The 57,671-nt window shown below is 63.9% G+C and carries 42 protein-coding genes (1 of these 42 running past the window's edge); 14 read left to right on the top strand and 28 right to left on the bottom strand.

Annotation, left to right across the window (positions count from 1 at the left end):
- Positions 1 to 535, top strand: the 3' portion of a protein-coding gene (locus tag AC3WQS_RS14830) for a TetR/AcrR family transcriptional regulator (protein WP_492713121.1). The gene continues 74 nt to the left of window position 1, outside the view; 535 of the gene's 609 nt are visible here — the last part of the coding sequence; its start codon lies beyond the left edge, outside the window; the stop codon is at positions 533 to 535.
- Between the two features lie 13 nt (positions 536 to 548).
- Here the strand turns inward: AC3WQS_RS14830 and AC3WQS_RS14825 are convergent, their stop codons facing one another.
- The 3 genes from AC3WQS_RS14825 to AC3WQS_RS14815 are packed head-to-tail and all read right to left on the bottom strand — an operon-like array spanning position 549 to position 3,018.
- Positions 549 to 1,532, bottom strand: coding sequence for an alpha/beta hydrolase (locus tag AC3WQS_RS14825; protein ID WP_133728291.1), 984 nt, complete (start codon positions 1,530 to 1,532; stop codon positions 549 to 551).
- 19 nt (positions 1,533 to 1,551) lie between these two features.
- Positions 1,552 to 2,487, bottom strand: coding sequence for a PIN domain-containing protein (locus AC3WQS_RS14820; RefSeq protein WP_492713122.1), 936 nt, complete (start codon positions 2,485 to 2,487; stop codon positions 1,552 to 1,554).
- 54 nt (positions 2,488 to 2,541) lie between these two features.
- On the bottom strand, positions 2,542 to 3,018 hold the full coding sequence (locus AC3WQS_RS14815; protein WP_078377459.1) for a GtrA family protein: 477 nt from the start codon (positions 3,016 to 3,018) through the stop codon (positions 2,542 to 2,544).
- Between the two features lie 63 nt (positions 3,019 to 3,081).
- On the opposite strand from AC3WQS_RS14815, the gene dprE1 reads away from it, so the two are divergent.
- The 5 genes from dprE1 to AC3WQS_RS14790 all read left to right on the top strand — a co-directional run bounded on the left by dprE1 (position 3,082) and on the right by AC3WQS_RS14790 (position 8,631).
- On the top strand, positions 3,082 to 4,515 hold the full coding sequence (dprE1, locus tag AC3WQS_RS14810) for a decaprenylphosphoryl-beta-D-ribose oxidase (RefSeq protein WP_492713123.1): 1,434 nt from the start codon (positions 3,082 to 3,084) through the stop codon (positions 4,513 to 4,515).
- Positions 4,512 to 5,273, top strand: a complete 762-nt coding sequence (gene dprE2 / locus AC3WQS_RS14805) for a decaprenylphospho-beta-D-erythro-pentofuranosid-2-ulose 2-reductase (protein ID WP_019746424.1) — start codon at positions 4,512 to 4,514, stop codon at positions 5,271 to 5,273. Before dprE1 ends, dprE2 begins: the two co-directional genes overlap by 4 nt.
- A gap of 90 nt (positions 5,274 to 5,363) precedes the next feature.
- Entirely contained in the window at positions 5,364 to 7,217 is a 1,854-nt protein-coding gene (locus AC3WQS_RS14800; protein WP_047888796.1) for a galactan 5-O-arabinofuranosyltransferase, read from the top strand.
- Positions 7,218 to 7,290: 73 nt separating this feature from the next.
- Positions 7,291 to 7,899 (top strand): TetR family transcriptional regulator, encoded by a 609-nt coding sequence (locus tag AC3WQS_RS14795; protein WP_024487671.1) that lies wholly within the window; start codon positions 7,291 to 7,293, stop codon positions 7,897 to 7,899.
- A 99-nt stretch (positions 7,900 to 7,998) separates the two neighbouring features.
- Positions 7,999 to 8,631, top strand: coding sequence for a hypothetical protein (locus tag AC3WQS_RS14790; protein ID WP_195849558.1), 633 nt, complete (start codon positions 7,999 to 8,001; stop codon positions 8,629 to 8,631).
- Positions 8,632 to 8,653: 22 nt separating this feature from the next.
- Here the strand turns inward: AC3WQS_RS14790 and AC3WQS_RS14785 are convergent, their stop codons facing one another.
- The gene (locus AC3WQS_RS14785) at positions 8,654 to 9,325 is read right to left on the bottom strand and encodes an MspA family porin (protein WP_020968119.1); all 672 of its coding nucleotides are present in this window, start codon (positions 9,323 to 9,325) and stop codon (positions 8,654 to 8,656) included.
- A gap of 335 nt (positions 9,326 to 9,660) precedes the next feature.
- Here AC3WQS_RS14785 and AC3WQS_RS14780 point away from each other — a divergent pair, with 335 nt between their 5' ends.
- Positions 9,661 to 11,493 carry a glycosyl transferase gene (locus AC3WQS_RS14780; RefSeq protein ID WP_492713124.1) on the top strand — a complete coding sequence of 611 codons (1,833 nt, stop codon included), beginning with the start codon at positions 9,661 to 9,663 and terminating at the stop codon, positions 11,491 to 11,493.
- A gap of 9 nt (positions 11,494 to 11,502) precedes the next feature.
- Here the strand turns inward: AC3WQS_RS14780 and map are convergent, their stop codons facing one another.
- Positions 11,503 to 12,267, bottom strand: a complete 765-nt coding sequence (gene map, locus AC3WQS_RS14775) for a type I methionyl aminopeptidase (protein ID WP_029537381.1) — start codon at positions 12,265 to 12,267, stop codon at positions 11,503 to 11,505.
- A 49-nt stretch (positions 12,268 to 12,316) separates the two neighbouring features.
- Between map and AC3WQS_RS14770 the strand changes: the two genes are divergently transcribed.
- The 3 genes from AC3WQS_RS14770 to AC3WQS_RS14760 all read left to right on the top strand — a co-directional run bounded on the left by AC3WQS_RS14770 (position 12,317) and on the right by AC3WQS_RS14760 (position 19,302).
- Complete coding sequence (locus AC3WQS_RS14770; protein WP_003943854.1) at positions 12,317 to 12,586, top strand: helix-turn-helix domain-containing protein; 270 nt, start codon at positions 12,317 to 12,319, stop codon at positions 12,584 to 12,586.
- A gap of 49 nt (positions 12,587 to 12,635) precedes the next feature.
- A complete protein-coding gene (locus AC3WQS_RS14765) occupies positions 12,636 to 15,926 on the top strand; it encodes an arabinosyltransferase domain-containing protein (protein ID WP_472795839.1) in 3,291 nt (1,096 codons plus the stop codon).
- Between the two features lie 73 nt (positions 15,927 to 15,999).
- A complete protein-coding gene (locus tag AC3WQS_RS14760) occupies positions 16,000 to 19,302 on the top strand; it encodes an arabinosyltransferase domain-containing protein (protein WP_492713125.1) in 3,303 nt (1,100 codons plus the stop codon).
- Here AC3WQS_RS14760 and AC3WQS_RS14755 read toward each other — a convergent pair.
- A complete protein-coding gene (locus AC3WQS_RS14755) occupies positions 19,299 to 20,249 on the bottom strand; it encodes a DMT family transporter (RefSeq protein WP_019746415.1) in 951 nt (316 codons plus the stop codon). The two genes, AC3WQS_RS14760 and AC3WQS_RS14755, sit on opposite strands and share 4 nt — an antisense overlap.
- Before the next feature lie 73 nt (positions 20,250 to 20,322).
- On the opposite strand from AC3WQS_RS14755, the gene AC3WQS_RS14750 reads away from it, so the two are divergent.
- Positions 20,323 to 21,234 (top strand): LysR family transcriptional regulator, encoded by a 912-nt coding sequence (locus AC3WQS_RS14750; RefSeq protein WP_020968113.1) that lies wholly within the window; start codon positions 20,323 to 20,325, stop codon positions 21,232 to 21,234.
- On the opposite strand, the gene AC3WQS_RS14745 is transcribed toward AC3WQS_RS14750, so the two are convergent.
- The 17 genes from AC3WQS_RS14745 to AC3WQS_RS14665 all read right to left on the bottom strand — a co-directional run bounded on the left by AC3WQS_RS14745 (position 21,231) and on the right by AC3WQS_RS14665 (position 47,512).
- Positions 21,231 to 22,772: an acyl-CoA carboxylase subunit beta gene (locus AC3WQS_RS14745; protein ID WP_019746413.1), complete on the bottom strand. Its 1,542-nt coding sequence runs from the start codon at positions 22,770 to 22,772 to the stop codon at positions 21,231 to 21,233. The genes AC3WQS_RS14750 and AC3WQS_RS14745 overlap by 4 nt on opposite strands.
- Positions 22,769 to 27,712 carry a polyketide synthase Pks13 gene (pks13, locus tag AC3WQS_RS14740; RefSeq protein WP_492713126.1) on the bottom strand — a complete coding sequence of 1,648 codons (4,944 nt, stop codon included), beginning with the start codon at positions 27,710 to 27,712 and terminating at the stop codon, positions 22,769 to 22,771. The genes AC3WQS_RS14745 and pks13 overlap by 4 nt, the downstream gene beginning before the upstream one ends.
- 37 nt (positions 27,713 to 27,749) lie before the next feature.
- Positions 27,750 to 29,639, bottom strand: a complete 1,890-nt coding sequence (fadD32, locus tag AC3WQS_RS14735) for a long-chain-fatty-acid--AMP ligase FadD32 (protein WP_003943899.1) — start codon at positions 29,637 to 29,639, stop codon at positions 27,750 to 27,752.
- Between the two features lie 182 nt (positions 29,640 to 29,821).
- Positions 29,822 to 30,817, bottom strand: a complete 996-nt coding sequence (locus AC3WQS_RS14730; protein WP_019746410.1) for an LLM class F420-dependent oxidoreductase — start codon at positions 30,815 to 30,817, stop codon at positions 29,822 to 29,824.
- Between the two features lie 206 nt (positions 30,818 to 31,023).
- Positions 31,024 to 31,977, bottom strand: coding sequence for a cutinase family protein (locus tag AC3WQS_RS14725; RefSeq protein WP_019746409.1), 954 nt, complete (start codon positions 31,975 to 31,977; stop codon positions 31,024 to 31,026).
- A 9-nt stretch (positions 31,978 to 31,986) separates the two neighbouring features.
- Positions 31,987 to 32,538, bottom strand: coding sequence for a DUF732 domain-containing protein (locus AC3WQS_RS14720; protein WP_021342459.1), 552 nt, complete (start codon positions 32,536 to 32,538; stop codon positions 31,987 to 31,989).
- A gap of 106 nt (positions 32,539 to 32,644) precedes the next feature.
- Positions 32,645 to 34,528: an alpha/beta hydrolase-fold protein gene (locus tag AC3WQS_RS14715; protein WP_020905771.1), complete on the bottom strand. Its 1,884-nt coding sequence runs from the start codon at positions 34,526 to 34,528 to the stop codon at positions 32,645 to 32,647.
- Between the two features lie 253 nt (positions 34,529 to 34,781).
- A complete protein-coding gene (locus AC3WQS_RS14710) occupies positions 34,782 to 35,792 on the bottom strand; it encodes an alpha/beta hydrolase (protein ID WP_020905770.1) in 1,011 nt (336 codons plus the stop codon).
- A gap of 331 nt (positions 35,793 to 36,123) precedes the next feature.
- Positions 36,124 to 38,043, bottom strand: coding sequence for an arabinofuranosyltransferase AftB family protein (locus AC3WQS_RS14705; RefSeq protein WP_269577444.1), 1,920 nt, complete (start codon positions 38,041 to 38,043; stop codon positions 36,124 to 36,126).
- Entirely contained in the window at positions 38,021 to 38,926 is a 906-nt protein-coding gene (locus AC3WQS_RS14700; RefSeq protein WP_003943808.1) for a decaprenyl-phosphate phosphoribosyltransferase, read from the bottom strand. Before AC3WQS_RS14700 ends, AC3WQS_RS14705 begins: the two co-directional genes overlap by 23 nt.
- Positions 38,923 to 39,456, bottom strand: a complete 534-nt coding sequence (locus tag AC3WQS_RS14695; protein ID WP_003943893.1) for a phosphatase PAP2 family protein — start codon at positions 39,454 to 39,456, stop codon at positions 38,923 to 38,925. Before AC3WQS_RS14695 ends, AC3WQS_RS14700 begins: the two co-directional genes overlap by 4 nt.
- Positions 39,437 to 41,350: a glycosyltransferase gene (locus tag AC3WQS_RS14690; protein ID WP_047888750.1), complete on the bottom strand. Its 1,914-nt coding sequence runs from the start codon at positions 41,348 to 41,350 to the stop codon at positions 39,437 to 39,439. The genes AC3WQS_RS14695 and AC3WQS_RS14690 overlap by 20 nt, the downstream gene beginning before the upstream one ends.
- Complete coding sequence (gene glf, locus AC3WQS_RS14685) at positions 41,347 to 42,561, bottom strand: UDP-galactopyranose mutase (protein WP_031331123.1); 1,215 nt, start codon at positions 42,559 to 42,561, stop codon at positions 41,347 to 41,349. The genes AC3WQS_RS14690 and glf overlap by 4 nt, the downstream gene beginning before the upstream one ends.
- A 69-nt stretch (positions 42,562 to 42,630) precedes the next feature.
- Positions 42,631 to 43,554 (bottom strand): MBL fold metallo-hydrolase, encoded by a 924-nt coding sequence (locus tag AC3WQS_RS14680; protein WP_492713127.1) that lies wholly within the window; start codon positions 43,552 to 43,554, stop codon positions 42,631 to 42,633.
- 110 nt (positions 43,555 to 43,664) lie between these two features.
- Positions 43,665 to 44,816 carry an acyl-CoA dehydrogenase family protein gene (locus AC3WQS_RS14675; RefSeq protein ID WP_007731824.1) on the bottom strand — a complete coding sequence of 384 codons (1,152 nt, stop codon included), beginning with the start codon at positions 44,814 to 44,816 and terminating at the stop codon, positions 43,665 to 43,667.
- Between the two features lie 2 nt (positions 44,817 to 44,818).
- Positions 44,819 to 46,000 carry a thiolase family protein gene (locus tag AC3WQS_RS14670; protein ID WP_007731825.1) on the bottom strand — a complete coding sequence of 394 codons (1,182 nt, stop codon included), beginning with the start codon at positions 45,998 to 46,000 and terminating at the stop codon, positions 44,819 to 44,821.
- Between the two features lie 90 nt (positions 46,001 to 46,090).
- Entirely contained in the window at positions 46,091 to 47,512 is a 1,422-nt protein-coding gene (locus tag AC3WQS_RS14665) for an amino acid permease (RefSeq protein ID WP_205907261.1), read from the bottom strand.
- A gap of 170 nt (positions 47,513 to 47,682) precedes the next feature.
- Between AC3WQS_RS14665 and AC3WQS_RS14660 the strand changes: the two genes are divergently transcribed.
- The gene (locus AC3WQS_RS14660; RefSeq protein ID WP_492713128.1) at positions 47,683 to 49,176 is read left to right on the top strand and encodes a PucR family transcriptional regulator; all 1,494 of its coding nucleotides are present in this window, start codon (positions 47,683 to 47,685) and stop codon (positions 49,174 to 49,176) included.
- A 102-nt stretch (positions 49,177 to 49,278) separates the two neighbouring features.
- On the opposite strand, the gene AC3WQS_RS14655 is transcribed toward AC3WQS_RS14660, so the two are convergent.
- Entirely contained in the window at positions 49,279 to 50,841 is a 1,563-nt protein-coding gene (locus tag AC3WQS_RS14655) for a SpoIID/LytB domain-containing protein (RefSeq protein ID WP_492713129.1), read from the bottom strand.
- A gap of 331 nt (positions 50,842 to 51,172) precedes the next feature.
- Between AC3WQS_RS14655 and AC3WQS_RS14650 the strand changes: the two genes are divergently transcribed.
- Positions 51,173 to 53,182 carry an N-acetylmuramoyl-L-alanine amidase gene (locus AC3WQS_RS14650; protein WP_070796556.1) on the top strand — a complete coding sequence of 670 codons (2,010 nt, stop codon included), beginning with the start codon at positions 51,173 to 51,175 and terminating at the stop codon, positions 53,180 to 53,182.
- Between the two features lie 37 nt (positions 53,183 to 53,219).
- Here AC3WQS_RS14650 and AC3WQS_RS14645 read toward each other — a convergent pair whose 3' ends face one another.
- Genes AC3WQS_RS14645 through AC3WQS_RS14635 form a run of 3 tightly spaced genes read right to left on the bottom strand, consistent with a single transcriptional unit; the run spans position 53,220 to position 55,588 of the window.
- Positions 53,220 to 54,041: a Cof-type HAD-IIB family hydrolase gene (locus tag AC3WQS_RS14645; RefSeq protein ID WP_024488043.1), complete on the bottom strand. Its 822-nt coding sequence runs from the start codon at positions 54,039 to 54,041 to the stop codon at positions 53,220 to 53,222.
- 53 nt (positions 54,042 to 54,094) lie between these two features.
- Complete coding sequence (locus tag AC3WQS_RS14640; protein ID WP_029254200.1) at positions 54,095 to 54,829, bottom strand: lysophospholipid acyltransferase family protein; 735 nt, start codon at positions 54,827 to 54,829, stop codon at positions 54,095 to 54,097.
- Between the two features lie 3 nt (positions 54,830 to 54,832).
- Positions 54,833 to 55,588: a lysophospholipid acyltransferase family protein gene (locus AC3WQS_RS14635; RefSeq protein ID WP_020905757.1), complete on the bottom strand. Its 756-nt coding sequence runs from the start codon at positions 55,586 to 55,588 to the stop codon at positions 54,833 to 54,835.
- A gap of 93 nt (positions 55,589 to 55,681) precedes the next feature.
- Here AC3WQS_RS14635 and AC3WQS_RS14630 point away from each other — a divergent pair, with 93 nt between their 5' ends.
- On the top strand, positions 55,682 to 56,512 hold the full coding sequence (locus AC3WQS_RS14630) for a hypothetical protein (RefSeq protein WP_492713130.1): 831 nt from the start codon (positions 55,682 to 55,684) through the stop codon (positions 56,510 to 56,512).
- 10 nt (positions 56,513 to 56,522) lie between these two features.
- On the opposite strand, the gene AC3WQS_RS14625 is transcribed toward AC3WQS_RS14630, so the two are convergent.
- The coding region (locus tag AC3WQS_RS14625) for an Ig-like domain-containing protein (protein ID WP_492713131.1) at positions 56,523 to 57,671 on the bottom strand (1,149 nt) is incomplete at its 5' end.

Genomic DNA, 57,671 nt, shown 5'->3' with positions numbered 1-57,671 from the left:
TGCCGAAGGCGGGTCGACCGCGATGTCCGTACAAGCCGTGGCAGAAAGATCCGGTATCAGCAGAGGGTCCGTGGCCTGGCACTTCGGATCGAAGGACGGGCTTCTACGAGCCGTCGTCGAGGACGCATTCCGGTGGGGCATGGAAAAGCTACGCGCAGAGTTGGCATCACCCTCGGCGACCGGAATCGAAGCATTGATCGAAGCCAACTTCGTACTTATGTCATACCCCGAGGCACGAATTTTCTCGACCATCTTGATCGAAGCCGTGATTCCCGGGTCCACCATCCGCGAGACCTACGCAGAGCAGTACGTCGCAATGCGAACGCTGTACGCGGACTACCTGCGTTCGATCGACACCCCGGTCGCCAATCCGGAGTTGGTTGCCGTCACCCTTCTGGCCGGCACTCTCGGGATCAACCTCCAACATCGCCTCGATCCCGACAACGTCGATCGACGTTCAGCAGTAACCGAGCTCGAATCGATCTATGCCCGCGCGATGGCACCTACCGCAACGTCAGGACACGAGAATCCCTAACCGGACCGGAAGTTCAACTTCCCGAACAACTTTCGCCCGCGACCTGGGGCGGGACCGCATCGAGCCTGGCGCGAATGAACCTGGCAACGTCACGTAGCGCGGCCCGGCTCTCCGGCAAGCCAGGCCAGACGGCGGGAAACGCGTGAACCTGGCCGTTCCAGATCTGCAGCGAGCACGGCACCCCCGCGGCGGCGAGCCGTTGCGCCATCACCTCCGAATCGACTCTGAGCACCTCGGATTCGGCGGCGATCAGCAACGACGGCGGCAAAGCTGCAAGATCGCCGTCGACGGGCGAGTTCGTCTGTCCGCCAAGCTTTCCGATCGCCATCAATGCCGACACCGGGGCGATCACGTCGCGTCGAGCGTTGGCATGGACCGATTTGGTGGTGCAATCGAGATCGAGGAGCGGTGAGAGGCCGACAAGACCGGCCGGAACCTCGAGCCCCGCGGAAACTGCTGCAAGCGCCGTCGCGAAGACCAGGAAACCTCCGGCCGAATCACCAACGAAGACAACCTTTTCCGGCAAGGCTCCCTGTTCGAGGAGCCACCGGTACGCATCCAGACAGTCGTCGACGGACCCGCTGATGCTCGTGCTCGGCAACTGCCGATACGCGATGTGCAGGACCGGAAGGCCGGTTCGCTTGGCGATGCCGGCAACGACCGGCCGATGCGTGTTGAGCCCGCAGCACATGAACCCGCCGCCGTGCAGGTAGAGAACTACACCCTCGCGCAGATCAGCCGTCGAGCCTGCCGTCCGGACGAGTTCACCGTCGAAACCTGGAAAACGAATCGCTTCCCGATCGATCCCGGACGGAATGCGTACACCCGCGGCCGAGTCCAGAACTGCGGCGCGGCGCATGGCGCCAGGCGTCAGCGGCGCGATCCCGACCACGGGCCGAAGCATCCATCGACACGCGTTGTAGAGGACCTGCGATTCGATACTCGGTCTGCCGTATCGAGTTCCGGTCCTACGACTGACTGAGGGCAACAGAGACATCTGTCCAGATTAGAAGCGATCAGGCACCGAAGAGGTCGACTTCGTCGAGATCGTCGACGATCGTGACCTTTCGTTTCCGCCCGCCGATGACCTTGCCCAGACCGCGCAGACCACCGGACTGAGCTTTCGGGGCGGGCTCGATGCGCTGCGGCGCAACTCTCGTCCGCGCTGCACGCTGTACGGGCTTGGGTGCGGGAGCTGATGCCGGTGCCTCCGGAACGACGGGCGCCGCCGGAACCTCGGGTTCGGGAACCTCGGCTGGAACCACCGCTTCCGGCTCCACGAAGCCCTTAGCAACCGGGGCCTCGGGCGCGACCTCAGCGGCTTCCTCGACCTCCGCCACCTGCTCCACCTGCACCGGTCCGTCGATCACCGGGATGTCCGACGCCCAGCGGACCCGATACTCCAGACCGCGCGACGCCAGTTCACGCGCGAGATCGCCGTGCCAGACCCCGTCTTCGCCGTCGCCGTATGCCCGTGCGTCGGAGCTCACCCAGATGACGTCGACGCCCGGGTTGCGGTCGGCGAGATCGAGCACGGTCAGCCAGTTCAGCGTCGCCGGGTAGCCGTCTCGCTTCTTCTTGTCGGTATAGGGCCGACGCAGCGAGATCGCCCTCTCGGCCACCTCGAGATGCGACACGTCGACTGGATCGACCACTTCGACGCCGATCGCCACGAGGTCTTCAATCACGTCGTCGACATAGCCGTCGGCCTTGTCGTGAGCTGCGTCGACGAATCTGGTGAGGTCGCGCCGCAATCCCAGTCGGTCGTACATGCGCGCCTGGACGCTCAGGGCCGCGATCATCTCCGCCGATTCCTCGCGATAGCGACTCGCAACTTCGAGAACGACCAATCGCGGCACGACGACGCGGTGTCCGAGTGCGCGAGCGTCGGCGATGGCGGCGTCGAACCGTGCGCCCCTGGTCAGGGCCGAAGAATCGAGAACGATGATCATGGGGTCGATTCTCTCTCGAGAAACCGGACGAATGCGCTAATCCACCCCGAACCGTTACTTGATCTTGAAGATCACTGCCCGCTGAACGATGAAGTTGATAACCGTCGCGGTGCCCTGCGCGATGACGAAGGCCAGCGGCATGCGCCACCACTCGTCGGCGAGCACATGCACCATCAGCGCGTTGAGCCCGACCTGAACCGCAAAAGTGACCGCGTACAGCACGACAACAGCGATGAAGCGGGCGCGAGAAGGCTCGGCCTTGAACGTCCACCGCCGGTTGATCAGATACGCCGTCGTAGTGCCGGCGATAAAGCTGATCGACTTGGCCACGCTCAGATCGAGGCCGACGACCTTGAACAGGAATGCGTACAGCCCGTAGTCCACGACCGCCGACAGCCCACCCGTCGCGACGAACCGGACGATCTGCGTTTTCAGGTCCATCGCGTCGTCGGCGATGTCCGTCGTGACAGGAATCTCGACGGGCAGCGGGACGTGGGGTTCGTGCTGGTGACTTGCAGGTGTTTCGGGCACGACGACGAGAGTAACCACTCGAGTCGGAGCCGTCGGCACTACTCCCAGGTAACCTCTACCTTGATGTCCACGACAGCAGAAGAGACGCCGAAGCCGGCTCTCCACACCCAAGCCCGCACCCTCACCGGTTGGGGACGCACCGCCGCCACCACCGCACAGGTGCTGTCCACCCCCGACGTGGAAGTGATCGCGAACGCGGTCGCCCAGGTTGCGGAACAGAACGATTCCAAGCCCTCGCATCTGCGACGCGGCGTCATCGCGCGCGGCCTCGGCCGCTCGTACGGCGACCCGGCGCAGAACGCCGGCGGGCTGGTCATCGACATGAATGCACTCAGCCGCATTCATCGCATCGATCGCGACACCGCTCTGGTGGACGTCGACGCCGGCGTGAATCTGGACCAGCTGATGAAGGCTGCTCTGCCGTTCGGCCTGTGGGTTCCGGTCCTGCCGGGTACTCGCCAGGTCACGATCGGCGGCGCCATCGGCTCGGATATCCACGGCAAGAACCACCACAGCGCGGGCAGCTTCGGCAACCACGTCGTGTCGTTGGATCTGCTGACGGCCGACGGCAAGGTTCGCACTCTCACCCCCAAGGGCGGGCGCAACGATCCCAAGGCCGCGCTGTTCTGGGCCACGATCGGCGGCATGGGCCTGACGGGCATCATCCTGCGCGCCACCATCAAGATGACACCGACCGAGACGGCGTACTTCATCGCCGACGGCGACGTCACCAACAGCCTCGACGAGACCATCGCGCTGCACAGCGACGGCAGCGAGGCCAACTACGAGTACTCGAGCGCCTGGTTCGACGCGATTTCCGCGCCCCCGAAGCTCGGCCGTGCGGCAGTCTCGCGCGGATCTCTGGCGAAGCTCGACCAGCTTCCGGCCAAGCTGCAGAAGAACCCGCTCGCCTTCGATGCGCCGCAGTTGCTGACGTTCCCCGACGTCTTCCCCAACGGGCTGGCCAACAAGTTCAACTTCACCGCGATCGGTGAGGTCTGGTTCCGCAAGTCCGGCAAGTACCGCGGCAAGGTCCAAAATCTGACGCAGTTCTACCACCCGCTCGACATGTTCGGTGAGTGGAACCGGGCGTACGGATCCAACGGATTCCTGCAGTACCAGTTCGTGGTTCCGCCGGAGGCGGTCGAAGAGTTCAAGAAGATCATCGTCGACATCCAGCGCAGCGGGCACTACTCGTTCCTCAACGTGTTCAAGCTGTTCGGCGAGGGCAATCAGGCGCCGCTGAGCTTCCCGATCCCGGGCTGGAACATCTGCGTCGACTTCCGCATCAAGCCGGGCCTGAACGAGTTCGTCACCGAACTCGACAAGCGTGTCCTCGAATTCGGTGGGCGCCTGTACACGGCCAAGGATTCGCGGACGTCCGCGGAAACTTTCCACGCCATGTACCCGCGCATCGACGAGTGGATCGCGACGCGCCGCAAGTACGACCCCACAGGCGTTTTCGCCTCCGATATGTCCAGAAGGCTGGAACTGTGATCAACGCTGTAGGTAACCCGCAAACCGTTTTGCTTCTCGGTGGAACCTCCGAGATCGGCCTCGCCATCTGTGAGGAATACCTGAAGAAGGCGCCGCTCCGCGTCATTCTGGCGGCACTTCCCGGCGATCCGGGACGCGAAGCTGCGGTCAAGCAGCTCGAAGCGAAGGGTGCCACCTCGGTGGAGCTCATCGACTTCGACGCCGTTGATTTCGAATCGCACCCGAAGGTGATCGACCAGGCGTTCTCGAACGGGGACGTCGACGTCGCGATCGTCGCCTTCGCATTGGACGGTGACTCCGAAGAGCTGTGGCAGAACCAGCGCAAGGCGGTTCTGGTCGCAAACGTGAACTACACCGCGTCCGTCTCGGTCGGTGTTCTTCTCGGCGAGAAGATGAAGGCTCAGGGCTTCGGCAAGATCATCGCGATGTCGTCGGTTGCCGGCGAGCGCGTCAAGCGTGCCAACTTCGTCTACGGCTCCACCAAGGCGGGCCTCGACGGTTTCTACCTCGGACTCGGCGAGGCTCTCGCGGAATTCGGACCGCAGGTCACCGTCGTCCGTCCCGGCATGGTGCGCACGCAGTTCAGTGCCCACGTCAAGGAAGCTCCGCTGACGGTCAACAAGGACATCGTCGCGAAGCTCGCTGTTGCCGCCTCGGACAAGGGCAAGGAAATCGTCTGGACTCCCGGCCCGTGGCGTTTCGTCATGATGGGTCTTCGCCACGTGCCGCGCCCGATCTTCCGGAAGTTGCCGGTTTAAGCTCCTCCCGTGCCAGAAACAACAACTGCTCCGAGTACAGAACTTTCGACCCCGTCGCCGTGGCGTAATGCCGCGGCGACGGTGGTGGAAATGGCCCTCGGAGCGCTGGTCGCCGCTGTTGTAGCCGCTGTCGGGCTCTTTGCTTTCGGCCGAGTGCAGTGGCCGGCGTTCACGTCTTCCAACGTCACGCAGGCCGTCACGACGGTGCTGCAGGTGCTCTGCATCGCAGTGGTCGGTGTTGCGGTTCTGATGTTCCGCGCCCGCAAGGCCGAGCGGGTCGCAAAACTCCTCTCGTGGGCCGGGCTCTCCGGTTTCGTCACCACGACGCTCGGACTTCCCCTGGCCGCGACGAGTCTGTATCTGCACGGCGTCTCGGTCGATCAGCAGTTCCGGACCGAGTACCTGACCCGGCTGACGGATTCGGCTGCGCTGCAGGACATGACGTACGTGGATCTGCCGCCGTTCTACCCGGCCGGCTGGTTCTGGATCGGTGGACGCGTCGCGAACCTGCTGGGCATGGACGGTTGGGAAGCCTTCAAGCCCTACGCGATCGGCTCGCTGGCTGTCGTCGCCGTCGTTGCACTCGTGTTGTGGACCAAGCTGATTCGACGCGATTGGGCCGTAGTCGCAGCGTTGGCCGTCACTGCCGTCGTGTTGGCGTACAACTCCCCCGAGGCGTACGGCGCCGTCATCAACCTCCTGATCCCGCCGGTGCTGATCCTGGCGTGGGGGGCTCTCGATCGCCCGGGTGCCTCTCGATTTGCCGGAGCCGGCGCAATTCTCGGGACGGGCCTGTTCCTCGGTTTCGCCGCAACCGTCTACACGCTGTACCTCGGATTCGCCGCATTCGCCGTGACTCTGATGGCAGTCGTTGCCGCAGTACTTGCCGCCCGCGCTCAGAACACGTGGAAAGCCGCACTGGGTCCCCTTGTCAGGCTCGCCGCAATCGCGATGATCTCGGGTTTGGTCGCTCTGACGGTCTGGGCGCCCTACCTGTTGAAGGCACTCTCGGGTGCCACTGCAGAATCCGGCACGGCAATGCACTACCTCCCCGATTCCGGTGCGGTACTGCCCTTCCCGATGCTGAGCTTCACCCTCGTCGGCGGACTGTGCCTACTCGGCACGGTCTGGCTGATTTCTCGTTTCCTCTTCTCCCGCCGCGCCCGGGCACTCGGTATCGGTGTCATTGCCGTGTATCTGTGGGCACTGCTGTCGATGACGTTCACCGTTGCCGGCAGTACGCTCCTCGGTTTCCGACTGGAGCCGGTTCTGATCGGACTCCTTGCCGCCGCCGGCGTGTTCGGATTCTTCGAGTTCGCCGGTTGGATCGTCCTGGCCACCAGCGAAAATCCCCGCGTCAAAGCGGTACTGGTTGCACTCGGTGCCATCGGAGCCATCGCCTTCGCGCAGAACATCCCGCAGGTGCTGGCGCCGGATATCGCTGTGGCATACAGCGATACCGACGGCAACGGCGAGCGCGGGGACAAGCGACCTCCCGGGGCCGAAGCCAATTACGCGGACATCGACCGGATCATCCGCGAACAGTTGGGACGTGAACCCCATGACACGGTGGTACTCACCGCCGACATCGGCTTCCTGAGCTTCTACCCGTACTTCGGTTTCCAAGGTCTGACGTCGCACTACGCAAACCCCCTCGCCGATTTCCGTGCCCGCGCCGCACTGATAGAGCAGTGGTCGGAACTGAAGACCCCTGACGAACTGATAGCTGCGCTGGACGCGTCGCCGTGGCGAAGTCCCGACGCCTTCGTCTTCCGCCAGGGCGCCGACGGGTACACGCTGCGGTTGGCCGAGGATGTCTACCCCAACGACCCGAACGTCCGCCGCTACACGGTCACGTTCCCCAAGGAACTGTTCGACGATCCTCGTTTCACAGTCACCGAACAGGGTCCGTTTGTGGTCGTTACCCGCTCTGACGCGAGCTAACCAGGAGATACGTCACAAAAGGCTTACCGTCGGGGTCGTTGACGCGACCCCGACGCACCCCTAACTTCATACCGTGACCCGAACCGATGCCCGAGCGGCAATGATCGATGCAGCCGAGCGTCTGGTTGCCGAACGAGGTCTGGCCGCTCTGACGCTTCGTGATGTTCAGACCGAAGCCGGACAGGCCAACAAATCGGCTGCGCAGTATCACTTCGGTTCACGTGAAGGTTTGCTGGCGGCCGTCGTCGAGTCCAGAATGCGACCTGCCGGTGAGCGTCGACGCGAGTTGCTCGACACGATCGATCTCGACGCGAATCCACCGACGATGCGTGCCCTCGTCGAGGCTCTCGTCCTGCCGTTGGCGGAACAGACCATCTACCGCGAGGGCACGTTGTACGCACGGTTCCTGGTGCAGTCGATCTTCGACCCGGCCATGTCGTCGACCATCCGTGATCACATGCAGGCCGAGAGTTTCCGCGAAGTTCAGCGGCGGATAGTCACTGCGTCCTCGTTGCCGGCAGAGATCGCCGAACTTCGGGCGGCAACTCTGACCGTGCTCGCCGTCGTCACTTTTGCCACGTGGGAGGGTCGCGTCGACAGCCGAGAACGTGCTCACGTGATTGTTGCCGACCTGATCGAAAGTTGCCTCGGAGCACTCTCGGCCCCGGCTGCGCAAATCTGACACGCTGTCCGGCGAGTTTGTTTCCGAAACTGCCGGGGTACTCAGCCCCTCCAAGCGCAGTCGAGCAAACGGCCGCATCAACCACCGGCGGGGTAGGTGATGACAGTGAGCGAACTCGTTACGCAAAGCCGCGAGCTTGTACCGCATCGTGCAGTTCTCGATTCCGCAGAACATGTTCTGGTCATTGCGCGCGGCAAACCGTTCGGGCGCGAGCAGGCCTTCCACGAAGTGTTGAGCGTCGCGATTCGCAATCGCATCGAAGTACTCACTCTGGCAAGGGCTCTCATCGACGTTTCCGAGTCCCGCGACTACCGCGCGATCCCGACCGACACCGCACACACCGTTGCGGTGCTCGAATGGGGTGAGCTACTCGAGATCCCGACCGAACACCACGAGAAGTCCAGAGCCGAATCGGCTGGAGACGCCGATGAATCGAACGACTTCGACGATCCGATCGAGCCGGAGTATCTGGTCGAGACCGACGTGGGAGGACGCGTCGTCTTCGTCGCCCTCGCGTTCACGATCGGCGGGATAGTCGGATTCTTCGCGCACGACTGGGCGCTTCTGCTTCTGATCACCGCCGTGTACCTCGTGTGGATCGCGGCACGGCTGGTCGCGAAACTCGTCAGTGTTTCCCGCAGTGCCCATTGGGCGGACGCCGAGCCTATTCGTGGCACCGATTCGACAACTCACAACGCGGAACGCTCCCACCACCACGCTGTTGCAGCGTGAGGGCGGGAGCGCCGGTACTGCACTACAACCGTTGCGGCACACCATAAGTGACGACGGTATCGCCATTCGACGTGACAGCCTTCGCGTAGGGCCTGATGGTTACCGGCCCGATTGCTCCCTGTACGTATCCGTGAACTCCGGAGAGCCGGACGGCTGCTTCAGGTCCGTCGAATTCCTGGTCTTCGAGTAGCGCGACGTCGGTGATACCGCCCGGCGCCAGATCGACGTCCAGTTCCTGTGAAGGAATGATGTCGCCGCCGATGGCGAACCCGTTCGAAATGTCCAGGCCCAGTTCGAAGTCCGGAACCAGACCGATACCGAGGTTCGTTCCGCTCTCGACTGCCCAATCGAGGCCGGGACTGTTGAGAACAACCGTCGCGCCGGTCAACGCGATCGGGTAGCCGATTTGATAACCGATCGTCAGCTTCGTTCCGGTGAAGCTTGCCGCGTCCGGCCCGTCGATCTTCACGCCGGCAACCCCGTCGTGGAAGAACTCGACGCTCAGCGGTGAGCTGTCGAGAGGCGGAAAGACGTGGATAGCGGTATCAGCCTGATAGACCTCTATCCGATTTCCTTTGACGTCGGTGATCGAACTGGTGTTGTCGACGCCTGCCGACGCCGTCCCACCCCCCAGGACAACGGCCAGTAAGGCCACTGCTCCCACTGCGCTACTGCGAACTGCTGTCTTCGACATGCACAAGCACCATCCCATCCGGTATAGGCCCCGGACGTAGGTTCCAACTCTTCGTCGAGGATGGGATTCGTCGGGGCTGCCTGAACAAACGCGAGCAAGATCCTTGTTGCGATACCCCGGTCACGAACCCGTCAAACGATGCACGAAAACATTACTTTCCGGACAAGTCGGGTGGCCCGGTTTGTCCCGTCGACTGCGCCCGCTCGCGGACGCGAACCGTTTTGTTCGTTACTCTGACAGAGGAAGTTATCGAATCGAGACCTAAATAGGCCACCCCGAACTTCTGAGAACTGCCACTTCAGGGATGGGCGCCAGAACCGAAAGGCACCGACTGCATGACCGAGACCTTGCCCGACGTCCAACTGCTCGAAGAAGCACGTCCAGGGCGAGTCCGTTCAGCAGTGCGGCGCTCGGTCGTCCAGCGCGGGCGTCTTGTGGACCTCGCGATCATGGCGACGTTCACCGTTGCGGCGATCTACGTGATGTCGAACCTGTGGAGCGATCTGCAGTCCGGCTATCTGTTCAACGCGGGCCGCGACCAGGCCATGTGGGAATGGTTCTTCGCCGATACCGCTCACGCCCTCGCCCAGTTCCGCAGCCCGCTGTTCAGTGACCTGCAGAATTACCCGCTCGGCGTGAACCTGATGGCCAATACCGCGATGTTCGGCATCAGCATCCCGCTGGCCCCGATCACGCTGATTTTCGGACCGACGGCCACGTATGCGATCGGGCTGACCGCCGGACTCGGCGGCACCGCCATAGCTTGGTACTGGGCATTCTCGCGGCACGTACTGACCGGTGTCTCCGTCCGCTCCAAGATCGCGGCCGCCGTCGGAGCGGGGTTCTGCGGATTCGCGCCCGCCATGATCTCGCATGCCAACGGCCACCCGAACTTCGTCGCGTTCTTCGTACTTCCGTTCATCTTCTTGCAGGTAGTGCGCATCTCGAACGGCAAGCGTCCGGTTCGCGACGGAATCGTTCTCGGCCTACTCGTCGCGTGGCAGATCTTCCTCGGCGAAGAGCCGCTCCTCATCTTCACGATGTCAGCCATGGTGTTCGGCGCCGCCTATGCACTGCCTGACCTGGCCAAGTCGCGCCAGGCGATCAAGCGCGCGATGCCCGGCCTCGTGATCGGCGGCGCGGTCACACTCCTGATCACCGCGGTGCCGCTGTGGTCGCAGTTCTTCGGCCCTGCGAGCTACGACGGCGTCTCACACGGTCAGGCCGGCAACGACACCGCTGCACTCACCACGTTCCCGACCGAATCGGTTGCGGGTGATCCCGAGGGCGCGGAGTTCCGGATGAACCCGACCGAGGAGAATGCCTACTTCGGATGGCCGTTGGTGCTCCTGCTTCTCGGTGCAACGGTGTGGCTGTGGCGCATCCGGCTGACCCGCGCTGCCGCCGCCGTGATCGTGGTGATGGGTGTGCTCTCGCTCGGTTCCGAACTGACCATCGACGGTGACAAGACCGGCATCACCCTGCCGTGGAAACTCCTCGCCGACTTGCCGTTGTTCGAATCGGTGCTCGAATCCCGATTCGCCATGGGCGCGATTCCGGCGATCGGGCTACTGCTCACCCTCGGCACCTACCGCGCTTTTGTCGAACTTCGTGGACCGCGCCGCACGGCAGCCGGTGTCTGGCTGGTGGCACTCGCCGTCGCGATGATTCCCCTGATCCCGACCCCCATCGACGCCGATCAGCGATCTGCGACGCCCGAATTCATCACCAGCGGCTCGTGGGAGAACTACGTCAGCGACGGCACCCTGGTGACGGTCCCCGTCGCGAGCGCCGAAGACGCCCGCGCACTGAGCTGGCAGGTCGACGCCGACTTCGGCTTCCCCATCGCCGGCGGGTACTTCGTCGGCCCGGATTCGAAGACCCGCGCCGGAATCTACGGCGCCGAGTCCCGGCCCACCTCGACCCTGCTGGTCAATGCCAAACAAACCGGCAAGGTCCCGTTGATCGATGTGGGCACCAGAGCGAACGTCCTGACCGACCTGCGGTACTGGCACGCCGACGTACTGGTGCTTCCCCGATTCTCCGGCGACGACGCCCTGCGCCACACGGTCGACGAGCTGGTCGGCTTCGACGCCAAGCGCGTCGACGACGTGTGGGTGTGGGACGTACGAGACCTCGTGAGCGGCAAGACCTCCAACCAGAGTTGAACGGGTTGGTCAGCGGGTCATGATCACCGGACCGTCTTCGGTGATCGCGACAGTGTGCTCACTGTGCGCAGCCCTGGCGCCCGAAACGGTGCGAAGGGTCCACCCGTCGGCGTCGTGCCGGTAGTCGTCGGTTCCGTCGGCGATGAGCATCGGTTCGATGGCGATGACCAGGCCGGGCCGTAACCGGAAGCCTTTGCCTGCTCGACCTTCGTTGGGCACGTCCGGGCCTTCGTGCATCTCGCGGCCGATGCCGTGCCCACCGTGATCGGCGAGCATTCCGTATCCGAGGCCACGCGCGTACTGTCCGATCGCGGCACCGATGTCGCCCAATCGGTTTCCGGGCTGGGCGGCGGCAATGCCACGGGCTAGTGCCTCATCGGTCGCGTCGATCAGTGCCTGATCCTCACTACTTCCCTGTCCGACGGTGAAGCTGATGGCGGAGTCGCCGCACCAGCCGTCGAGTCTCGCACCGCAGTCGATACTGATCAGGTCACCGTCACGGAGTCGGTACCCATTCGGGATACCGTGCACCACAGCATCGTTCACGCTGATGCAGGCGACACCGGGAAAGGGTATCGGCGCCGTCGCCGGCCGGTAATTCAAGAACAGCGCCGAGGCGCCCGCAGCCGAAATGACCTCCGCGGCAACGGCGTCCAATTCGAGCAACGTCACTCCGACGCTCGCCGCCTCACGCGCCGCAGCCAGCGCCTGCGCGGTGATTCTCCCCGCCGCCGCCATCGCGTCGATTTCCCCTGCGGTCTTGATTTCGACCATCTCGAACACCTTCCTTGTCGAATAACTATACCGGTATTACTATAAGCACATGGTGCGCGTGCCGCTGACGGCGGAAGAACTCGAACGAGGACTACGACTGGGTGAACTCCTGCGATCGGCGCGGGGGGACCGAAGCATGGTTCAGGTAGCGCTCGACGCCGGTATCTCCGTCGAAACGCTGCGCAAGATCGAAACCGGACGCATCGCGACACCCGCCTTCTTCACCATCAGCGCGGTCGCGGAAGTGTTGGGTATTTCACTCGACACCATCGCCCGAACACTTGAAACACCACAATCCGAACAGGAAGTTGCATCCTGAGTAGTTCTCTCAGGATGTGTGGGCCCGCACTCGCCTAACATCGTTCCTTGTGCCGTCTGAAGTAGTAGTGCCCCCGAAACCCGTGCCCACTGGCCCCGAAGCTCCCCGAGAATCGGATTCCCAGAGAGTCCGGACGGCACGACTCATCGCGATAGTCACCGGCCTTCTTGGCCTGCTTCTTGCACTCGCGACGCCGTTCCTGCCCGTCAAGCAGGAAGCCGCGAGCATCGACTGGCCGCAGGGTGGGACCGTCAACAGCGTCTCGTCGCCGCTGATCTCCTACTCGCCCACATCGCTCGACATCAGCATTCCCTGTTCCACCCTCGGCCAGTTGGGCGGCAGCGGCGGCACACTGCTCTCGACCATGCCGAACGGTGCGCCGGACCGAAACGCCCGCGGCCTCACCGTCCGCACCACTGCCGACCGCCTGGAAGCACTCACTCGCGATTCGGTGCTGATCTCGGCTCCGCTCGATCAACTGAGCGGGTGCACGGCGATCACCATCACGACCAACTCCGAGCAGACCGTCGCGGCGGTCACCGGAATCGACGGCGTCGGCACCACCCTGACCGGTGACTACCGGCCACAGGTTGTCGGCATCTTCACCGACCTGCAGGGCGCAACGCCCGCCGGACTGTCCGCCCACATGGACGTCGACTCGCGGTTCTCGTCCAGCCCCACACTTCTCAAACTGTTCGCGATGATCGTCGCGGCACTCTCGACCATCGTCTCGCTGTACGCACTGCACCGGATCGACGGCGTCGACGGCCGTCGTGCCCGGCGGTTCCTTCCGGCACGGTGGTGGAAGTTCACCGGCATCGACGCCCTGGTGATCGGCACGCTGGCGCTCTGGCATGTGTTCGGCGCCAACACTTCCGACGACGGTTATCTGCTCGGCATGGCCAGAGTCTCGGAGCACTCCGGGTACATGGCGAACTACTTCCGTTGGTTCGGCGTCCCCGAAGCGCCGTTCGGTTGGTACTACGACGTGCTGGCGCTGTTCGCGAAGGTCAGCACCGCGAGCATGTGGATGCGCCTGCCCGCATTGATCGCCGGCATTCTGTGCTGGATGGTCATCAGCCGCGAGGTGATACCGCGACTCGGTGTTGCGGTGCGCCGCAACAAGGTTGCCATCTGGACGGGCGGGCTCGTGTTCCTGGCCTTCTGGTTGCCGTACAACAACGGCCTGCGTCCCGAACCCATCATTGCCCTCGGCGCCCTGCTCACGTGGTGCTCCATCGAGCGCGCCATCGCCACCGGACGTCTGTTGCCCGCCGCGATGGCCGTGCTGATCGCCGCATTCTCGCTGGCCGCCGGGCCTTCCGGGCTGATCGCCATCGGCGCGCTGATCGCCGGAGCCCGGCCGATCCTGCAGATCCTGATCGCCCGCGGCAAACGCGTCGGCTTCCTGTCCCAGGTCATGCCGATCCTCGCAGCCGGAACCGTGGTTCTTGTCGCAGTCTTCGCAGATCAAACCCTCGCAACGGTTCTCGAATCCACCAGGGTGCGAACCGCCGTCGGGCCGAACGTTCCGTGGTTCGAGGAGCGGTTGCGGTGGGACGCACTGATGACCATCTCCCCCGACGGCTCACTGGCCCGCCGCTTCGGCATGTTCGTCATGATCGTCGGACTCGTCTTCTGCGTCATGATGATCCTGCGCAAGGGCCGGATCCCCGGCACCGCGATCGGGCCCTCGCGCCGAATCCTCGGCATCGTGTTCGCGTCGCTGCTCCTGATGCAGTTCACCCCCACCAAGTGGACCCACCACTTCGGTGTGTACGCCGGTCTGGCCGCCACGGTTGCCGTGCTCGCCGCCGTCGGCGTGAGTGCGTCGAGTATGCGTTCCAAACGAAACCGCGCGCTGTTCGCCGCGGGCATCCTGTTCATCCTCGCTGTGGCGTTCACCAGCTCCAACGGCTGGTGGTATGTCTCGAGTTACGGCGTCCCGTGGTGGGACAAGCCGCCGTCAATCGCCGGCAAGGGATTCTCGACGGCCTTCCTCGGTCTGACGATCCTCGCGCTGCTGTTGGCAGCTTGGTACCACGTCATGGAGCCGCGCGAGCGAAACGGCACAGAAGACAGCGTCAAGAAGACAAGGCGACTTCGTCTTCTCGCCCCGTCACCGTTGACCATCGCGGCCGGAGCCGTCGTGCTCTTCGAGGTGCTGTCCCTACTCAAGGGAGCGGTCGCTCAGTACCCCGCGTACTCGATCGGCAAGTCCAACATCGAATCCGTCTTCGGCGGAAGCTGCGGTCTCGCGGGCGAGGTACTCGTGGAGTCCGATCCCAACACGGGCGTCCTGCAATTGGTGGACAGGCCCACCGACCTCGCCGGCGCCGGAGCTTTCGGTGCAAGCGAATCGACCGGATTCTCGCCGGACGGAGTCGCCGGCGACCTCACCGCAGACGCCGAGGACTCGACGGCGGGCAGTGCAAACAGCCTCGACACCACGACCTCTCAGTCCGGCACCACCAGCACGCCCGGAACCGGATCCGGAACCGCTGGCGGCTCGCAGTCGACCTCGGGCGTCAACGGCAGCAACGTCGCGCTCCCGTTCGGGCTCGACCCCGCAAAAACGCCGGTGCTCGGTAGTTACGGAGCGCCCCAGAACGCGTCGCTGACCACCGGTTGGTACTCACTGCCCGAGCGCAACGACGCCGCACCGCTCCTCACGGTCGCCGCGGCCGGACGAATCCGCTACGTCAACTCCGACGGCATCGTCACCCCCGGCGCGGTCTTGCAGGTCGAGTACGGCAAGAAGCAAGCCGACGGAAGCGTCGACGCGCTGGGACGAGTCGATCCGATCGACATCGGCCCGTCGCCGTCGTGGCGCAACCTGCGCGTTCCGATGGATCAACTGCCCGCCGACGCCGACACCGTGCGTCTGGTGGCCAGTGACACCGACATCAGTGCCGACCAATGGCTGGCGGTGACACCGCCGCGAGTGCCGACCATGCGCACGCTGCAGGACGTCGTCGGATCCACCGATCCGGTGCTGATGGACTGGGCCGTCGGTCTCGCCTTCCCGTGTCAACGCCCGGTCGATCATCTGTACGGCGTCGCCGAGATCCCCGAGTGGCGCATTCTGCCCGACCGCATCGGCGCGGAGTCCACCAACGCCTGGCAGGACCACTACGGCGGCGGACCGCTCGGTTGGACCAGCGAACTGCTCTCGGCCAGGGCATTGCCCACCTATCTGGACAACGACTGGGATCGTGACTGGGGTTCGCTCGAGCAGTACACACCGCTCGATCCGGACGCAGTTCCCGCGCAAATGAACGTCACCACCGAGACCCGTTCGGGCACCTGGACACCGGGCCCGATTCGTTACCAGTCGTAACTGTTACGCGTGGACCTACCAACCACCCAGGCACGGTAGGTCCACGCTCAGCCCTGACATACCATCGGTAGCCGTGCCCGACGCCGTGACAGCTTCACCCCAGACTTCGAGTTCGCCGCCTCCTGCTGGTCAGGATGCCCGCGAGCGTTTCCATCGCACTCGATGGGTTGCGATCATCGCCGGCTTGCTCGGCTTCGTACTCGCACTGGCAACTCCTCTGCTTCCTGTCGTGCAGACGACGGCGACGGTCAACTGGCCGCAGAACGGCGTGATCGGCGACGTCGAGGCACCGCTGATGGCGCAGGTTCCCATCGACGTCAACGCGTCGATCCCCTGCACCGCGGTCAGCTCACTCCCCGAGGGCGGCGGCATCCTGATGTCGACGGCACCTGCTCAGGGCGACGGCGCCGCGCTCTCGTCGATGTTCGTCCGCGTGTCCGCTACCAGCGTCGACGTGCTCGATCGCAACGTCGTCGTAGCTTCGGCAGCGCGCGAGGACGTCGAGTCGAGTCGCTGCGGCGCCATCGCGTTCAGCTCTGACGTCAACCGGACCTCGGCAGAGTTCGTCGGCCTGACCTATCCCGACGGCAACCCGATTCGTGGCCAGCTCGACGGCGACTTCCGCCCGCAGGTGGTCGGCGTCTTCAGCGACCTGCCCGACGGCGCTGCCCCCGAGGGGCTCGGCTTCTCGATGACGATCGACTCACGTTTCTCGTCGAGCCCCAGTGTCCTGAAGCTGGTCGCGATGATCGTGGCAGTCCTCTCGACCATCGTCGCGCTGGTCGCGCTGGCTCGCCTCGACGGCACCGACGGCCGCAAGCACCGACGCTTCCTGCCCGAACGGTGGTGGAAGTTCTCCGGTATCGACGGAGTTGTAGTCGGCACGCTGGTCGTCTGGCACTTCATCGGCGCGAACACCGCCGACGACGGTTATCTCCTGACCATGGCCCGAGTCTCGCCGGACGCGGGATACATGGCCAACTACTTCCGTTGGTTCGGCGTTCCCGAGGCCCCGTTCGGCTGGTACTACGAAGTCCTGGCCGTGATGGCGAAGATCTCGACGGCGAGCCCGTTCATGCGTCTGCCCGCTCTGCTCGCCGGAATCCTCTGCTGGATGGTGATCAGCCGCGAGGTCGTCCCGCGTCTCGGCCGGGCGGTCCGCCGGAGCAACGTCGCCCTCTGGACCGGCGGTCTGGTATTCCTGTCCTTCTGGCTGGCGTACAACAACGGTCTTCGCCCCGAGCCCATCGTGGCTCTCGGCGCACTGCTCACCTGGTGCTCCATCGAGCGCGCCATCGCCACCGGACGTCTGCTGCCCGCGGCCACAGCAATCTTGATCGGCGCCTTCACTCTTGCCGCCGCACCCACCGGATTGATGTGTATCGCAGCCCTTCTCGCCGGTGTGCGCCCGTTGGTGCGCATCGTCGTCAAGCGTCACCGACTGGTCGGCACACTGCCGCTTCTCGCTCCGATCGCCGCTGCCGGAACCATCGTGCTGGTGGTCATCTTCGCCGACCAGACCTTTGCCGGCGTCATGGAAGCCACGCGCGTCCGAACGATCATCGGGCCCAATCTCGAGTGGTACCAGGACTTCCTGCGCTACTACTACCTCTTCGTCCAGACGGTCGACGGCTCGGTTGCCCGACGCTTCGCGTTCTTGACGATGATCCTGTGCCTCTTCACGACGCTCTTCGTGTTGTTGCGCCGCGGCCGCGTCCCCGGCGCGGCAACCGGTCCGTCGTGGCGCCTGGTCGGCGTCGTCTTCGGCACGATGTTCCTGATGATGTTCAACCCCACCAAGTGGACTCACCACTTCGGTGCGTATGCAGGCATCGCTGGTTCTCTCGCCGCGCTGACCGCCGTGGCAGTGTCCGCGTCTGCCCTGCGCTCGCGGCGTAACCGATCGGTGTTCGTGGCCGGGCTGCTCCTGATGCTCGCGTTGACGTTCGCCGGCATCAACGGCTACTGGTACGTCTCGAGTTACGGCGTTCCGTGGTTCGACAAGACCATCTCCTACGACGGCCGTGAATCCAACACACTGTTCCTCGCGCTCTTTGCTCTCGCCTTGGCCTTTGCCGCCTGGCAGTACCTGCGTGAGGGATTTGCAGCCCCGCCCGAGAAGCCGAACACGGCCAAGGGCAGACGAATTCGCAAGTTCGCGGCCGCTCCGCTCACCGTGATCGCCGGTCTGATGGTCCTGTTCGAGGTGCTCTCACTACTCAAGGGCGCTGTGTCGCAGTACCCGGCGTACTCGCTGGGCCGAAGCAACATCGAGGCACTCGCGGGCAAGACCTGCGGCATGGCCGAGGACGTTCTGGTCGAGACCGACGTCAATTCCGGGAATCTGCGGCCTCTGCCCGCTCCCGGATTCAACGCGGAGGATCCGTTGTCCGGAGTTGATCCGAAGGGCTTCTCCCCCAATGGGGTCCCCAGCGATCTGACTGCGGATTACATCGAAGTCAAGCAGGGCATGGGTAATACCGACAGCCAGAGTGTCGGCCCCACCTTCGCCACCGGTTCCGGCGCCGGAACCAGCGGCGGCACCGGTAACCTCGGCGTCAACGGCAGCACGGCCAAGCTCCCCTTCGGCCTCGATCCGTCGAAGACGCCGGTCATGGGCAGCTACCAGCCCGGCGTGCAGGAACCTGCTTCCCTCATCTCGAGTTGGTACGGATTGCCCACTCGCAGTGAAGAATCACCGCTGGTGGTCATGTCCGTAGCGGGCCGCGTGTGGTCCGTCGACAACACCGGTGCGATCACGTACGGCCAGTCGCTTCTGGTCGAGTACGGCAAGACTCAGCCCGACGGAACAGTGCAGGTTCAGGGTTCGTACATGCCGCGAGACATCGGCCCGGCGCCGTCGTGGCGCAACGTCCGTATCCCGATCGACGAACTCGCGCCAGATGCCGATGCCGTTCGGGTGGTCGCGTTCGATCCCAACCTCACGGGCGATCAGTGGATGGCGTTCACGCCGCCGCGTGTGCCCAAGCTCGAGTCCCTGGACTCGTACATCGGCAGCGAGCAGCCGGTCCTCCTGGACTGGGCTGTCGGCCTTCAGTTCCCGTGCCAACGTCCGTTCACACATCAGAACGGTGTGGCCGAGATGCCGAACTTCCGCATCCTCCCGGACCGTCCCCTGGCCGTCAGCTCCACCGATACCTGGCAGTCCGCGGACAACGGTGGACCGCTCGGATTCACCGAGGTCCTCGCCGGTGCTACGACGGTTCCGACGTACCTGAAGGACGACTGGGCACGGGACTGGGGATCACTCGAGCGCTACGACCGGTACTTCCCGAATGCTGTTCCGGCAGAGGTGGAGACGGGCACCGCAACCCGCTCGGGCATGTGGATGCCCGGCGAGATGCGAGTGCACTAGCCTGCGCTACCTACTCGGGTGACTGCTCGGGTGCGACGTACGGAGACGGCCGAGACCGCTCCGACAACGACGACGCACCCGAGTAGTTGCCCAACGCCCGGCCGTTCGCCGAGCAGCACAACCGCCAGCAGTACGGCGAGGACCGGTTGCATGAGCAGGAGCGTCGCGCCCACCTCGGCGGGCAGCCGAGGGAGCGAGTGCCCCATCAGCATCCAGCCGAACACCTGGCCGACCAGCGCCAGTGCCGCGAGCCAGCCGAACGCTTCCCAACCCGGGACGAAATCGATCCGGCCCCACAGCGATCCGATGACGGAGCCGGCGATGCCCGCGGACGTCGTCGAGATCAACACCTGGCTCGCGGCCCGATCCGCCTCGCCCGTACGGCCGACCACGAAGATGTAACCGCCGTACGCGATTCCGGAGACGAGCGAGAGCGCCGTTCCCCACAGCAGGTCGTCGCCGGTTCCCCCGCTCCCGAACACGCCGCCCGCCAAGGCGATTCCCGTGAACATGAACGGTAGGGCGAAGACGAAGCGCATCGGAACCCGATTGCCGAATACCAACCAGGACAGTGCGGGCACCACAATCACCTGCACGTTCACGACGACGCTTGCCATACCCGCGCCGATCATCAGAATCGACTGCGACCACAACGCAAAATCCAGTCCGAGCAACAGACCGCCGAGCACCTGCAGAACGACTGCCCGCCGGCTCGGTTTGCCCACCCGGCGGTACTCTCGCCACGCCAACCACAACAGCGGCGGCAAGGCCAGGAAGCAACGGAAGAAAACGGCGGTCGAGGGCCCGACATCAGCCAGCTTGATGAGGAGCGAACTGATCGAGATCGCGGCTGCGCCTCCGACGACCAGCAATCGAGGGTCGATACGCCCCCGAGGAGTTCTGGTGGGTGTCGGTGTCTGCGCAGTCACGGAGGTCAGAGTGGTCACCCGACAATGTTCCTGCCGCTAACTATTCAGCACAAGCAAATGTTCAGACCGTATATTCGGTAGCATTACTACTGTGTTGAATCTCGAAAGACTCCGCGCCCTGCACGCTGTCGCCGAGAACGGATCAGTAGCGGCTGCCGCCCGCACCTTGCATGTCACACCCTCCGGAATTTCGCAGCAGTTGAACAAGCTCGAGCGAGAGGTCGGTGTTCCGCTCCTCGAACCGCAGGGCCGCGGTGTACGACTCACCGAAGCGGGCCGGATCCTCGCGCGCCGAACCGCAGAGGTTCTCTCGACGCTCGCCCAGGCCGAGGCGGAAATCGCGTCGCTGCAGAGCGAGGTGACGGGCCGCGTACGCATCGGGGCCCTGGTCTCCCCCAGCAGGACAGTGCTGCCGCGAGCCATCGCCGAGATCAGGCACGCGCACCCCCAGCTCGAAATCACCTTCAACGAAGGCGAATCCGAAGAACTCCTCCCCGCACTGATTCGCCGCGACCTCGACGTCGTGGTGGTCGACAGTTGGAGCACTCTGCCCGTCGAACTTCCCGACGGAGTCTCCTTCACGCCCGTGTACGACGACGTGGCGCTGCTCGCTCTCCCCGCGTCACATCCGCTGGCGGAGAACAAGGTCGTCGCGCTCAGCGAGCTGTCCGAGCATGCCTGGGCGACCTGGACCCGGGGAACGGACTTTCACACCTTCACCGTCAGGACCCTGCGCGCGCAGGGGTTCGACCCACGAATCGAGTACGAGGTCGCCGAGTTTCCCACCCAGGTCGAATTCGTCGCTCAGGGCCTCGCCGTCGCTTTGATCCCGCGCCTGGCGAGAGTTGTACCACCGGAAGGTGTTCGAATGCTCGACACCCTTCCGCCGCTGGGCCGCGACATCTACCTCGCCTGGCGGACCGACAGCGAAAGACCTGCCGTCCTGGCGGCGATAGAAGCGCTACGCCGCCAGTTCGACGCCCTCGGTGACAAGAAGAATTAGAGCGGCATCAAGTTGTGCTTGCGCGGGTTCTTGAAGATCGTCTTGTCCTTGAGCAACTTCAGCGCCTTGCGGATTTCGAGACGCGTCTGCGAAGGCTCGATCACCGCGTCGATGTATCCGCGCTCAGCCGCGATGTACGGCGTCGCGACGAACTCGTTGTAGAAGTTGATCAACTGAGCACGCACCGCGGGTGCGTTCTCTCCCGCCTCGGCGAGCTGACGACGTCCCATGATGTTGACGGCACCCTCGGCACCCATCACGGCGATACGAGCGGTCGGCCACGCGAGGTTGATGTCGGCACCGAGCTGCTTGCAACCCATGACGGCATAACCGCCGCCGTACGCCTTACGAACCACCACAGTCACCTTCGGGACAGTGGCTTCGATGTACGCGAACAGGAAACGCCCGCCACGCTTGATGACACCGACCTTTTCCTGATCGACGCCGGGAAGAAAGCCTGGTGTGTCGACGACAAAAACGAGCGGGATGCTGAAAGCGTCGCACAGGCGCACAAAATGGGCAGCCTTGTCGGAGCTGTCCGCATCGAGGGCGCCACTGAGGTACGTGGGCTGGTTGGCCACGACACCGACGGGCAGGCCGTCGACGCGGGAGAACCCGGTGATCACGTTGTGCGCGACCTGGGCTCCGATTTCGTGGAAGGTTCCGTCGTCGAAGATCCGCAGAATGATGTCGTGCATGTCGTAGCCGGCGTTGTCGGCATCCGGCATGAAGGCGTTGAGTTCGAGATCCGACTCGGTGATCTCGGGTTCGAGACCCGGGTTGATCAACGGCGCCTTCTCCGTGCACGAGGACGGCATGAAGCTCAGGTACTCACGCACCCAGTCGAATGCAGCCTTCTCGTCGGGAGCGACGTGATGGATGTTTCCGTACTCCGCCTGCTTGCGCGCCCCGCCCAGATCCTCGAGGCTGACCTCTTCGCCGGTGACCGACTTGATGACGTCGGGTCCGGTGACGAACATGTACGACTCTTCGGTCGCGACCACGACGTCGGTGTTGATCGGTGCGTACACGGCACCGCCGGCGCACTTACCGAGGATGACCGAGATCTGCGGGCAGACGCCGGACAAGGGCTCCTGACGTGAACCCATGTTGGCGTACCAGGCCAATGAGGAAACGGCATCCTGGATTCGAGCTCCACCGGAATCGTTGATACCGACGACCGGGCAGCCCACCTTCAGTGCAAAATCGTTGACGGCTGCGACCTTACGGCCGAACATCTCTCCGGCGGCACCGCCGAACACAGTCTGATCGTGCGCGAACACGGCAACCGGACGCCCGTCGACAGTTCCGTGACCGGTCATGACGCCGTCGCTGTACGGGTTGTCCTCGCCCGCCATCTTCACCAGGGCGCCGACCTCGACGAAGCTACCGGGATCGAGCAACATGTCGATGCGCTGGCGCGGCGTACTGTGCCCTGCTGCATCGCGCTTCGCAATGGCCCGAGCCGAGCCGGGTTCCTTTGCCTTCTCCAACTTTTCGCGGAGTTCAGCGAGCTTCTCCGCGGTGGTTGTCGTCACTTCTGAACTCCGGTTTCCGCTGCTTTGGTCTGAGCTGTCTCGATCTGGGCCAGCTTGGTGGTGAGGTCTGCCGCAACCTTCGCGATGTACGGCTCGTCGACGATCTGCAGGTGGTCTCCGCCGATGTAGACGACCTCGAGGTTCTTCACGTAGTCACCCCAACCACCATCTGCCTTGCGGGTCTTGAATGCAGGCTCGAGCGTCATCAACTCGTCGTGGTACTTGTCGGCCATGTAGAGCACGACGTCGCCGTCGTAGCTGCTGAACTCGGCCGTCTGGATGGCGCGGTTGTCCAACCACGACGTCCGCTGATGCTCGATGATGCCGCCGGGAATCTTGGCGCCGCTCATCTTGATCATGTCCATCAAGATCTGGATCTGATCTTCGTCCGCTTCGGTGGAGGCCAGAACGTCAAGCGGCAGCGGAACATCCAGGTTGTAGGTACGCTTGGCGAACTTGCCGTAGCGCTCCCAACGCTTGCGTCGTTCCGCCTCGGTGTCCGGCACTACCTCGCCGGCCATGACGGTGTCGAGCAGTCCGACCACACGCACGTCGGCGCCCTGCTCACGCAGCAACTTCGCGACCGCATACGACATCACGCCGCCGAACGACCAGCCACACAGCACGTACGGTCCGTCGCCCTGGATCTCACGCAGCAGCGGAACGTAAGCAGCAGCACGGGTTTCGATCGAGCCCTCGACCCGCTCGAACCCGTACATCGGCGTGCCGGCGGGCAGGCGCTTGAGCAAAGGCTCGTACGTCACCGTCGAACCACCGGCAGCATGGAAGACGAATACCGGTACGGCAGTGGAACCTTCGGGACGGGCACGCAGAGTGCGTACGAGTCCGTCGATCTTGCCGTCGTCCTCGAGGTACTGGCGCACGACGTCCGCGAGCTCTTCGATGGTGGTGGAGTCGAGAACGTCGTCGAGAGTGATCTCGCCGCCCGCACGCTCGGAAAGCCGAGCAGCAAGCTTCTCGGCGACCTCGTCACCGACGATCGGCAGATCGTTGAAAATACCCTTGGCGGACTTCCCGGTGACGACGGCCCACGTCGCAAACGTCAAGCGCTCGGCCGCATCTCGCGGCGGAACATCGGAGCCGGCATCGTCGGCAGTTCCGGCTCGAGAAGGATCGGAAGGCGCAGCAGCAACCGGAGCAGTCGCCGGCAGTTCCACCGACTCCTCAGCGGGAGCAGCGTCCTCGTCAGCCGCATCGGCTGCCAACTTCTCGGCAGCCTGCTTGTCGGCCATCGCCTGAACCTCTTCGCGATTGTCGATCGCGTAGCGCAGGTACTTGTTGACCTCGTTGAGGCTCGCGTCCTTGACTGCCTGGAGCTGGAGCTGCGGAATGTCGAACTCGTACTCGACGCGGTTCTTGATACGCATCGCCATGAGCGAATCGAGACCCAGTTCGATGAGCGGAACCTCGGCCGGAAGATCTTCCGGCGAGTACCCCATCGACTCGGCCACAACGATCTTGAGGCGATCGTCGAGGCTCTGCGAACCGTTCGGATCCCACTTGTCTCCGGCGTCTTCGACGACCTCGGCCAGCGTTTCCATCGGCGCGCTGGTCTTGACCGGCGCGCTGACGACCAGCTCGGGCAGCGGCTCACCGGACGTGACGACGGCGTCGAACAGCAAACGGAACGTAGCGCCCTCACGAGCATGCACCTGCACCGACGCTCCACCCGGATGCGGGTTGAGGGTTGTCGTCAGGGTCGCAGCGCCGGCCAGCTCACCGTGCGGAACGGCAGCGGTGAGAGCGACATCCGAGAGCACCTGTCCGGCAGCAGCGCTCACGAGCACAGCCAGATCGGTGACGGCGGATGCGTCGACCTCCCACACGTGGCGGCCGTCGGGCAGAGCGACGTGCGAACCGGGTACGCGAGCCGAACCGCCGGCACTGACGCGAATGTCGAGCCAGTACGGCTTACGCAGGAATGCAGTACGCGGAACCGAGGCGAAATCGCCTGCAGGAAGCAAGGACTCGAGGTTCACGGCATGGCCGTGCACGTACAGCTGCGCGAGAGCGGCAAGCACACCCGCGGACTCGTCTTCCTTACGCTTGAGCGTCTGGATGAGTTCCATGTCGTGCAGGCCCGAATCGAACGCGGTAGCCGCCACCGACATCAGCGTCACCGGGTTGGGTGCAAGCTCGACAAAAGTGGTGTGGCCGTGGGCAACTGCACCGCGTACCGCATTGGTGAAGTACACGCTGTGGCGAAGACCCTTGACCCAGTACGCCTCTTGATGGATCGGCTCGTGACCGGGACGGTAGAAAGTGTCCTTGTCGACGGACGAGTAGACGCCGAGCTTCAACGTGGTCGGCTCGATACCGGCCAACTCCGCGGCAAGCTCGCCGAGCAACGGATCGACCTGCGAGGTGTGGCTGGCACCCTTGGTCTGCAGGACACGCGCCATCTTGCCGTCGGCCTCGGCGGCCGCGACGATCGCCTCGATGTCCGGCTGCGGTCCACCGATCACCGTGTGTGTCGGAGCTGCGTAAACGCAGACCTCGAGCTTGGGGTACGTGGGCAGCAACGCCTCGATCTCGGATGCGCTGTACTCGAGCAGTGCCATCAGACGGATGTCGTCACCGACGAGTGCGCCCTCGGCCTCACCCATCAGCCGTGAACGTGAACAGATCACGCGCACAGCGTCTTCCAAGTTCAGACCACCGGACACGTATGCGGCAGCGGCCTCACCCATCGAGTGCGGAACCACGGCTTCGGCCTCAGCGCCGTGGTGACGCAGCAATGCGGCCAGACCGACCTGGATGGTGAAGATTCCCACCTGTGCGGTCTCGACGTTGTACTCGGTCGAATCGTCGAGGAACATCTCGACCATCGAGTAGCCGGCCTCGTCCTGGATCAGCGCATCGACCTCGTCGACGGCTGCCTTGAAGGCCGAGTTCTCCGTGTAGAGCTGCTTGGCCATCTTGCGGTGCTGCGAGCCGAAGCCCGAGAACACCCACACCGCGCCCTTGGGCGACGGCGAGTCGGCCGAGAAGACTCCTTGAGCCGGCTTGCCTGCGGCGACGGCGCGCAGCGAGCTGATGGCCTCGGATCGCGTCTTCGCCAGAACAGCGGCACGCGAGCGTCCGTGGTTGCGACGCGCGAGTGTGCGGGCAACGTCGGCGAGGGGCGTCTTGCTTCCCTCTTCGGTTTCGAGCCAGTCGGCCAGATCTGCAGCTGCGCGGCGACGACGCGAAGGCAGCGCACCGGACACAGCCAGCACAACGGTGCTCTCGTCCTCTGCTGCCGGTTCGTCAACTACCGGGGCATCCACGACTGGTTCATCGACTGCCACGTCGGCGGGCACGTATTCCTTGACCACGACGTGCGCGTTGGTTCCGCCGAAACCGAAACCGGAAACACCGGCGACAGCCTTGCCGGTGTAGCGCGGCCAGTCGGTGGCCTCGGGCGTCACCTGCAGGTGCGCCTTCTCGAAGTCGATGTGCGGGTTCGGGCCCAGGTAGTTGATCGTCGCGGGAATCTTGTTTTCCTGCATCGCCAGAACGACCTTGATCAGGCCGGCGGCGCCCGCAGCTGCTTCCAGGTGCCCGAAGTTGGTCTTCGCACTACCGAGCAGAGCCGGCTTGTCGTCGTCACGGCCACGACCGACGACACGGCTGAGCGCGTCGGCCTCGATGGGATCACCGAGATCGGTACCCGTTCCGTGCGCCTCGATGTAGTCGACTGTGGTCGGCAAGATTCCGGCGTCGCGGTACGCAAAACGCAACACGTCGGCCTGGGCGTCAGGGTTGGGCGCGAGCAGACCGTTGGAACGGCCGTCCTGGTTGACCGCGGATCCGGCGATCACCGCGAGGATGGAATCGCCGTCACGCTCGGCGTCTTCGAGACGCTTGAGCACGACGAGTCCGCCACCCTCACTGCGAACGATGCCCTGAGCGTGTGCGGAAAATGCACGCAGTTTTCCGTCGGGAGCGAGCATCCCGGTCTGATCGAAACCGAGGGTTCCGGGAGGGGCCAGCAGCATGTTGACGCCACCGGCCAGCGCGATGTTGGAATCACCACTGCGCAGCGAACGCACAGCCTCGTGAACGGCAACCAGCGAAGACGAGCACGCGGTGTCCAGAGCGATGGACGGTCCACGGAAGTCGAAGAAGTACGAAACCCGGTTCGCGACGATGGCCGTCGACGTTCCGGTCAGTGCGTACGGGTGCGCCGTCGTCGGATCACTGACCGCGAGCAGCTGGTAATCGTTGGCGGAACTGCCGATGAAAACACCGACCTGCTTGCCCTTGAGCCCGCTGGCCGGAATGCGCGCGTGCTCGAGCGCTTCCCACGCGAGTTCCAGGGCGAGGCGCTGCTGCGGATCGACGTTGACGACCTCGAGCGGAGACATCGCGAAGAACTCGGCGTCGAAGCCCTTGACGTCGTCGAGGTACCCGCCCTTGGTGTTGGCGTTCTCGACCGCGGCCTTGATGGCGGGATCCGACATGAACTCGGCCCAGCGGTCCTCGGGGAGGTCGCTGATGCCGTCGCGTCCGGCCGCCAGCATTTCCCACATGTCCGAAGGCGTGTGCCCGGCACCGGGGAATCGTGTGGACAGTCCGACGATGGCGATGTCGTGGGCGTCCGTCGTGGCCCCTGAGACGTAGTACGACGCGTCGACGGTCTCCTCCGGCGCCTCGGGCTCACCTTCGATGATCCGAGTAGCCAGCGAGGCGATGGTGGGGTGTTGGTAGACGATCGTGGCGGTCAGCGTGACACCGAGCAGATCCTCGATGTCTCCGCTCAGAGCAACTGCGTCCCGCGAGGCGAGTCCGAACTCGTCCAGCGGCCGGTCGTCCACAATCGTCGACACCGGCTGACCGGTCGCGTCGGCGATCCAGTTGCGAAGCCACTCACGCAACTGCGCGACACTCATCTCGCTCACAACGTCTTTGCTCTGCACACCATCTTGTTCAACCATCAACTCACCAAGCCACCGATCATGAAGGGACTGCTCCTCAAACGCTATCGGGGAATGCGGTCTGCTGATAGCCGCCTCGCAACGTTCCCTCGATATAACTCGCCTTACACGCGCGGCGAGCGATCTTGCCGCTGGACGTACGCGGAATCGAACCCGCGGGGACGAGCAGGATGTCTCGGGCCGTAACACCGTGACGGGAAGAAATCGCCGCACGCACAGTGTCCGCGATCGGCTGCGGATCGGCCTTGCCTGCGCCGGGAGCACGCTCGGCCACGATGACCAACTGCTCCGAGGAATCGTCGTCGTCGAACTTCAGACCGGAGTGCGTGTTGGAGAACACGACGGAAGGCAGCTGGTTGGCCGGTACGGCAAACGCAGCGATGAAGCCGGGGCGCAGGGCGGGGCTGGCTTCCTGAGCCGAAGCCTCGAGGTCCTGCGGGTAATGATTGCGACCGTCGACGATCACGAGGTCCTTGACGCGGCCGGTGATGTACAGCTCGCCGTCGACGTAGACGCCGAAGTCGCCGGTACGCATCCAGTTGGCATCCGCCGGCGTGCCCTCGGTGTGGCTGTCTTCGCTCAACCGATTGTCCAGCTTGTTGTGGAAGGTCTCCGCCGTCTCGTCGGGGCGACCCCAGTAGCCGATGCCGATGTTCTCGCCGTGCAACCAGATCTCGCCGACGTGATTGTCGGGGACCTCGGTCAGAGTTTCGGGATCGACGATCGCCGCCCACTGACTGCGCGAGACGTACCCACAGGAGACCTGTGCGATGGCGTTCTCGGAGTACTGGTCGACGATGACCATGCGGCCCTTGTTGAGTTCCGTGCGGTCGACGTAGATGACCTTGGCCTCGTCGGAATGCTTGGTCGAGGAGACGAAGAGCGTCGCTTCGGCCATGCCGTACGACGGCTTGATCGCAGTCTTGGGCAGACCGTACTGAGCAAAAGCGTCGTTGAACTTGCGCATCGACGACGTCGTGACCGGCTCACTGCCGTTGATCAGGCCGATGACGTTGCTCAGGTCCAGGGTCTCGCCGTCCTTCGGCAGGCCGCGCGCGGCAGCGTGCTCGAAAGCGAAGTTGGGAGCGGCGGCAAAGGTGCCTGCGCCGTCGGAAACCGCAGCCAGTTCCTTGATCCACCGGTACGGCCGCTGCACGAAAGCGCGCGGGCTCATGATGGTGATGTACTTGCCGCCCAGAGCAGGCAGGATGACCGTCAGCAGGCCCATGTCGTGGAACAGCGGCAGCCACGTGACGCCGCGTGAGTCCTCGTTGAGTTCGATGGAGTCGACCATCTGGAGCGCGTTCGTTCCGACAGCGCGGTGGGTGATCTCCACGCCGGCGGGAACTCGGGTCGAACCGGAGGTGTACTGCAGGTACGCGATGTCGTCGAGCTCGATGTCGGGACGAACCCACGTTTCACCGACGGTGTCGGGAATCGCGTCGACGGCGATGATGCGCGGACGCTCGGCAGCGGGAAGCGAGCGGAACAACTGACGAACACCGGCAGCCGACGAAGCGGCAGTCAGAATCGCAGTCGGCTTGCAGTCACCGAGAACAGCGTGAAGACGGTCGGTATGACCGGGCTCGTCCGGATCGAAGAGCGGCACCGCGATGGAACCTGCCTGAATGGCGGCGAAGAACGAAATGACGTAGTCGAGCCCCTGCGGCGCAAGAATCGCGACACGGTCGCCACGCTTGGTGACCTGCTGCAAACGGGCTGCAACAGCGCGCAGACGCACACCGAACTGCTCCCAGGTCAGCTCCAGGGCTTCACCGTCACGCTCGCGTGAGTAATCGATGTACCGATACGCGAGCTCGTCCGCGTTGACACGCGAGTGTTGCTCGACGTAGTCGACCAGCGTGAAGCCTGGTTGCAGGCGGATCTGGCCCTTCTCGTCGAGAAAGCCATCGAACAGCGCGTTCATTCCATCTCCTCCGAAGCGATCACACAAGCACTGTCTTTCATGCCTGCGCCCCAGACTTCCTTCGCTCTCTCGGGTCCATCTTCGATCAATCGAATCGCACTTTGTGCGCAACTCACCTGAATCACTTCATCGATCCCAAACCATCGATATGTTACAGATTCGCATCGTCCGTATTCTCCGGCCTACTCGCCCGCCAGTAACGGGATGATCGGGGCGAACGCTTCCATCTGCGTCGGGAAGACCCCGACGTACGACATCGACGTCTTCTCACGGACCAGTCGAATCTGGTCTGCGATTTCCTCGAAAGTGCCCACAGCCAGGTATGGAGAGTTCAGCAACTCCTCCACGCTCAGCTTACGATCCACTTCGATGTTCGGCGGAAAACCTTGGTCCAGAGCGGCGATTGCCATCTCGGCAGCCTGCTCTCGATCGTCGGTGATCATGATCATGGTGATGGTCCAGTTGAGTTCGATCTCATCGAAACGCTCGCCGGCAGCTTCGCGGATCCGCTCGACACGTTCGATGGTCTTTTCCATCGTGATTCCGGAGAGCAGAAGCCGCCCGTCACGGTTGGTCGGTGTGGCGACCGAGATGATGTCCGCGTACTTCGCGGCGAGAGCGAGCATCTTCGGTCCGCCGCCACCGACGATGATCGGTGGCCGCGGGCCCTGCCGCGGTCGCGGGCTGCCCTTGAGGCCACGCACCTGATAGTGCTTGCCTTCGAAAGTGCATTCCTGCCCGCGCAGCAGTGTGTCGAGAATCTGCAGAGACTCCTCGAGTTTCTCGATGCGAACGCCGGGGCTTTCGTATGCGATGCCGCCCTTGTCGAACTCTTCCTTCATCCAGCCTGCGCCGATACCGAGTTCGAGTCGACCACCGGACAGCACGTCGATAGTCGCCGCGTCCTTCGCGAGCACAGCAGGATGACGGAAGCCGTTGGCCAACACGGCAGTGCCCAGACGGATCTTGTCCGTGGCCACTGCGAGCGCTCCCAGAGCGGCGATCGGTCCGACCTGATTACCCAGGTGGTCCGGAATCATGAACGAGTCGTAGCCGAGTTCCTCGGCCTTCTGCGCAAGCTTGACGAAACGTCGCGCACCACCCTCTTCGGCGTTGCCCTCGCCACCGGCCGCAAACCGGAATTTGCGTAGGGCATCGCTGCCGTGGGTGGAACTCATATAGCGATTCTCCTGTGATGGACACGTACGTCGTACTCGGACTTCGAAACCGGACAAATCGAACCTACTCGCCAGTCACTTACGTGACAGCACTGTAGAGGACGCCCCCGGACCGTGCAGCACTCTACCGGGACCAAACGAGCAGATTACCCGCGAGCGAACTCCCGAGACGCCCGATTGTGACGAATCAACAGTGCGGCGGTGACTCAACTGTGGGGCGGTGTCGGTGCGGCGTCGATCTTCTCCGCAGCCCACTGTGCCATCCATTGGGTGGCCGTCGTGCCGTTCGGATCGACTTGGAAGGAGTTGTACATCGCGTGCACAGGGTTGTTGTAGTACTCGAGAAGCCGCGGCGCCGAACTCAACCAGTTGGTCGGATTGAGAGCGGCGGCCGGAGCGTCGCAGATACCGTCGCTCGGCGCGCATATCTGATAAGTCCGGTCGTTGAGGTCGCCGAATCCGCCTGGCCTCGGGCCGGTCATCGTGAGACCGGGAAGCTTCAGCCCGTTCAGCGACAGCTCGGCGCCGACACCGGCAACGCTCGGGCCAACCGTGTTCCCGAACGCCGGATCGCGCCGACCGTCGGCAATCAAGCCCACGCCCAGAACCAGATCGGCAGGCACCGCGCCGGTACCGTCGCCGATACTCGCGGCGACGTCACCCGCGATCACCGCGCCCTGGGAAAATCCGGTCAGGACGTAGCTCGTGAGCGGGCACTCGGCGTGCCGCTTCATCAGAAAGTCGTTAGTGGCAGCAGTTCCCGCAGCCCGGCTGTTGTTGTAGGACTGCTGTCCGTCCGGCGGGATCGCAACCGGATTCGAAAACTGTGCGACGTAAGGAACGGTGTAGACGTCGGCCCTCGAACTATCGAACTTCTCCTGAAGAGGGCGGGTCACGTTCAGCATCAACGACGCCGGATTGGCCGTCGGGTTGTACGGGTCGTCGGTAGCGCTCGACTCCCACGTACCCGGTATGGCTACTACCTGGACATCGGGGCAACTGGCCGGCTGAGAGACCGGTGGCTCCGGACTCGGCGGGATCGGAGTCGGCGAAGGCACCCGCCCGGCCAGGATGTACCAACCGCCGATCACGACCGCTGCGACCACAAGAATGATCAGCAGCGGGATCAGGCACCCACGACGCTTTCCAGACCTCGCCATGACCCGCGCCTACTTGCAGTAGGTGGTGTTGGCGACGTCGATATAGATCTGAGCGTTCGCACCTGCCTGCTCGGGAGTGATCTGCTTGCCTTCCGCCGACGCTTCCTGGCCGACGAAGGCAGTCACGAAGGTCAGGACCTCGTCGTCGGTCTGAGGACCGGCAGCGCAGATGTAATTGGCCGTGTTGACGGCGATGCTTCCGTCACCGGCTGGGGTGATGCCCTTCGCCTTCAGTCCGTCGAGGAACTTCTGTGCCTCTGGACTGACCTCGACGACTGTGGGGCCCGGGAAGCCTTCGATGCTCTGCGGCTGCTCCGGCGGCGCGGTGGCTGCTGCTCCTGGACTGGTGGGTGCAGCCGACGCCGTCGTGGTCGCAGAGGCGGACGCAGACGCCGAACCACTCGAGGACGAAGCCGCAGCGGACGTCGTGGTGACCGGATTGGAGGTTGCAGTGGAGTCGTCACTACCGCACGCGACCAGCGCGCCACCCGCGGCGAGCGCCAAGGCGCCGACCGCGATCGCGCGTGCACAAGTGTTTCGGTTACCCGAGAAAAGCGACATCAATGTCCGTCCTTGCCTTCAGTCGAAAGTCCATCAACAGGTTACGCAACGCACGCGGGCGGGCACCGATCCGTGATCGGGCCCGCCCGTCGTGCACCACTGTGAGTTAGTGAACTTCTGTCTTGTCACCGATCACCGTGATGTAGCCGAACTGGAAGTTCTGCTGGACACCACCGGGAATGTCGAATTTGTCACTGATCGGGAATCCGAGGCGGCCGCCTTCGTATCCGACGCTCTTCCAGCCGTCGAAGAGCGGGCCGTTCTCGACGGACCATGCACCGGTGCCGGGGCTCCAGTAGATGTTGCCGCCCTCGAACTCGGTGAAGCGTCCGTTGTCCTTGATCGGAACCTCGTTCGACTTCGGGAATCCGAGCCAGCCGTTTTCCCAACCGAGTTCGCCGTACTTGCCCATGATCATTCCGAGAACCGCGTGAGTTCCGTTGGCGCTGCTGTACATCGCGCCGATCTCGAATCCCTGAACCTTGCCCGGCTTGCCGGGGGTCGCGATCTCGTCGGCGGTCGGGTAGCCGAGCGGGCCACCTTCCCATCCCTGTGCGGACCACTCGGCGAGGATGTCGCCGCTGACGGGGTGAGCGCCGGTCTGCGGGGTCCAGTAGATGGAGCCGTTCTGGAAGTGGTTGAAGCGTCCGCGTCCGTCGGGGGTACCGAGTTCGGGAGTACGCGGGAAACCGAGCGGGCCGGCCGCTGCTCCGGTGTTCATGTACGCGCCGGCGATACGACCGGCTACAGGCTGGGCGCCCGTTCCACTGGTGAAGTAGATGCGACCGTTGCGGAAGTCCTGTGCCAGGCCACCCGCGACGCTGTACTCGGGGGTGATGCAGTCGCCGATCCAACCGTTGGCTGCAGCCGTCGCACCGATCTCACCCGACGTGCCGCAAGCCGGCTTCTCGACCTCGACGCCGATGGCGTTGGCCAACTGCGGCCACAGCTGATGAAGCTCGAACTGCCAGTACGGCCACGAGTGGGTTCCGGACGGGCGGTAATTGACCTGCGCGGGGATGCCGAGCTGGTTGAGCTTGGTCGCGAAGGTCTGCGAGGTCAGGCGAGCGAGGATCTCGAGGCCCATACCTGCGTAGTTGGTGCTGACGCCGGGAATTCCCGACGGCTGGTCGTACGGGCCGGTCGTACCGCTACCACTCGAGACGTACAGACTGACGCCCTTGAGCTTCTCGGCGAGCGCATACGGATCGTGTGCAGCCCACTGTGCGTTGGACGGCGGTCCCCACATCGCGGCGGAGTTGTATCCACCGGCGTCGGTCATCGCGAACTGGATTGCCTGAGGCATGCCGAGCGAGGTGGTGGTGAGGATGCCGGACAGCGAAGCCGCGAACTTGAAGAAGCCGGGGTTACGCGCCGTGAGGAACATAGCGGACGTTCCGCCCATCGACAGTCCGACTACTCCGCGCGTCTGCGTGGTCCGCCAATCCTTTTCGAGGATCGGGGGCAGTTCCTTGGTCAGGAACGTCTCCCACTGGTAGTTCTTGCCGTTGTCGGGCTCGAGCCAGTCGGAGTAGAAGCTGGACTGACCGCCGACGGGAAGAATGACGTTGACGTTCTTGTCCGCGTAGAAGGACTCAGCGTCGGTTTCGTAGGTCCAGGCGTTCTCGTTGTCGGTCGCGCGAAGACCGTCGAGCATCCAGACCGAGGGGAAGCTGGCCGACGGATTGACGTTCCAATCGCGAGCCAAGAGGATCTGCACCTGAATCGGGGTGCCCATCGCGGGAGAGTTCACCCACAGCGCGACGCGACGCTCACTGAGCCAGTCGACCTTCGTGACCGCTGCGCCGGTGGGGTTCTGGGTCACGGCCGGTGCGGCCTGAGCAGGTGCCGGCGCGGCTGCCGCGGTTCCGGCCGTCGTCAAGCCCGCGGCGATCGGCAGTACCAGCATCGCTGCCAGTGCGCCGACGACCTTTGTCCGGAAGGTTGCCCGGGACCGGCGACGGTCCTCCGTGGCAAGGCCTACTCGCATGAGCTCACTCTCTTTCCTTACGTTCGGTCCGCGCGTCGATCGTGTAGCCGCCTGAGCAGCCAGACCCCCGTTGAAACTATTTCTACACGCAAACGATCCCCGCTTGGGGTAGCCGCGCTGTTACTGGTGGTGCAATTGTTACTGACCTCAGGCGATCGTGCAGCACCTGAATACACAAGTGCCGTCCCGGTTTCCCTTGGAGGGAGTCCGGAACGGCACTGGTGAAGTGACTAGGTCACGGGATGGCGCACGATCACCAAGCGTTCATGGTGTCGAGGATCTGGCCGCGAGCCTTCCACAGCTCTGCCGACCAGTACGGCCACGAGTGCGTGCCGTTGGACGGGAAGCTGTAGGTGGCCGGGATACCCAGCGAGTTCATGCGGATCTGGAATGCACGGGTGTTGACCAGGGCGAGTGCTTCGAGGCCCATGCCGTTAGCCGTGTTGTAGTAATCGATCGGTGCGCGCGGGTGGTCGTATTCACCGGGCAGGCCGCTTGCCGACGAGATGTACATCGACAGGCCCTGCAGACGCGGTGCGAAGACGAACGGGTCGTTGCGCAGCCAGGACGGGCTCCACGGCGGTCCCCACATGGAGTCGACGTTGAAGCGACCGGCATCGAGCATTGCGACGCGGATTGCCTCGCGCATGCCGGGAGCCGAGATGTTCAGGTAGCCCGAGAGCGAGCCGGCGAACTTGAACTGGTCGCGGTGGTAAGCAGCCAGCGTCAGAGCAGCGCTGCCACCCATCGAGAGACCGAGAACCGCGTTGTTGTTCGGCGAGACGCCGTAGTTCGCGAGGAAGTTGGGGAGTTCCTGCGTGAGGAACGTTTCCCACTTGTACGTGATCTGCTGGCCGTTGAAGTTCGACGGTGCATACCAGTCGCTGTAGAAGCTGGACTCGCCGCCGACGGGCATCACGAGGGTGATGTTGTCGTTGCGGTACTGGTCCATCGCGTTGGTCTCGAAGCTCCACGCGTTGGCGTCGTTGCGCGCACGCAGGCCGTCGAGGAGGTAGAGGGCAGCGTTTCCGCCGCGTGCGGCCCACTGGACCTGGACCTTGATGTTGCCCATCGAGGAGGGCACCCACAGCTCGTCGTATCCGCCCGAGGGGGCGGTGTGGCTGGGAGCAGTGTGCGCGGGCGCAGCAGAGGCGACAGCACTACCGGCAACTCCTGCAGCAAGGGGTAGCACAAGTGCTGCGGCACCGATGGCCAACGCTCGGTGCTTGAGGCGCTGGGTCAGCCTCTTTCTGGCAAAACGCATGGATACTGCTCTCTCTCTTCGTCTGCGGCACTCACTCGGTGGAGTGGCTCCGGCGGATTCCGTCGGGGAACAGGCTTTTCTGCCAGCCCGAACAAGTTCGGGTCGGCAGCGGACCTCTTCCAAGTCACACTGCGCTCGCTGGACTTTATGTCACAGGTTCAGCTGTGACAAATAGACAGACCGTTACGTCTCAGTCCGCGGGCGACGCCGTCATCACCCGCAGGGAGTGATTCAGGTTAGGTGAATCGTCTTCGAGTACATCGTGGCCAATCGATTCGGTGTTACTGAATCGAAATATTCAAACCTTCAACCGTCGGTGATGCTGATCACATCACTTCGGCGGCTCCGGCGGAACGAGCCCGCAGCGTTCCAATTCGTAGGCCGGAACCCGGTCGAATCGGTACTTCGCGAAGTCGAAAGCCTGCTGGAAGTTCTGTTTGAATCTGGCCCAGGTCAGCTCGGAGCGGTACGACGTGAGCAACTCCTGCGTTTCCGGGCACGTGATCGCCAGCTTCGCGTCGGCAACCCAGTCCTCGTCGAGGAAGAACGGCAGCCACGGGCGAACGTCGATCATTCCGGTATCCGCGACCACCCAGTCCGGGTAAAGGTTCTTGTCGTGCCCGATCCGGCCGTCTTCGAGGCGCTCGGTGTGTGCTGCCAGGGGGTACGCCAGCCCCATCTGATCGAGCACCCGAACGTCGAGGCCCACGTTCATGCTCGTCATTCCGAGGTTGAGGAAGAAGACGACGTGCTCGGCAGGCTCCTCGAGCGGCCCTGGCGGTGGGACGACGAACCAGGAGTCGTAACTCGCCGACGGCAACAGCAGCCCACCCTCCGGAGTCCGCGCGATGGTCTCCACCATGGCACGCATTCGCGGATAGTCGAGGTAGTCCTCGGCAAGAATCGGGTGCTTGTGACCGGTGTTGAGTGCATAGAACGCACGCTCGTCGACGATTCCCGAGCGACCCACCACGGAGCCTTCCGGCATGCCCGTCGTGTTGGCGGCGAAGAAGGCCCAGATGATCGTCCCGATCCACAGCACCGCCGAGACTCCGAAGATCGCGGTGTCGCGGTTACTGCCGAACGCTGCCCGCGCCGGAACCCGCAGCGGAATGACGGCGACCGGGATGAGCAGGCAGAACAACACCGGCAACAGGACGCGGCCGTGCATGAAGTCGCCGCCGACGCGCAGAGAGTAGATCCCGAGAATCAGCCCACTGCCGAGAATGAAGGTGACAATCGCCCGCGGCGTGCGCAGAAACTGCTGAAAGCGCTCCCACAGCGGGCGTACAGGTTGATCGGTGGCGGTGGCAGGTGCGTCCGCTCGGCTTCGCCACACGAGCAGCAGCGCGCCGATGAGCAGGAAAAGCAGCGGCAGCCAGAGCAGGTACGGCCCGACGAGGTTCCACAGGTACGCAAAACCCTGCGCCCACTTCGCGCCACCGGCGTCCTTCGACACCGCGGTGTTCGGGTACGGCAGGGCGTAATAGCCCATTCGCCAGATCTGATAGCCCACCGGCACAAGTCCGGCGACGACCACGATCAGTGCGCGAATCTTCCAGGTCAGGCCTGCGGAGAGAACGATCATCATCAACGCGGCAGCACCGGGAATTGCCATCTCGGGTCGAACCAATGGTCCGAGGCCTGCCACGAACGAGAGAGTCAGGATCGACGCCGTGGACGGCTTCGACGCCTGCGCCCACCGAACGAGCAGTAGCCACAGGAGCGCGATCCAGAAGATCACCAAGCAAGTCTCGAGCCCGGAAGTGGCGAAATCTCGCGCAGGCGGAACCGCGATGTAGACGAGAACACCTGCCGGTACCAGCAGGATCGTTCCGCCCGCCGACGGCCGAACGCCTCGGTACAGACGACCGGTGCCGAGCATCGCCAGCACGACGGCAGCAGTCGAGAGTACGAGCGCGATCGTCAGAACGACGTATTCGAGGCGGATCTGCGTGAGCCAACTGAACGCGTAGACGATGTATGTCCACGCGGTACTCGTGTTCGCCTCGACACGCTCCCCCGCATTGAAGACCGGGCCGTTCCCCGCGAGCAGGTTGCGGACGGTTCGCAAGACGATGAGTCCGTCGTCGGCGATCCAGCGACGCTCCCACGCCCCCCAGAACATGAGGGCAGCAGCAAGCACCACCCCGCCGAGAAAAACTCCTCGACTGAGGGTGGTGCGATTCGCCGCAGTGTCGACGTGCGGGTCGGCCTCGGTGCGTGGCTCAGACGAGGTAGACAGCGACACCCACTACTCCGATCCACGCAATCGCGAGGAGTTGCAGCACCCGGTCACCGAGCGCGATCTCCTCAGGCTCTCCGGCTTCGCCGCCGTCGACGTCCACCGCATATCGCAGCACCGCGATGGTGAAAGGCACCATCGAGATGGCATACCAGTTGGTGCCCTTGATGGCGTCCTGCTGGAACGCCCACAGTCCGTAGCAGAGGACCAGCGTCGTCGCTGCCATCGTCCACACGAAACGCAGGTACGTCATCGTGTAGCTCTCGAGGGACTTACGAATCTTCGCGCCGGTCTTCTCGGCCAACTGCAGTTCGGCGTAGCGCTTGCCTGCCGCCATGAAGAGTGAACCGAACGCCATCATCAGCAGGAACCACTGCGAGAGATCGATCTCGGCGGCAACGCCACCGGCGATCGCTCGAAGCAGGAAGCCGGACGAGACGATGCAGATGTCGATGACGGCCTGATGCTTGAGACCGAAGCAGTAGGCGAGCTGGATGACGATGTACACGCCCATGACCACGGCGAGTTGCCAGTTGGCCAGGAAGGACAGCCCGATCGCACCGGCAAGCAGCACGACTGCCATGCCGTACGCGATGTTGACGGGTAGAACTCCGGCCGCGATGGGACGGAATCGCTTCGTGGGGTGAGCACGGTCGGCTTCGACATCCATCGCGTCGTTGACGAGGTAGATGCCCGATGCCGCCATGCAGAACACGACGAACGCCAGCGCGACGGGCAGGAGCACGTCGGCTTCGGTGGCGGTTCCGGCCGCGATGGGCGCTGCCAGCACAAGGACGTTCTTGACCCACTGACGTGGGCGAAGCGCCTTGACGATGCCGGCGGGCAGGGACTTCGGGGGTCCGCTGACCGTAGCCGGTTCCTCGCTCATTTATCTCCACATTTCTGTTCGGCTCTGGCTTCTTCGACCCGGCGAACTACCGCCGCGGATGCGGCTCCCAGTGCCGCTCCGGCGAGTACGTCGGTCGGGTAGTGAACTCCCAGGACCAGACGCGAGAGCATCATCGGGGGCACCAGCAACGCCGGTAAGGGTAGCCCGGTGAGTCGACCGATCAGCACAGCCGCCGCCGTCGTCGACGTCGCGTGTGACGACGGGAAGCTGAGCTTGCTCGGTGTCGAGACGTTGACCTGCACCGAAGGGTCGGAAGGTCGCTTGCGCCTGACGACTCGTTTGATCACCACGGAGGCGGCGTGTGCACCGAATGCGCCGACGGCTGCTCCGGCCCACTCACGTCGACGCGGCTTGTCCACAGCAGCTCCGACGGCAGCGATCGCGATCCACCCGAGGGAGTGCTCACCGAAGTGAGACATACCGCGGGCGACCTTGACGGCTCCCGGCAGCTGCCCGACGGTCGATTGAATTCCGGCCAGAATCTGTACTTCAGGAGATGCCGAAGACACGTTCCCACCTTTCCGTGCTGGTCAGTGAAGGAACGGCGTCCTGGTACTGCTTCTTGAGTTCAGGGAAACGCGCGGCGAGTTCGCGGCGCAAACGCATGGCTTCCTTGAGCAGTTCGAGTGCCTGCTTGGGGTTGCGCTTGCGGTAGACGACGCCGCGGCCGTCGGCGGTGGTGACGGTGACGCCGTCGACCTGCGAGAGCAGGTACCACCTGGCGTCGATGGTCGGCACGTTGAGCTGAGGACGCTCGTGATGCTCAGGGTGCGCAGGCTTGAGGTTGTGTACCACGGCCTTGCCGACGCGGACGATCTTGGCGACGGGGTTGGTCGGCGCGCTGACGTCCCCGACCTCGGCGCCGGAGGGCAGCGGTAGTGCGGTTGCCGAGGGCACCACGACGGCGTCGGGGTACTCCTTGCGCTGGGCATGGACCTCACCGAGTGCGGTGGGCAGCATGTTCGCGACGTGTTCCGGTCCGGCAAGGAAGTCCGCGATGGCCTTGTTCTGGATCGCAACGGTGGAGTACTCGAGGCACAGCAGGTGCTTGAGAGTCGCCTTCACCGTGTTGACGACAAGGCCGCGGCCGTTGCCCGGCATATGGAGCGCGGCCACCACCAGACGGTTTCGGAGGTGGAAGTACGCCTGCCAGTCGATGGCGTCGTCCTTGTCGCTCCACGCCATGTGCCAGATCGCGGCACCGGGCAGCGTGACGGTCGGGTATCCGGCTTCCTTTGCGCGCAAACCGTATTCGCAGTCGTCCCACTTGATGAACAGTGGCAGCGGCTGCTTGAGCTCTTCCGCGACCTGGCGCGGGATCATGCACATCCACCAACCGTTGAAGTCGACGTCGATGCGACGGTGCAGCAGTTTCGAATCTCGCAGCGAATTCTTGGAGAAGTCGTGGTCGTATTCGACGTTCGGCGCCGCAGACCACATGAAGATCCCGCGGTTGACCACTTCACCCATCACATGAAGGTGGCTGCGTTCCTGCAGGTTGAGCATCTGCCCACCCACCAGCATCGGCGACTTCGCGAAGCGCGAGAAAGCAAGCGCGCGAAGGATCGAGTCGGGTTCGATCTCGATGTCGTCGTCCATGAACAGGATGTGCTGGCACTGCGTGGTCTTGAGTGCCTCGTACATGATTCGGCTGTATCCGCCGGAGCCGCCGAGGTTGCCCTGATCGTGAATGGCGAGCCGATCACCAAGTGCTGCAGCAGCTTCGGCGAACCCGGGCTCGTCACGCACCTTGCGGGTCCCCTGGTCCGGCATGATGACGGCCTTGATCACGTCGGACACCAGAGGATCCGAGGACAATGCAGCCAGCGCCTTGACAGCGTCGGTCGGGCGATTGAACGTCGGAATACCAACGGCAACAGTCGCTTCGCCGGGCGCCTCGACGGGCGCGTACCAGCCGCCGCTCTCGACGACTACGGCCGTATCGGTGGTGATGTCGAACCAGATCCAGCCACCGTCCTCGAACGGCGTCAGTTCCACCTCGAACTCGACCGCGGCATCACCGTCGGCAAATTCCTTGCCTTCCACGTGAATTCGCGAGGAGTCCGCCTTGGAACGGTAGACATCCACGCGGCCGTGTCCGGACAGTTCGAGTCGAAGGACCACCGATTTCAGGATGGACCAACGGCGCCAGTAGCTGGCGGGGAACGCGTTGAAGTACGTGGCGAACGAGACCTCGGTCTCGGCGCCGAGCGCGACGGACGTCCGCGAGGTGGAGTGAGCCCGACGACTGTTGGTCGAAGCTTCCTCCAAGTACAGCGTGCGGACGTCGAGAGGTTCGCCGGCGCGGGGAAGGATGATCCGGGAGAGCAGGGACTTGCCGAGGTAGGTCACCTCGTCGCCGGTGACGACTTCTTCGCCTTCGAGTAGATGACGTGCGTTCATTCGCTCTCCCCTGCCAATTCCGCACCCGTTTCGAGATGCGGGCGCAGGGTGTTCTCGAACATCGTCAGCGCGCTGGCGATCGCCATGTGCATGTCCAGGTACTGGTAGGTGCCGAGACGCCCGCCGAAGAGGACCTTGTTCTCCGCCGTCTCCTTCTTGGCACGGGAGCGGTACGCACTGAGCTTCTCGCGATCCTCGGGCGTGTTGATCGGGTAGTACGGCTCGTCCTTCGCCTCCGCGGCACGTGAGAACTCACGCATGATGACGGTCTTGTCGGTCGGGTACTCGCGCTCCGGGTGGAAGTGACGGAACTCGTGGATGCGGGTGAACGGGACGTCCGCGTCGTTGTAGTTCATGACCGGGGTGCCCTGGAAGTCTCCGGTGGGCAGAACCTCGGTCTCGAAGTCGAGGGTGCGCCATCCCAGTGCGCCTTCGGAGTAGTCGAAGTAGCGGTCGAGCGGGCCCGTGTAGATGACGGGTGCCTCGGGGCTGGCGGTGCGCAGTTCGTCGCGGACGTCGAAGTAATCGGTGTCGAGGCGGACCTCGATCTTCGGATCCTTTGCCATGTTCTCGAGCCACGCCGTGTAGCCGTCGACGGGCAGGCCCTCGTACGTGTCGTTGAAGTAGCGGTTGTCGAAGTTGTAGCGGACCGGCAGTCGGGCAATGTTCGCCGCGGGCAGCTCAGTGGGGTCGGTCTGCCACTGCTTTGCCGTGTAGTCACGCACGAACGCTTCGTAGAGCGGGCGCCCGATCAGGGAGATCGCCTTCTCCTCGAGATTGGAGGCATCCTTCGAATCGATCTCGCTGGACTGCTCGGCGATGAGGGCGCGTGCCTCTTCGGGAGTGAAGTACCGACCGAAGAACTGCGACACGAGGCCGAGTCCCAGCGGGAACTGGTACGCCTGTCCCTTGTGCAGCGCGAAGACGCGGTGCTGGTAGTTCGTGAACTCCGTGAACTGGGTGACGTAGTCCCAGACCTTCTTGTTGGAGGTGTGGAACAGGTGGGCACCGTACTTGTGGACCTCGATGCCGGTCTCCGGCTCAGCCTCCGAGTATGCGTTCCCCCCCAGGTGGTGACGGCGATCCAACACCAGCACGCGCTTACCCAGCTGGGTAGCGGCACGCTCGGCGATGGTCAGCCCGAAGAATCCCGAACCGACGACGATCAGGTCGTACTGGGCACGGGCGGTCTCTGAATTTGCAGCGGTCACGATGAACCAGGGTATCGGACCTGTTCGGACGCCGAGGGTTGGATGCGTCACCAGGGACGATGCGGCAAGTCAGGACGTTGCAAGACCGATCAGACCGGAAGCACTCGGTGCACCGCTCGAATCGAATTCGATGGTGATCGGTTCGTCGACGGGGAAGTGTGCGGGAAGTAGAAGCAGTCCCTCCGACGCGCAGCGTTCGAGAAGTTCGCGGCGGGTGACCCTGGCGATCTCGGGATCCGCGTCGCCGCCCTGGCTGAGGTCCGGGTACAGAAACTGGATCGGATGGTGGATCACGTCGCCGGAGATGACGGCGCCGCCGTCGGCAGTGCGGATCTCGATCACGATGTGGCCCGGCGTGTGACCGGGCGCGCCGCGCACGACGACGCGTGTGCCTTCGGACTCGGCCAGGACGTGGCCGTCGTCGACCGCCTCCCACTTCGCCCCGTCCAGAACTGGACGGACGCTGTCCTCGAAGGTCTGCGCCAGATCCGAGACCACTCCTTCGTGTGGACCGTCGGCGGCGAGTTGTTCGAGCGCGGTCAGTTCGGTGCGGTCGAAAATGTAGGTCGCGCGGGGAAAGGTGGGCCGCCAGGTTTCGGCCTCGAGGTTGGTGTTCCAACCACAATGATCGGGGTGCAGATGTGTGCTGACCACCAGATCGACGTCGCCAACGTCGACGCCGGTGTCGGCGAAGCGCGAGAGGTAGTCGGTGCCGAACATGTGGTGCGGCAGGAGGTTCGGCCGGTGCTTGCTGTTCCCGTTGCCGGTGTCGACGACGATGGCCTTGCCGCCGATCTCCACCAGGTAGGTGTGGATGGCAAGTACGAGGTCACCGCTACCCGCGTCGAAGAACTCCGGTGTCAGCCGCGCCGACGCGTCCTCGATCTCCGCATCACCCGCGTGCGGAAAAAGCTCTCGCGGCGGAAACGGCCAGTGCGCCAGCTCCGTCAGTTGGGTGACGCGCGCCGATCCGACGTCGATGGTGAAGCTCATCAGTGATTGCCTTCCGAACAGCTCGATCCCGCTTGTAGGCACACACAAAGGCACCCACCGAAATGCTCGGTGGGTGCCTGGTCGGTGTCAATGGTTTTCGACGCCGGTGATCAAAGACTCTTCGCGATGATGCCCTTCATCACTTCGTTGGCGCCGGCGTAGATCTTCTGGACGCGGGAGTCCTCGTACATGCGCGCGATCGGGTATTCACGCATGTAGCCGTATCCGCCGTAGAGCTGCACGCACCGGTCGACGACGGCGCACTGCTGTTCGGTGAGCCAGTACTTGACCATCGCGGCGTCTGCGCCGTCCAGCTCGCCGTTGAGGTGATCCTCGATGCAGTTGTCGAGGAAGACACGGCAGGTGCGTGCGATCGTCTGGCACTCGGCCAGCTCGAAGGCGGTGTTCTGGAACTCGAAGAGGCTGTGCCCGAACGCTTGACGCGCCTTGGTGTACGCGACGGTCTCCTCGACGGCACGCTCGATGGTGCCGATGGCCTGCGCGCCGATGATGAGACGTTCCTGCACCAGCTGCGCCATCAACTGACCGAAACCGAGCCCCTCGGACTCGCCGAGGAGGTTCGAAACGGGAACGCGGACATCGGTGAAGGACAGCTCCGACGTATCGGCGCCGTGCTGACCGACCTTGTCGAGGACGCGGCCGACCGCAAAGCCTTCGCAGTCACGCAGATCCACGATCAGGAGCGAGACACCCTTGGCGCCCGCCTTGGGATCGGTCTTGACGGCGAGCACGATCATGTCTGCGCTGCCACCGTTGGTGATGAAGGTCTTCGACCCGTTCACGACGTAGTGGTCACCGTCGCGGATCGCGGACGTGGTGATTGCCTTGAGGTCGGAACCTGTTCCCGGCTCGGTCATTCCGATGGCGCCGAGGATCTCGCCCGTCGCCATACCTGGCAGCCAGGCCTTCTTCTGCTCTTCGCTTCCGTACTCGAGCACGTAGTGGGCGACGATGCCACTGTGCACGGAGTTACCGAGTGCATAGTCCCCGCAGTAGCCCTGCGCCTCGAAGACTGCAAGATCGTGCGCGAAAGTTCCACCGCCCCCGCCGTATTCCTCGGGAATCGAGCAGCACAGCAGGCCGAGCTTGCCGGCTTCGAGCCACACGGACCGGTCGACGCGATGCTGAGCGTCCCACTGCTCACGCTTGGCGATCAGTTCACGATCGAAGAAACCACGGGCCAGTTCGGCTACTGCGGTGATCTCGTCGTCATGCCACGACGGCTTGCGCTTGGTCGCCATGATCAGACCCGCTTCAGCAGGGCAGCGAGTGCCTGACCGCCGCCGATGCACATGGTGACGATGCCGAATTCGAGGTCGCGACGGACCATGTCGCGTGCCGCGCGCAGCGTGAGGATGGCTCCGGTGGCACCGACCGGGTGTCCGAGGGCGATTGCTCCGCCGTACGGGTTGGTCTTCTCCGGATCCAGGCCACTGTCACGGATGACGGCGATGGCCTGCGAAGCAAAGGCCTCGTTGACCTCGGCGGTGCCGATGTCGGACGGCTTCAATCCTGTTTGCGCAAAAAGCTTTTCGAGAGCGAGCACGGGAGCGTAGCCCATCAGGCCGGGCTCCATGGCTGCCGTCGTGACGGTTTCGAGCGTGACCAGTCCGGTGAGGCCGCGCTTGGCTGCCTCGGTGCCCGTCGCGAGGACGAGGGCGCCGGCGCCGTCGTTGATGCCCGACGCGTTACCGGCGGTGACGGATCCGCCCTCTTCGAATGCAGGGCGCAGCTTGGCGAGGGTTTCGACAGTGGTTCCGGGCTTGGGATGCTCGTCTTCGGTGACGGTGACGGAGCGCCGACCACCGGTCTCGACGGGAGTGATCTCCTCGGCGAATGCTGCCTTGGCTGCGTCGGTAGCAGCGCGGCGCTGAGATTCCACTGCGAACTCGTCCTGCTGCTCGCGGCTGACGCCGTACTTGCGGGCGACGGCTTCGGCGGTGCGGCCCATATGAGCCTTGCTGAACGGGTCGGTGAGCATGGCGACGGTGCCGTCTACGAGGCTGCGATCGCCGAGCTTGTAGCCCGAGCGGGCGGCGAAATCGTAGAACGGCATGCGGGACATGCTCTCGTCGCCGCCGGCGAGGGTGATGGCAGCTGCGCCCCAGCGCATCTGCATCGCCGCCGACCACACGGCCTGCAGGCCGCTGCCACAGAGGCGGTTGACGGTGTAGGCGGGAACGTTCTCGGGCAGTCCGGCGGCGATGCCCACGCGGCGTGCGTTGTAGGCGTCGGGGCCGACCTGGCCGATGCAGCCCATGACGACCTCGTCGATGTCTTCGGGTGCAACGCCGGCGCGGCTCAGCGCGGCCTTGGCTGCTGCGGCACCCAGCTCGTGTGCGGGTACGTCCTTGAAGACGCCGCCGAAGCTACCGACGGGGGTCCTGGCCCCGTCGACGATGACGATCGGTTCGGGTGTGGTCATGATTGTCCCCATCTGCTGTGCTCACGTCGATTTCTCTGTCCGTGGCCGATACTAGGACATCTAAGTATCTCGCAGATGGGGACGTTGGTGTCAGGGTGTGGGAGCGCTCTCGGACACGGGTACAACCTCGGCGTCGGCGCCTTCGGCGTCCTCGGTCTCTTTGTGGTTCCGGTATCGGTAGAGCCCGATGCCCACGAGGATCGCTGCGAGCCCCAGGGACACGATCATCTGGCTGCGCGTCGAGTCCAGGGTGAGCATGCCGATGCAGAGCGCGATGATGGCGGCGATCGTCGCGTAGGTCAGGTACGGGAAGAACCACATCTTGAGTTCCAGCTCCTGGCCCGAAGCTTCGAGCTTGCGGCGGGTGCGCAGCTGGGACACCGAGATGACCAGCCAGACGAACAGCGCGATCGCACCGGAGGAGTTGACCAGGAACAGGAAGACCTTGTCCGGGGAGAGGTAGTTCATGCCGACGGTCAGGAAGCCGACGATCGTCGAGACCAGGACAGCGCGCATCGGGACGCCGGTCTTCTCGATACGTGAGAGCGACTTGGGGGCGTCGCCGCGGCCGGCGAGAGAGAAGATCATGCGGCTCGCGGTGTAGAGACCGGAGTTGAGGCAGGACAGAACCGACGTGAGGACGACGACGTCCATGATGTTGCCCGCGGCCGGAATGCCGTAGGAGTCCATGACGGCGACGTACGGGCTGAGCGCGACCGATGCGCTGTCCCAGGGAAGCAGAGTGACGACCACCGCGATCGAGCCGATGTAGAAGATGAGAATTCGCCAGACGACGGACTTGACGGCAGCGCGAACAGCTTCGAGCGGGTTGGCCGATTCACCGGCGGCGATGGTGGCGATTTCGGCGCCGAAGAACGAGAACACGACCACAAGGACTGCGGCGAGCATGGCTCCTGTTCCGTTCGGCAGGAAACCGCCGTGACCGGTCAGGTTGGTCATTCCCGGTGCTTCGACGCCGGGCATCCATCCGCAGATCGCCACGATGCCCATGCCGAGGAACGCGATGATGGCGACGACCTTGATGGAAGCGAACCAGAACTCGAACTCGCCGAACGACTTGACCGAGATGATGTTGGTCAGCGTCAGCACGATCATCAGAATCAGAGCCCAGGTCCACTGGGGAACGCCGGGAACCCAACGATTCATGATGAGGGCACCGGCGGTGGCCTCGATGCCGAGCACGATGATCCAGAACCACGCGTACAGCCAGCCGATCGAGAAGCCCGCCCAGCGGCCGATGGCCTTGTCGGCGTACGACGAGAACGAGCCGGTTTCCGGCGACGCTGCCGACATCTCGCCGAGCATGCGCATCACGAGGATGACGACTACGCCGGCCAACGCGTAGGAAATCAGGACACCCGGTCCGGTCTCCTGGATCGCCACACCGGAGCCGACGAACAGTCCGGCGCCGATGACGCCCGCGATCGCAATCATCGACAGATGCCGCTTCTTCAGCGTGTGCTGAAGTGCCGGCTGGTCTGTACTGGACATCAGTACTCCTTGTGGGCTGTTCGGGACGTGGATCTCGGTGACGCTCTTCTGGAGCGCATTTTCGATAGCGCCAGTGTCGGACCTTCGGCAAGCTCGCGTCAGGCTCCACTTTGTACAAACGTGACCGCAGGCACTACAAAGTGGCGAGTCCGAGGTGTCAGACTGGACCCATGCCCATCACGCTCCGCCAGCTTTGTGCGACCGAACAGTTCGGCCTTCGCGTCCTGGCGGGGCACGATCAGCTCGATCGCACCCTGACCTGGGCACATGTCTCCGAACTTCCCGACCCGACGCCCTTCCTCGACGGCGGCGAACTACTACTCATCACTGGAGTGTCGCTACCGACGACGGCCGCGGAAACGACCCGTTTCGTACGCACCCTGGTGGCGGCCGGAATTGCCGGAATCGGTTTCGGAACCGGCCTCGGATACGAGCAGGCGCCGCAGACTCTGGTGGATGCGGCCACCCGTTTCAGTGTGCCCCTACTCGACGTCCCATTGCGAACACCTTTCATCGCCCTGACCAAAGCGGTGTCGAAGGCGCAATCCGACGACGACATGAAAGCGCTGCGCAGCAACTACCAGAGCCTGCGGCGACTGCTTCAAGCTGCAGTGACGGTCAACGGCACCCGGGCAGTCGTACGACGGGTGGCGGAATTGATGGGCGGATGGGCGGCCCTGCTGGACTCGGCCGGCCATACCGTCGAGATCTCACACACCGCTGCTGCCGCAGGAATCGAGCGAACGGCTCCCGAGCGCGACGCCCGCCCGATGGAAGTCAGTTTCCTCACGAGTGAGAACGAGGACGTCATCTCGCACCCTTTGATGACGTCGAGGGGAAAGCTGATGGGGTATCTCGTCGCCGGCTGCCCCGGCGCCGTCGGCTCTCTGAATCAGGGCATCGTCATCGCCGCCGCGTCTCTGCTCACGTTGATGACGGCTCGAACCCGAGATGCGCAGTTGACGATGAACCACTTGCGTACCGTGGCGATGCATCAGCTGTTCGAAGGACAGAATGCGCTCGCCCGCAACATCTCCGGGGAACTTTGGGGAGGATTTCCGGTCGAACCTTTCCAGGTCTTCCACGTAGCGGGCCCGAGTGGCCTGCTCGAGAGCGTGTCCGTCTCACTGCTCGACGGTCTCAGCCGCGATCTGGCGTTCGGCATCACCGACGGAGCGTTGATCGCCGTCGTCTCGGCTACCGACAGCGGGCGAATCCTCGCCCGTGTCAACGAAATCGACGTAACCGTCGGCGTGTCGGACATGCTGTGGTGGGACGATCTCTCGCGCGCCAGACGCCAAGCCGCGCAGGCAGCAGCCGAGGCCGGCGCCCGCAACCTGCCTTCGATGCGGTTCGCCGAACTCTCGGAGAGCGGATTGTCCGCGTTTCTCGATCAGGATCGCTCGACGGCATTCGCGGCGGCACACTTGCGCCCGCTTCTGGAAGCGAAGGGCGGTAGCGATCTCTACCGAACCTTGGCCATGTGGTTGGCACACAACGGTGTGGGCGACGCCGCAGCCACAGCGCTGAATATTCATCGGCATACGTTGCGCAGCAGACTCGCTCGGATCGAGAGCCTTCTCCAACTGGACCTCGGCTCCCCCACGGAACGTGCGGAGTTGTGGCTCGAGTACCGCTTGCTCGGCGACGCTCCGACCATCTGACCGACAACCAATGAGCCCTGAACGACCTGAAGGGCCTCCGCCGGGTTACGGCAGAGACCCTTCAGAGTCGATACGTGCGAGTCGCTACCGACCGACCTTCCCCTAGCTTCCGCCCGTCGGTATCCACTCGCGGAGCACGTTGGCATCAACTACCTGCGCACCCAAAACCTTTGTCCAGATGATGGTTCCGTTTTCGTAGACACGGAAAGTGCCTGCTTCGGAGGGCAACTGCATCTCCGGGCCGGCAGGAGCACCGAGAGAGCCGCTTTCACCGCCGAGCTCCCGATACTTCTTCTCGATCTGCGTCTCCGTAACCGTACCCGATGGATCGCCGGATGGCGAATTGGATTCCGGCACTGTCGATTCCGAATCCGGTGCCACTACCACACCAGCGCCGTCGCCGACGGTAAACCAGTCCGATTTCAGGCCGAGTTTCTGACGGAACTGCATTCCGGTGGCGCCAACAGTTGCATCTGTTCCGACCACCTCGACTGCCGTCACTCGCCCGCCGTCGGTACCGAATCCGTTGCGCGAGAGAATCTTGAGCGATTGCAGCTCGCCCACATCGAAGGCGTCCGCAATCTCACCCGCGGTCAGATTCACTGTCCAGTCGTGATTGGGCGAAAGGGCGTCACCGAGATCCTCGACGGCCGGGAATTCACCGCCGGAGCTGTAACCTCCTGTGGACGAAGAGAATTCGGTGGCAACAATCTTGCCGTCACGCGACAGAACGGCGCCGGCGGTGGACCGAACGGCTTCAGTGGTCCGGGGATCTTCCTTGCCAGCTCCGCCGTAGACCTGGCAGTCCTGAGTGTCGCACGTGTCGGCGTACGAGCTGCGATGCTCGGTCGCAGCGTACGAGCGCGCCGCCACGGCTTGCGCCCGTAGTGCTTCGGCCCCACCGGAATCGGCCCATTCGGCTTTTGCCTCGACCGGCACCACGCCGAGCAGGTAGTCCTCCATGTCGAGGAGATTGACCGTCCGAGCCGAGCCGTTGTCGAGCACTACGCCGAGGGCGCCGCGATAGGGCGCGTCGTTGTTGCACAGCTTCAGGAACTGGTCGGCGGGTCGATCGGGACTGAGATCCACAGGATCCACCCACGGATGCTCGGTGACCGCTTCCCAGACAACCCCGCCACCACACCCGCTGGTGACAACCACCTGCGCACCGCCACCGGGCAGTGCAGTGAGATGGGCAGCCTCGCCCGGCGCGGTGCGCTGACCGTTGACCACGAGGCCGGCGTCGGAGTAGACGTCGAGCGTCGAGTTGTCCTGGACTGTGAGCCGCACACTCATCTGGGCGGGCGGCAAGGAGTCCAGGACGGTTCCGCCGTAGTAGTGACTGAGGATTCGCTCGCCGGACCAGCCGTCGTTCTTGGCGTAGCCGTAAGCGCCCCACTGCCCCATTCCGCGGCCGTGTCCGTTGCCATGACCGGAGAGCGTGAATTGTGTATCGGCGGCGACGGCGTGCAGGATCGACGGCTCGTCAGCGCGGATTTGCGTGAAACCTCCGATCGCGACGCCGAGCGCAAGAGCCGGAACGAGACCGAGGACCGAGACCCGCATCAGCGAGGTTCGCCTCCCGGGTCCGCCCACCAGAAAGCGACCTGCGCGACCGGACACAGGCTTCTTACCTGCAGTTCCGCTTCTTCCGCTTCTCGCCATCAATGCTCTCCTCATCGCTACCGGCCTCACGAGTCCGCGAAGTCGGTACTTCGCGCGCAGGCCAGTCCACAACGATTTAACTAAAGTCTCACCCTAAGGTTGAGCGTTATGGACTTTTGTGACTAGTGTGGCAAGAGTGTTTGGAGTTAGCAACACCAGTCACACGAGTCACATCAGCATCACGAGTTGCAGACGTACGCGTCCGAAAACTGGAGTTCAACCCCAGAACATGGCATCCGACCTGCTCGGATCCGGTTTTGAAGGATTCCGTTCACGGCCGTCATCGGCCCTGAAGTTCGCTCGCAAGTAACTACAACCGAGGAGTAATCCCTTGCCACACCGTCGACCGAAGCCCTCGCTCGTACTCGGGGCTGTAGCCGCAGTGGCTGTCGCAAGTCCTTTTGCGGTCTACGGCTTCACGAGCACTACGTCCGATGTACGTTCCGCGAACGAAACGACGTCAGTAGCAGTGCCGACCCAGATCGCAGAGGTGCTCCTCGCGTCGGTGCCCGACATCATCATTCCGGTCAAGGAGCTGACCGGTCTCGATCTCCCCGACATCAACCTGGGCGATCTCAGAAACCTCAAGCTCCCGACCGAAATCCCGCTACCTCCAGGGATCACGTTGCCGACCGAGCTCTTCCCGGCACCCGCTGCTCCCGGGGCCCCGACCGAAACCGCTCCGGTTCCCTCCGAGGAAGAGCCAGGTGCCGTGGTCAAGGAAGTCACCCGCGACACTCCGTTCAGCATGGTCGCGTTGACCTCGGACACGCTCGCCTCGGCGCAGTCCAAGGTCCGCGCCCTGGCCGAAGACGGCACCTGGGGTCCGTGGTTCACCCCTGACGCCATCGACTCCGCCAGTTCGGATCAGGCCACCAACGCCGGTACCGCCACCGAACCTGTCTTCGTCGGCGCCACCAAGTCCATCCAGATCCTCACCCCGCAGGGTGTCGCTGCCCCCGCGGCCGAAGCTGTGCCGGCTCCGGAAGCCGCACCCGCACCTGTCGAAGCACCTGCTGAAGCGCCTGTGCCTGCCGAAGCGCCGGCCGAAGCACCTGTGCCTGCGGAAGCACCCGCAGCCACCGGCGAACTCGGGTACACCCCGGCTTCGGTGTCCAAGCCGCTTCGCCAGGCGACGACGGCAGCAGATGCCGTTACCGCAGTGTTGATCGATCCGGGTACCAGCGACGCGGACAGCAATCTGCAGGCAGTCGCGGCACCGCTCGGCGGCAGTGGACCCTCCGTCATCACCCGCGCACAGTGGGGAGCAGACGAGTCACTTCGCTGCGACTCCCCCACGTACGACGACTTCACCGGTGGAGCAACTGTCCACCACACCGCGGGCAGCAACAACTACACCAAGGAAGAATCGGCCGGCATCGTCCGCTCGATCTACGCCTACCACGCACGCACTCTCGGCTGGTGCGACGTCGGATACAACGTCCTCGTCGACAAGTACGGTCAGACCTTCGAAGGCCGCGCAGGCGGACTCGACAAAGCAGTTCAGGGCGCGCACGCCGGCGGCTTCAACGAGAACACCACCGGTATCGCGATGATGGGTGACTACTCCACCGTCGAGCCTTCGCAGGCGACGCTCAACGCCGTCGGCAAGTTCCTCGGTTGGAAGCTCGGCCTGGCCGGCCTCGACCCGAAGGGCCGAACGACGATGTACTCCGAGGGCACGGAGTTCACTCCGTACCCGCAGGGCGCAGCAGTGGATCTGCCGATCATCTTCGCCCACCGCGACGTCGGAAACACGGCTTGCCCTGGTGATGCCGCATACGCACACATGAACGACATCCGGAACATCGCGGCCGCGAATATCGGCGGATCGTTGAACCCGTCGAACCCCTCCAATCCGTCGACGCCTGCGCCCAAGCCGACCACTCCGGTCGACACGGTCACCGGTGGCACCGGATCGTCGATCCCGGATCTGGTCACCCAGATTCTGAAGATCACCGACAATTCACCGCTCGCGCAGAAGTGGATCGCCGAAGGTGGTGACCTCGGACGCCTCGGCCAGGCGCTGTCCGGAATCCTGCAGGCGAAGCTCGGCAACCAGGGTGCGTTGTTCCAGAACGGCGCTGTCTACACCTCACCCAACGGCGGAGTGTTCACCGTGCTCGGCGAGATCTTCAAGTCGTGGCAGAGCTTCGGTTCCGACGCGGGTGAACTCGGATTGCCGATCTCGGACGAATACTCGATCCCGGACGGCCTGCGCAGCGACTTCGAGAACGGTTCGCTGATCTTCAACCAGATCACCGGCATGGTCACGAAGGTCCTCAAGACCTACAACGAGACCTTTGCCCAGGAAATGGCCAACAGCGCGCCTGTCGGCTGACACTCGCGCAGTACACGTCCTCGGGCGCTGGTGGGTTCTACGACCACCAGCGCTCGAGGACTTTTGCGACCCCGTGCGCCGAATTGGTGTCGGTGACCTCGTCGGCTGCGGCTTTGGCTTCGGGGTGAGCGTTGCCCATGGCAACGCCGAGTCGAGCCATCCCCAGCATCGGGATGTCGTTGGGCATGTCCCCGAAGGCAACCAGACCCGACAGGTCGAAGCCGAACCTTTCGGCCGCGGCAACCAGGCCGGACGCCTTCGTGATTCCCGGCGCCGAGAGTTCGATCAGTCCGTTCTCGGTGGAGTACGTCATGTCGGCGAGCGCACCGACGTGCGGGGCGAGCGTGTCGTACATCGCCGTGCTGGTCATGCCTGGACGGCGAATCAGGAGTTTGACGGCCGGCGCCGCAAGCACTTCGTCCTCGGACATCTCGGTGTTGTCCGGGTTGAGCCAGGCGTGTTCGTAATCTGGTGAGCTGACGAACTGTGGGGTGGCGGCGTCGTGTGCGCTCTCCCCCACCCGTTCCGCGGCCAATCCCGACCCGGGAAGTGCAACCAGAGCCAACTCGGAGAGTTCGGTGAGTGCGTCGACCGACAAGGTCGCGGCGCTGAGGACGCGGTCGGCGTAGCTGTCGTAGACAACGGCTCCATTGGCGCAGACGGCGAGTGGCGCGTATCCCAAACCTTCGACGACGGGCGAAATCCATCGCGGAGGACGCCCGGTTGCCAGCAGGAACGGCGTGCCGGATTCGACGACGGCATGCACGGCGGCGCGGGTGCGGGCACTGACCAACTCGTCGTGATCGATGAGGGTACCGTCGACATCGGTCGCAACCAAGGTTGGGCGGTCAGGGCTGATACGACGGTCTGGGCTCACACCGCCATTGTGCCTGCCCGGTACGACGGTCTCGCTCAGCGCGCCCGCTTCGCGCGTTCCTGTGCGTCCATGGCCGCGGCTTCCGCCGGCGTCGGCGCGCCACCGCCGAGTCGGCGAGGCACCCAGTACGCCCCGGGCTCGTGCACGAACCCGTCCTGAACGTGGCGCAGGATCGCATCCATCTCGATGCGCAGGATCTCGCTCAGCGCTTCGGCGGGCTCGACCGGATCGATCGGTGCACCCACCTCCACCGAGATCGGGAAATGATTGCGGCCCAGATTTTTCGGTCCGCCCTTGGTGACGATCCGCTGGGCGCCCCAGACGATCAGCGGAATTATCGGCACGCCGGCGTCGATGGCCATCCGAGCTGCTCCGGATTTCATTTCCTTGATCTCGAAGCTCCGACTGATCGTCGCTTCCGGGTAGACGCCCACCAATTCGCCACGCTCGAGGGCGTCGACTCCGGCTCGATACGCCTGCGCTCCGGCGGAGCGGTCCACTTCGATGACGCCGCATCCACGCATGAGGAAGCCGAGGACCTTGTTGTCCGCCAGCTCAGCCTTGGCCATCACTCTGAGCTTGCGTTTCGCGGTGCCGACCGCCAGGGCCGCCGGTATGAAATCGAGGTAACTCGTGTGGTTGATCGCGATGACGGCACCGCCGGACACCGGGACGTGTTCCGTCCCGGTGCGGGTGACTTTCACGCCCTGGAAACCGCTCAGACCACGCGCGACTACCTCGACGGCGGTGTAAACGGGTTCGAAGGACATGGGTCAGCCTTCGGACTTCCGCGCCTCACGTGCTTTGGCTTTCGCCTCGGCCTCGTCGGCATCCATCTTGTCGGCCTGCTCGAGCGTCGGCGCGCTGCCACCGAGGCGGGCCGGTACCCAGTACTCGCCGGCGGGATGGTCGTAGTCCTTCTGCAGATCGAGTAGCAACTCCTGCATCGTCGACCGCAGCTTCGCCGTCAGCTCACTCGCCGGCTCGAAAGGTGCAATCGGCTCGCCGACGGCAATCGAGATGGGAGTGTTGGTGCGGCCCAACCGCTTCGGATAACCCTTCGTCCACACGCGCTGAGCGCCCCAGATGACGACGGGAACGATCGGTACGCCCGCCTCGATTGCCATCCGGGCGGCTCCGGACTTGAATTCCTTGATCTCGAAGCTCCGACTGATCGTCGCTTCGGGGTACACGCCCACCAATTCACCGCGCTTCAGGAAATCTACGGCCGCCTTGTAGGAGTCGGCGCCCGCGCCGCGGTCGACCGGGATGTGCTTGAGGGCCCGCATGATCGGTCCGGAGATCTTGTTGTCGAAGACCTCCTTCTTCGCCATGAACCGGATGTAGCGCTTGGGGGTCCGCGCCGGCAGTCCCGCATACGTGAAGTCCATGTATCCGGTGTGGTTGATCGCGATCACGGCGCCACCGGACGCCGGGATGTTCTGCTCTCCCTTGACGGAGAACTTCAGGCCCTCGAAAGCGAAGACGGTACGGGCGATGCCGATGACTGTTCTGTAAACGGGATCCACAGTTCGCTAGCGTAGACGGGAATCCGTGATCTGACCCGCAGCAGTTATGGGGTGGATGTTGGTCAGAATGTCGCAAAAGGGGCGTAAGAACGAATGAAGTCGGCAGGACGAGCGGCAGTGGGGGCAGTCGCACTCGCCATGACGTTGGCGATAACCGCATGTGAGGACGACGGACGGACAGGAATCCTGACGGACGAACCGTCTCCGCCTACGACGGAAACCACGACGACAACCACTCTCGCGCCCACGACCACCACTGCGCCCGCCGCGCCACCTCCGGTTGGTGACGTGCCCGGTAATCCGGCTGCTGCGCCGGCCTTGGCGGCCTGGGCAACGGACCTGGTGTCCTTGGACGTGGCTGCGCTCACGAACGCATGCTGGACGATGCCGCCCACAACAATTGCCGACCGATACTCGGATGTGCCCGCCATCTTGACGGCCATCGCCGCACCAGGCGTCGACGGCCAGTACGCGGTCACCTGGAGTGGAGGCGGACTCTCCGTCGCCGCCAAGCGCTCGGAGATCGCTTCCGGCTATGCGTGCCCGTTCGTCTTCCCTGCGGGGCAATCAAACTTCTACACCGCGGCCGACGCTTCCCACGCCGTCGTCCGGTTTCTCTCACGCGCCACGGGACGGCCGGTCAATACCCGCGACGTCGAGACGTTCTATCCACTGATCTGCCCCGGCAACAGCCCGTGGGATCCCGACGGCACCGGCGCCACCGGCCAGCCGCCACTCAAGCTCGATCCGAATCAGCTGGCCGGTATCAAGTCTTTCGACGCCGACGCTGCAACAGTCACTCCGGTTCGCGGCGACTACGTCCGTGTCACCCTGCCCGTCAGCGACGGAACCGGTAACTCACGGTCGATGCAGTTCACCCTGTCGATCGGCCCCGAGGGATACTGCCTCGGGGCCGCGACCTGAACTGTTCCGGTCAGGAACCGAAGGGAAGGAAATCGCTCGAGCCAGCGCTGCCTGAACCGAGGCTGCCCGTGCCACCGCCGGTTGCAGCCTTGATCTGAATTGCGTGGGCCGCCGAGGTGGAGCCTGTGAATCCGGCTGCGCCGCTGTAGATTGCCGAAATCGAATGCGCACCGGTTGTGGTGAAGGTGTGGTTCAGCGCCGCGATCCCGTTGACCACTGGCACAGCGTCACCGATCGGGGTGTCCCCATCCATGAACTGCACCGTTCCACCGTTCTGCACCGAACTGACAGTCGCCGACAGGGTCACCGACTTGTTCACCACACCATCGGCAGGCACCGTCACCACAGTCTCCGTGGTGACATCCGAAGGCGCAGGGTCCGTTACATTCACCGTCCGCGCCTGGGCCGAGGACCCGACTACACCGGCTCCTCCCGAGTAAACCGCCGTGATGCTGTGCGCACCCGCAGAGGTAAACGTATGCGACAGACCAGCAGCGCCGGCCGTAACCGGTTCAGGACCGCCGATCGCGACGCCACCGTCGTAGAACTGCACGGTTCCGACGCCGACAGCGTCATCCGACGACGTTCGGACTGTTGCCCACAAGTCGGTCGCCACACCAGTTTTGGCATCGGTGGGGATATTCAGTTCGACGACGGATTCCTGGTCGGCAACACTCACCTGAACTGACTTCGCACTCGCAACCGAGTTCTTGAATCCGGAACCAGCGGTGAAGTCCGCGGTAATGCTCTGAGCACCAGCAGCATCGAAGATGTGCGAGAGCGTCGCGGTTCCACCGGAAACTGTCACCGGTGAACCAATGGCCGTGCCGTTCGACTTGAACTGCACCGTACCGACAGCGTTGTTCGGAGCAACGGTTGCAGTCAGATCAACCGCAGTACCCGTGATCGCCGTCGCCGGAACCGAGAGCGAGGTCGTGGTCTCGACATCGACCGGAGCCGGATCGGAGACCGTCACCGTCTGAGCAGATGCCGACGAACTCACAAACCCTGCACCAGCGGTGAAGTCAGCGGTAATGCTCTGAGCGCCAGCAGCATCGAACGAATGCGACAGCGTCGCAGTCCCACCGGAAACTGTCACCGGTGAACCAATGGCCGTGCCGTTCGACTTGAACTGCACCGTACCGACAGCGTTGTTCGG

The sequence above is a fragment of the Rhodococcus sp. FW305-130 genome, from assembly GCF_058788335.1.
This window is presented reverse-complemented; position numbering and strand designations above follow the sequence as displayed.

Coding starts and splice junctions, on each gene's coding strand:
- AC3WQS_RS14825 (WP_133728291.1), bottom strand. CDS start 1,532: ATGTCTCTGTTGCCCTCAGTCAGTCGTAGGACCGGAACTCGATACGGC.
- AC3WQS_RS14820 (WP_492713122.1), bottom strand. CDS start 2,487: ATGATCATCGTTCTCGATTCTTCGGCCCTGACCAGGGGCGCACGGTTC.
- dprE1 (WP_492713123.1), top strand. CDS start 3,082: ATGTCCACGACAGCAGAAGAGACGCCGAAGCCGGCTCTCCACACCCAA.
- AC3WQS_RS14800 (WP_047888796.1), top strand. CDS start 5,364: ATGGCCCTCGGAGCGCTGGTCGCCGCTGTTGTAGCCGCTGTCGGGCTC.
- AC3WQS_RS14790 (WP_195849558.1), top strand. CDS start 7,999: ATGACAGTGAGCGAACTCGTTACGCAAAGCCGCGAGCTTGTACCGCAT.
- AC3WQS_RS14785 (WP_020968119.1), bottom strand. CDS start 9,325: ATGTCGAAGACAGCAGTTCGCAGTAGCGCAGTGGGAGCAGTGGCCTTA.
- AC3WQS_RS14780 (WP_492713124.1), top strand. CDS start 9,661: ATGACCGAGACCTTGCCCGACGTCCAACTGCTCGAAGAAGCACGTCCA.
- map (WP_029537381.1), bottom strand. CDS start 12,267: ATGGTCGAAATCAAGACCGCAGGGGAAATCGACGCGATGGCGGCGGCG.
- AC3WQS_RS14770 (WP_003943854.1), top strand. CDS start 12,317: ATGGTGCGCGTGCCGCTGACGGCGGAAGAACTCGAACGAGGACTACGA.
- pks13 (WP_492713126.1), bottom strand. CDS start 27,712: ATGGTTGAACAAGATGGTGTGCAGAGCAAAGACGTTGTGAGCGAGATG.
- fadD32 (WP_003943899.1), bottom strand. CDS start 29,639: ATGAACGCGCTGTTCGATGGCTTTCTCGACGAGAAGGGCCAGATCCGC.
- AC3WQS_RS14730 (WP_019746410.1), bottom strand. CDS start 30,817: ATGAGTTCCACCCACGGCAGCGATGCCCTACGCAAATTCCGGTTTGCG.
- AC3WQS_RS14725 (WP_019746409.1), bottom strand. CDS start 31,977: ATGGCGAGGTCTGGAAAGCGTCGTGGGTGCCTGATCCCGCTGCTGATC.
- AC3WQS_RS14720 (WP_021342459.1), bottom strand. CDS start 32,538: ATGTCGCTTTTCTCGGGTAACCGAAACACTTGTGCACGCGCGATCGCG.
- AC3WQS_RS14715 (WP_020905771.1), bottom strand. CDS start 34,528: ATGCGAGTAGGCCTTGCCACGGAGGACCGTCGCCGGTCCCGGGCAACC.
- AC3WQS_RS14710 (WP_020905770.1), bottom strand. CDS start 35,792: ATGCGTTTTGCCAGAAAGAGGCTGACCCAGCGCCTCAAGCACCGAGCG.
- AC3WQS_RS14700 (WP_003943808.1), bottom strand. CDS start 38,926: ATGAGCGAGGAACCGGCTACGGTCAGCGGACCCCCGAAGTCCCTGCCC.
- AC3WQS_RS14690 (WP_047888750.1), bottom strand. CDS start 41,350: ATGAACGCACGTCATCTACTCGAAGGCGAAGAAGTCGTCACCGGCGAC.
- AC3WQS_RS14680 (WP_492713127.1), bottom strand. CDS start 43,554: ATGAGCTTCACCATCGACGTCGGATCGGCGCGCGTCACCCAACTGACG.
- AC3WQS_RS14675 (WP_007731824.1), bottom strand. CDS start 44,816: ATGGCGACCAAGCGCAAGCCGTCGTGGCATGACGACGAGATCACCGCA.
- AC3WQS_RS14670 (WP_007731825.1), bottom strand. CDS start 46,000: ATGACCACACCCGAACCGATCGTCATCGTCGACGGGGCCAGGACCCCC.
- AC3WQS_RS14665 (WP_205907261.1), bottom strand. CDS start 47,512: ATGTCCAGTACAGACCAGCCGGCACTTCAGCACACGCTGAAGAAGCGG.
- AC3WQS_RS14660 (WP_492713128.1), top strand. CDS start 47,683: ATGCCCATCACGCTCCGCCAGCTTTGTGCGACCGAACAGTTCGGCCTT.
- AC3WQS_RS14655 (WP_492713129.1), bottom strand. CDS start 50,841: ATGGCGAGAAGCGGAAGAAGCGGAACTGCAGGTAAGAAGCCTGTGTCC.
- AC3WQS_RS14640 (WP_029254200.1), bottom strand. CDS start 54,829: ATGTCCTTCGAACCCGTTTACACCGCCGTCGAGGTAGTCGCGCGTGGT.
- AC3WQS_RS14630 (WP_492713130.1), top strand. CDS start 55,682: ATGAAGTCGGCAGGACGAGCGGCAGTGGGGGCAGTCGCACTCGCCATG.